Annotated in this window: 44 protein-coding genes (1 of these 44 running past the window's edge); 32 read left to right on the top strand and 12 right to left on the bottom strand. The window is 46.5% G+C overall.

Annotation, left to right across the window (positions count from 1 at the left end; translation table 11 throughout):
- Nucleotides 1-183: 183 nt before the first annotated feature.
- Nucleotides 184-2,742 (bottom strand): alpha-glucan family phosphorylase, encoded by a 2,559-nt coding sequence (gene glgP / locus QUA10_RS11920; RefSeq protein ID WP_333080523.1) that lies wholly within the window; start codon nucleotides 2,740-2,742, stop codon nucleotides 184-186.
- A gap of 319 nt (nucleotides 2,743-3,061) precedes the next feature.
- On the opposite strand from glgP, the gene QUA10_RS11925 reads away from it, so the two are divergent.
- Complete coding sequence (locus tag QUA10_RS11925; RefSeq protein WP_333080411.1) at nucleotides 3,062-3,751, top strand: tetratricopeptide repeat protein; 690 nt, start codon at nucleotides 3,062-3,064, stop codon at nucleotides 3,749-3,751.
- Between the two features lie 58 nt (nucleotides 3,752-3,809).
- On the opposite strand, the gene QUA10_RS11930 is transcribed toward QUA10_RS11925, so the two are convergent.
- Nucleotides 3,810-6,707: an EAL domain-containing protein gene (locus tag QUA10_RS11930; protein WP_333086262.1), complete on the bottom strand. Its 2,898-nt coding sequence runs from the start codon at nucleotides 6,705-6,707 to the stop codon at nucleotides 3,810-3,812.
- Nucleotides 6,708-7,497: 790 nt separating this feature from the next.
- Here QUA10_RS11930 and QUA10_RS11935 point away from each other — a divergent pair.
- The 8 genes from QUA10_RS11935 (at nucleotide 7,498) to QUA10_RS11970 (ending at nucleotide 17,292) form a co-directional block, all read left to right on the top strand.
- The gene (locus QUA10_RS11935) at nucleotides 7,498-8,076 is read left to right on the top strand and encodes a hypothetical protein (RefSeq protein WP_333080414.1); all 579 of its coding nucleotides are present in this window, start codon (nucleotides 7,498-7,500) and stop codon (nucleotides 8,074-8,076) included.
- 351 nt (nucleotides 8,077-8,427) lie between these two features.
- Entirely contained in the window at nucleotides 8,428-9,468 is a 1,041-nt protein-coding gene (locus tag QUA10_RS11940; RefSeq protein ID WP_333080416.1) for a M28 family peptidase, read from the top strand.
- A gap of 115 nt (nucleotides 9,469-9,583) precedes the next feature.
- Nucleotides 9,584-11,443 carry an ABC-ATPase domain-containing protein gene (locus QUA10_RS11945; RefSeq protein ID WP_333080418.1) on the top strand — a complete coding sequence of 620 codons (1,860 nt, stop codon included), beginning with the start codon at nucleotides 9,584-9,586 and terminating at the stop codon, nucleotides 11,441-11,443.
- Between the two features lie 77 nt (nucleotides 11,444-11,520).
- Nucleotides 11,521-13,881 carry an ATP-binding cassette domain-containing protein gene (locus tag QUA10_RS11950; protein ID WP_333080419.1) on the top strand — a complete coding sequence of 787 codons (2,361 nt, stop codon included), beginning with the start codon at nucleotides 11,521-11,523 and terminating at the stop codon, nucleotides 13,879-13,881.
- 59 nt (nucleotides 13,882-13,940) lie between these two features.
- A complete protein-coding gene (locus QUA10_RS11955) occupies nucleotides 13,941-14,432 on the top strand; it encodes an SRPBCC family protein (protein WP_333080421.1) in 492 nt (163 codons plus the stop codon).
- Complete coding sequence (locus tag QUA10_RS11960) at nucleotides 14,429-14,878, top strand: EVE domain-containing protein (protein ID WP_333080422.1); 450 nt, start codon at nucleotides 14,429-14,431, stop codon at nucleotides 14,876-14,878. The genes QUA10_RS11955 and QUA10_RS11960 overlap by 4 nt, the downstream gene beginning before the upstream one ends.
- Before the next feature lie 84 nt (nucleotides 14,879-14,962).
- Nucleotides 14,963-15,448, top strand: coding sequence for a hypothetical protein (locus QUA10_RS11965; RefSeq protein ID WP_333080424.1), 486 nt, complete (start codon nucleotides 14,963-14,965; stop codon nucleotides 15,446-15,448).
- A gap of 74 nt (nucleotides 15,449-15,522) precedes the next feature.
- Nucleotides 15,523-17,292, top strand: coding sequence for a tetratricopeptide repeat protein (locus QUA10_RS11970; protein ID WP_333080426.1), 1,770 nt, complete (start codon nucleotides 15,523-15,525; stop codon nucleotides 17,290-17,292).
- Between the two features lie 151 nt (nucleotides 17,293-17,443).
- Here QUA10_RS11970 and QUA10_RS11975 read toward each other — a convergent pair whose 3' ends face one another.
- Complete coding sequence (locus QUA10_RS11975; RefSeq protein ID WP_333080427.1) at nucleotides 17,444-18,484, bottom strand: glucokinase; 1,041 nt, start codon at nucleotides 18,482-18,484, stop codon at nucleotides 17,444-17,446.
- 208 nt (nucleotides 18,485-18,692) lie between these two features.
- Nucleotides 18,693-20,753: an amylo-alpha-1,6-glucosidase gene (locus tag QUA10_RS11980; protein ID WP_333080429.1), complete on the bottom strand. Its 2,061-nt coding sequence runs from the start codon at nucleotides 20,751-20,753 to the stop codon at nucleotides 18,693-18,695.
- Between the two features lie 317 nt (nucleotides 20,754-21,070).
- Here QUA10_RS11980 and treZ point away from each other — a divergent pair, with 317 nt between their 5' ends.
- The 10 genes from treZ (at nucleotide 21,071) to QUA10_RS12030 (ending at nucleotide 36,664) form a co-directional block, all read left to right on the top strand.
- Complete coding sequence (gene treZ / locus QUA10_RS11985; RefSeq protein ID WP_333080432.1) at nucleotides 21,071-22,900, top strand: malto-oligosyltrehalose trehalohydrolase; 1,830 nt, start codon at nucleotides 21,071-21,073, stop codon at nucleotides 22,898-22,900.
- A gap of 228 nt (nucleotides 22,901-23,128) precedes the next feature.
- On the top strand, nucleotides 23,129-25,924 hold the full coding sequence (gene treY / locus QUA10_RS11990; protein ID WP_333080433.1) for a malto-oligosyltrehalose synthase: 2,796 nt from the start codon (nucleotides 23,129-23,131) through the stop codon (nucleotides 25,922-25,924).
- 664 nt (nucleotides 25,925-26,588) lie between these two features.
- On the top strand, nucleotides 26,589-28,496 hold the full coding sequence (dnaK, locus tag QUA10_RS11995; RefSeq protein ID WP_333080434.1) for a molecular chaperone DnaK: 1,908 nt from the start codon (nucleotides 26,589-26,591) through the stop codon (nucleotides 28,494-28,496).
- A 196-nt stretch (nucleotides 28,497-28,692) separates the two neighbouring features.
- The gene (locus QUA10_RS12000) at nucleotides 28,693-29,205 is read left to right on the top strand and encodes a DUF4112 domain-containing protein (protein WP_333080436.1); all 513 of its coding nucleotides are present in this window, start codon (nucleotides 28,693-28,695) and stop codon (nucleotides 29,203-29,205) included.
- A gap of 698 nt (nucleotides 29,206-29,903) precedes the next feature.
- Nucleotides 29,904-30,512, top strand: coding sequence for a PadR family transcriptional regulator (locus QUA10_RS12005; RefSeq protein ID WP_333080438.1), 609 nt, complete (start codon nucleotides 29,904-29,906; stop codon nucleotides 30,510-30,512).
- Nucleotides 30,513-30,782: 270 nt separating this feature from the next.
- The gene (locus QUA10_RS12010; RefSeq protein WP_333080439.1) at nucleotides 30,783-32,567 is read left to right on the top strand and encodes an efflux RND transporter periplasmic adaptor subunit; all 1,785 of its coding nucleotides are present in this window, start codon (nucleotides 30,783-30,785) and stop codon (nucleotides 32,565-32,567) included.
- Nucleotides 32,568-32,770: 203 nt separating this feature from the next.
- A complete protein-coding gene (locus QUA10_RS12015) occupies nucleotides 32,771-35,974 on the top strand; it encodes an efflux RND transporter permease subunit (RefSeq protein ID WP_333080440.1) in 3,204 nt (1,067 codons plus the stop codon).
- Nucleotides 35,975-36,001: 27 nt separating this feature from the next.
- Entirely contained in the window at nucleotides 36,002-36,163 is a 162-nt protein-coding gene (locus QUA10_RS12020) for a hypothetical protein (RefSeq protein WP_333035363.1), read from the top strand.
- An 8-nt stretch (nucleotides 36,164-36,171) separates the two neighbouring features.
- On the top strand, nucleotides 36,172-36,300 hold the full coding sequence (locus QUA10_RS12025) for a hypothetical protein (protein ID WP_333086263.1): 129 nt from the start codon (nucleotides 36,172-36,174) through the stop codon (nucleotides 36,298-36,300).
- A 91-nt stretch (nucleotides 36,301-36,391) separates the two neighbouring features.
- Nucleotides 36,392-36,664 carry a hypothetical protein gene (locus QUA10_RS12030; RefSeq protein ID WP_333080444.1) on the top strand — a complete coding sequence of 91 codons (273 nt, stop codon included), beginning with the start codon at nucleotides 36,392-36,394 and terminating at the stop codon, nucleotides 36,662-36,664.
- Between the two features lie 98 nt (nucleotides 36,665-36,762).
- Here QUA10_RS12030 and QUA10_RS12035 read toward each other — a convergent pair whose 3' ends face one another.
- From QUA10_RS12035 to QUA10_RS12050, 4 genes are all read right to left on the bottom strand, one after another.
- On the bottom strand, nucleotides 36,763-37,395 hold the full coding sequence (locus QUA10_RS12035) for a hypothetical protein (protein ID WP_333080445.1): 633 nt from the start codon (nucleotides 37,393-37,395) through the stop codon (nucleotides 36,763-36,765).
- Nucleotides 37,396-37,416: 21 nt separating this feature from the next.
- Nucleotides 37,417-37,956 (bottom strand): hypothetical protein, encoded by a 540-nt coding sequence (locus tag QUA10_RS12040; RefSeq protein WP_333080447.1) that lies wholly within the window; start codon nucleotides 37,954-37,956, stop codon nucleotides 37,417-37,419.
- Nucleotides 37,957-38,013: 57 nt separating this feature from the next.
- On the bottom strand, nucleotides 38,014-39,942 hold the full coding sequence (locus QUA10_RS12045; RefSeq protein ID WP_333080448.1) for a pentapeptide repeat-containing protein: 1,929 nt from the start codon (nucleotides 39,940-39,942) through the stop codon (nucleotides 38,014-38,016).
- A 75-nt stretch (nucleotides 39,943-40,017) separates the two neighbouring features.
- Nucleotides 40,018-40,257 (bottom strand): DUF433 domain-containing protein, encoded by a 240-nt coding sequence (locus QUA10_RS12050; protein ID WP_333080524.1) that lies wholly within the window; start codon nucleotides 40,255-40,257, stop codon nucleotides 40,018-40,020.
- Between the two features lie 364 nt (nucleotides 40,258-40,621).
- On the opposite strand from QUA10_RS12050, the gene QUA10_RS12055 reads away from it, so the two are divergent.
- Nucleotides 40,622-41,650 carry a hypothetical protein gene (locus QUA10_RS12055; RefSeq protein ID WP_333080450.1) on the top strand — a complete coding sequence of 343 codons (1,029 nt, stop codon included), beginning with the start codon at nucleotides 40,622-40,624 and terminating at the stop codon, nucleotides 41,648-41,650.
- Nucleotides 41,651-41,710: 60 nt separating this feature from the next.
- On the opposite strand, the gene QUA10_RS12060 is transcribed toward QUA10_RS12055, so the two are convergent.
- The 3 genes from QUA10_RS12060 to QUA10_RS12070 all read right to left on the bottom strand — a co-directional run bounded on the left by QUA10_RS12060 (nucleotide 41,711) and on the right by QUA10_RS12070 (nucleotide 43,544).
- On the bottom strand, nucleotides 41,711-41,959 hold the full coding sequence (locus QUA10_RS12060) for a transporter suffix domain-containing protein (protein ID WP_333080452.1): 249 nt from the start codon (nucleotides 41,957-41,959) through the stop codon (nucleotides 41,711-41,713).
- A gap of 343 nt (nucleotides 41,960-42,302) precedes the next feature.
- Nucleotides 42,303-43,121: a carbohydrate ABC transporter permease gene (locus tag QUA10_RS12065; RefSeq protein ID WP_333080453.1), complete on the bottom strand. Its 819-nt coding sequence runs from the start codon at nucleotides 43,119-43,121 to the stop codon at nucleotides 42,303-42,305.
- A gap of 231 nt (nucleotides 43,122-43,352) precedes the next feature.
- Nucleotides 43,353-43,544 carry a hypothetical protein gene (locus tag QUA10_RS12070; RefSeq protein WP_333080455.1) on the bottom strand — a complete coding sequence of 64 codons (192 nt, stop codon included), beginning with the start codon at nucleotides 43,542-43,544 and terminating at the stop codon, nucleotides 43,353-43,355.
- Nucleotides 43,545-43,614: 70 nt separating this feature from the next.
- Between QUA10_RS12070 and QUA10_RS12075 the strand changes: the two genes are divergently transcribed.
- The 8 genes from QUA10_RS12075 (at nucleotide 43,615) to rdgB (ending at nucleotide 51,964) form a co-directional block, all read left to right on the top strand.
- The gene (locus tag QUA10_RS12075) at nucleotides 43,615-44,307 is read left to right on the top strand and encodes an aldehyde oxygenase (deformylating) (RefSeq protein WP_333080457.1); all 693 of its coding nucleotides are present in this window, start codon (nucleotides 43,615-43,617) and stop codon (nucleotides 44,305-44,307) included.
- 152 nt (nucleotides 44,308-44,459) lie between these two features.
- Complete coding sequence (locus tag QUA10_RS12080; RefSeq protein ID WP_333080458.1) at nucleotides 44,460-45,485, top strand: long-chain acyl-[acyl-carrier-protein] reductase; 1,026 nt, start codon at nucleotides 44,460-44,462, stop codon at nucleotides 45,483-45,485.
- 559 nt (nucleotides 45,486-46,044) lie between these two features.
- Entirely contained in the window at nucleotides 46,045-47,025 is a 981-nt protein-coding gene (gene accA / locus QUA10_RS12085; RefSeq protein ID WP_333080460.1) for an acetyl-CoA carboxylase carboxyl transferase subunit alpha, read from the top strand.
- Between the two features lie 249 nt (nucleotides 47,026-47,274).
- Nucleotides 47,275-48,000, top strand: coding sequence for an SDR family oxidoreductase (locus QUA10_RS12090; protein ID WP_333080462.1), 726 nt, complete (start codon nucleotides 47,275-47,277; stop codon nucleotides 47,998-48,000).
- Between the two features lie 103 nt (nucleotides 48,001-48,103).
- Nucleotides 48,104-48,838, top strand: a complete 735-nt coding sequence (gene folE / locus QUA10_RS12095; RefSeq protein WP_333080464.1) for a GTP cyclohydrolase I FolE — start codon at nucleotides 48,104-48,106, stop codon at nucleotides 48,836-48,838.
- A gap of 198 nt (nucleotides 48,839-49,036) precedes the next feature.
- Entirely contained in the window at nucleotides 49,037-50,461 is a 1,425-nt protein-coding gene (locus tag QUA10_RS12100; RefSeq protein ID WP_333080465.1) for a phosphoglucomutase/phosphomannomutase family protein, read from the top strand.
- Between the two features lie 486 nt (nucleotides 50,462-50,947).
- Nucleotides 50,948-51,361, top strand: coding sequence for a hypothetical protein (locus QUA10_RS12105; RefSeq protein WP_333086264.1), 414 nt, complete (start codon nucleotides 50,948-50,950; stop codon nucleotides 51,359-51,361).
- 15 nt (nucleotides 51,362-51,376) lie between these two features.
- Nucleotides 51,377-51,964, top strand: a complete 588-nt coding sequence (rdgB, locus tag QUA10_RS12110) for an RdgB/HAM1 family non-canonical purine NTP pyrophosphatase (RefSeq protein ID WP_333080470.1) — start codon at nucleotides 51,377-51,379, stop codon at nucleotides 51,962-51,964.
- Between the two features lie 160 nt (nucleotides 51,965-52,124).
- Here rdgB and QUA10_RS12115 read toward each other — a convergent pair whose 3' ends face one another.
- Nucleotides 52,125-52,463 (bottom strand): P-II family nitrogen regulator, encoded by a 339-nt coding sequence (locus tag QUA10_RS12115; protein WP_006633346.1) that lies wholly within the window; start codon nucleotides 52,461-52,463, stop codon nucleotides 52,125-52,127.
- 354 nt (nucleotides 52,464-52,817) lie between these two features.
- Between QUA10_RS12115 and QUA10_RS12120 the strand changes: the two genes are divergently transcribed.
- The 4 genes from QUA10_RS12120 to QUA10_RS12135 form a co-directional block, all read left to right on the top strand.
- On the top strand, nucleotides 52,818-54,116 hold the full coding sequence (locus tag QUA10_RS12120) for an MFS transporter (RefSeq protein ID WP_333080473.1): 1,299 nt from the start codon (nucleotides 52,818-52,820) through the stop codon (nucleotides 54,114-54,116).
- Nucleotides 54,106-54,261, top strand: a complete 156-nt coding sequence (locus QUA10_RS12125; protein ID WP_333080474.1) for a hypothetical protein — start codon at nucleotides 54,106-54,108, stop codon at nucleotides 54,259-54,261. The genes QUA10_RS12120 and QUA10_RS12125 overlap by 11 nt, the downstream gene beginning before the upstream one ends.
- 547 nt (nucleotides 54,262-54,808) lie before the next feature.
- A complete protein-coding gene (gene ilvB, locus QUA10_RS12130; protein ID WP_333080476.1) occupies nucleotides 54,809-56,644 on the top strand; it encodes a biosynthetic-type acetolactate synthase large subunit in 1,836 nt (611 codons plus the stop codon).
- Nucleotides 56,645-56,839: 195 nt separating this feature from the next.
- Nucleotides 56,840-57,671 carry the 5' portion of a serine/threonine-protein kinase gene (locus QUA10_RS12135; protein WP_333080478.1) on the top strand. It continues 563 nt past the right edge of the window, so only the first 832 of its 1,395 coding nucleotides appear in the window; it begins with the start codon at nucleotides 56,840-56,842; the stop codon falls past the right edge of the window.

A 57,671-nucleotide genomic window follows, 5' to 3' on the forward strand; every position in this document is an offset into this window, starting at 1 on the left:
GTTGCCCCGATCCGTGGGGGGTAGGCACGGGGGCACTACCCCTACATATTTTTACAACTGATTTAGGATTGCTATAGTCATTCCCCAACTTCGATAACAACAGTGGGAGAGTAGGAGAGAGGGAGAATTAGGAAAATCTTCCTTTATTCTCCTGACTACTGACTACTGACTGCTGACTGCTGACTAATGTGCCCAGAGAATCACACCAGCTTCATAAGGACTGCTAAGATTATCGTGCTTGGGCAAAACGCGCAACGACAAACCTTGCAAACCGCTAGAAGTATAAGTAATGTCAGCCGTATAAAGGCTAGCATTGTGAGAATCTTCTCCCAAATACTCCATCACCACCGGCACGCCACCAATGATATCGCCGTTAGCATCAACCGAGCCTTGATAAAGTTCAACTTGCACGTCTGCAGGCGTCAATCCCATCAGATTAATCCGAGATTTAACAGATATCGACTGATTGACCTTAACTTCTTTATCCTGCGAAATATCAACAGCCTCAATCTTAATATCGTGCCATTTCGCGAGAACGTGCTTCTTCCAGTGAGACAACTCCTTGGCCGGAGCGCAATTATCCGAAGTCATAGTGTGGTAGCGATCGCTCACCGGGAAATATGCCCGCCGCGCGTAATCTTTCACCATCCGAGCAGTATTGAACAAAGGACAATTCAAGCGAATCGAATCCTTCATTTTCTCCGTCCAACCGCGGGGAATGCCATCAGCATCCCGGTTGTAAAACAGCGGTACAACTTCCTTTTCCATCAAGTCGTACAAAGCATTTGCCTCGACATCATCCTGATACTTAGTATCTTCGTAAAATTCCCCATGTCCGATCGGCCAACCGGTACGAACATAATCAGCCTCATCCCACCATCCGTCTAGAATGCTCAGATTCGGCAAACCATTCATCGAAGCTTTCATCCCGGAAGTACCCGAAGCCTCACGCGGGCGGCGTGGAGTATTCAGCCACACATCGCAGCCAGACACCATCATCCGAGCAACGTTAATGTCGTAGTTCGGTAAAAACACCATCGAGCTCATCGTCTCGTGCTCGCGGATGAAGTGAACGATATCCCGAATCAACTCCTTACCCGGAATATCCATCGGGTGAGCCTTCCCAGCAATCACAAACTGCACCGGGCGATTTTGATCCCGCATGATCCGCATGATTCGATCGACATCGCGCAAAAACAGCGTCGCCCGCTTGTAAGTAGCAAAGCGGCGGGCAAACCCGATCGTCAGCACCTTCGGATTGAGAGCTTCCCGCGCGTGTTCGATTTCTGTTTGGGCCGCACCGCGCTCACGCAAAGTCTTTTGCAGCCACTCCCGCGCGAACACCACCAACTCCGATCGACAGCGTTCGTGATTGCGCCATAGTTCCTCATCAGGAATCGACGAAAGCCTGTCCCAGAGACGATCGTCCTTACCGGTCATTTCCCAGTCCGGGCCAAGGTATCGATCGTATAATTCCTGAGTAGACTTCGCCACACAACTGCGAGCGTGAACCCCGTTGGTAATCGAAGTAATCGGTACTTCTTCCTGGGGCAAACCCGGCCACAAACCCTGAAACATCGGGCGCGACACCACACCGTGCAAAGCCGCCACCCCGTTGACAAAACTCGACATTTTAATTGCCAAAATTGCCATATTCAGAGGTGCGGACAAATCGCCAGTATTCTCCCGGCCCAATCCTAAAAACTCATCTTGCGACAAGCCAAACATCTTGGGATACTGACCTAAATAGTGCATCACCATATCCGGCTCGAACAAGTCAAACCCAGCAGGTACCGGCGTGTGAGTCGTAAACATACTGCTCGAAACCACCACCTGTTCCGCTTCTACGAAACTCAGGTGATATTCCTCCATCAGCATCCGAATGCGTTCCAAAGCCATGAAAGCCGCGTGGCCTTCATTCATGTGATAAGCCGTAACTGTCAGCCCCAATGCCTTGAGCATTTTCACGCCGCCGATGCCCAGCATGATTTCTTGGTGCATCCGCAGAGTTTTATCACCGCCATACAGTTGGTCGGTAATATCTTGGTCGTAGCGACTATTAGGTTCAATATTTGTATCCATTAGGTACAAAGGAACGGTTCCCACTTGTACCCGCCAAATCCGGGCGTACACCTTGCGGCCGGGATAGTCTACCTCAATCCGCAATTCCGAACCGTCGGGATTGCGTTCTGGGTGCAGGGGCATATTGTAGAAATCGTTGAGCGGATAGCGTTCTTGCTGCCAGCCGTCAGCGTTGAGATACTGCGAAAAATAGCCTTCTTGGTAAAGCAGGCCGACACCGACTAAGGGCAAGCCCAAATCGCTAGCTGATTTGAGGTGGTCGCCTGCGAGCACGCCCAAACCGCCGGAATAGATCGGTAGGGCTTTAACTAAGCCGAATTCCATCGAAAAGTAAGCGTAGCATTCTTGCTGCTCGGTGCCGCGCTGTTTGCGGTACCAGGCGCGGTTTTTGAGATAATCGTCTAACTGCTGGGCTGCTCGGTTCATTTGGGCAATGAAGCCTTCATCTTCTGCCATTTCTTGCAGTCGCTCTTGAGATATGGTTCCGAGCATCAGCACGGGGTTTTGGTTGCTGGAGTCCCACAGGTCTCGATCGAGGCGGCGGAAGAGGTCTTTGGTATCGACGTTCCAGTCCCAGTGCAAGTTGTAGGCAAGCCTGCGTAGGGGTTCGAGAATTGTCGGTAGCGACGGGGAAACGTTAAATGTGCGAATTGGCTGCATAGACAAAGCCTTTATGTTGGGGTAGCGATATTTTCCTCTGTCTTTAGGTACAAGTCCGTTATTCTGCACACTATTTTAAGTTTTAACAAGCGCGGGCGAGCGCGATCGACTGTATCGACCATCTGTATCGAAACGAAGCCGTGCCCTGTCCCTACCCCAGCTCAGCTTTTAACTGCCGTGGCCCTGTGCAAATGCCGATCGCCCCTAAAACGGCTTTTCCCACTTCAAGTAGGAGTTCAACAATCTTCGCCTTGATTTGGGGATAGAACTCGACCTGCTATACTGCTTAGCAGAAACAGTCACCCTACTGAGCTGGGAGATGGAAAAACCGAGCCAGAAAAACGAGCTCCGCGAGCAAGCCGAAAAAATCTTCTACAAAGGCGAAAAGCACCGGGAGCAAAAACAATGGGAACAGGCATGGGCTTGCTATGAGGAAGCGTACCGACTGCTGCCGGAGGGTGATTTCAAGACCTGGCACCTGCCTTTCAATAACTGGCACCGCGTGGGGCTGACGCTGGCGCAACTCGGTCGCCACGCCGATGCCAGACCCTGGTTAGAGCGAGCGCTGGCGGAGTACAAAGTAAACTGGCAAAACCACTCCTCCGCTATATATCTGCTGTCGATCGCCCAAATTTATGCTTTGTTTGGCGAAAAAGATGCCATGATCAGCGCGCTTGGCGAAAGTTTCGGTAAAGACAATACGCTCGTCGCCAAACTTTATACAAAAATTGAGTTTGAGGCATACAAGGACGATCGCGACTTTCAGGAGTTCATGCAGGATGCCATCAAGCAGACGAAACGGAAGCGCAGGTCGTTCGATGTGAGCGAACTAGCCGTTTTCGGCTGCGATAACTGTCGCAAGAAGGCCTCGCCACCAGACCATCACGACTGGACGGCGATCTGTCGTGAGTGCGGCAACAAGTTTTCCTACAGTGGTTGCTCGTGCGACGGCTGTTGCGGCGGGACGTATGCGGGTTTCGGCGGTGGTCGCACGACTTTTTACGTGTAACGTTCGCAAGACTTACACGCAGCGTTACAAGCTCACGCAGTCGTAAGTCGCGACCCAATTAAGCAATTTTAACTTGTTGCAACTGAGAATTTACCAAAAGTTTGCTAGCATCATTGGCTGATAGTGCAGGGGTGAAATAATGACCCTGAATTTCTTGACAGTGGAGCGATCGCAAACACTCCAACTGCTCTTTAGTTTCTACTCCTTCTGCTACCACGCTCAAGTTCAAATCTCGCCCCAGGGTCGCTACAGCCTTGGCGATCGCCAGTTCGCACGGATCAGTCGTCAATCCGCTGACAAACGATTTATCTATTTTTAAGATATTCAAGGGAAACTTTTTGAGATAATTTAGAGAACAATAACCCGTGCCGAAATCGTCCAGCGCAATTTGCACTCCCATATTCTGCAACTCCCTGAGAACCTTTGTGGTATAATCCACATCTTGCATGGCTGTAGTCTCGGTAATTTCTAACTCTAAATACTTGGGTGCTAAACCGCTTTTTTCCAAGCATTTCGCTACCATTTCTAATAAATTAAATTGCTGGAACTGTCGAGCCGAAACGTTGACTGCTACTCGCAAATCTGGCTGCAAAGCATCCTGCCAAGCTTTATTTTGAGTGCAGGCTGTTTGCAGCACCCATTCCCCAATAGGTACAATGAGTCCGTTCTCTTCGGCGATCGGAATAAATGTAGCGGGAGTAACTAAACCTAATTCTGGATGTTGCCAGCGTAGCAGAGCTTCCATGCCCTGAATTTGCCAAGTAGTGATGTTGACTTTGGGCTGGTAGAAAACCTCAAACTCTCCCTGTTCTAAAGCCTCGTGCAGTCTGTGTTCTATAGTTAGTAAATGGCTGCCGTGGGGATTAAGTGTTGAAGTATATAACTGATAGTTATTTCTTCCCATTTCTTTAGCGTAGTACAAGGCAGCATCGGCATTTTTGACTAAAGTTTCGGCATCTTCACCATCATCTGGATAAAGAGCAATGCCGATGCTGCTGCTGACATGAAACGGTTGTCCTTCTAGTTTAAATGCTGGCTTTAAATTGTTGAGTATTCTTTGAGCTGTTTTAACTGCATCTTCTAAGCAATTGATGTCGGGAAGCAGTATGGTAAATTCGTCGCCTCCCCAGCGGGCAACCGTGTCAGTCGATCGCAAAGTTTCGCTGATGCGTCCGGCAAAACCTTCTAACAGGCGATCGCCCGCAGCGTGACCTAATGTATCATTAATCTTTTTGAACCTGTCCAAGTCTAAAAACATCACAGCAAGCATTTTTTTTGTTTGTTTAGCTTGTTTTAAGGAAGCCAGCAGCCGCTCGTTAAAAAGTATCCGGTTCGGTAAACCTGTGAGTTGGTCATAAACAGCTTGATAGCGAATAATTTCTTCAGCTTGCTTGCGCTGAGTGATATCCATCATCGTGCCGATCGCCCTTACTGCTTGGCCACTTTCATTGCGGATGATATAGCCGCGATCTAGCACAAAAACATATCCCCCGTCTGCACGGTGAAAGCTGTATTCTTCCGACCAACATTGAGCGTCTGAGTTCATTGTTTGGTTGAAGCTTAACATCACTCTTTCGCGTTCTTCGGGATGAATATTTAGCCACCATGATTCTAACTCTATAGTCTGAGTTTCGTTGAGTTTGTATCCAAAAACTTTTTCAAATTCTACGCTTAACCAATACTCATTTTTTAACAAATCAAAATCCCATACTGCATCATTTGTCGCCCGCGTCAGCAGGTGAAAACGTTCTTCACTTTTGCGGATTTTTTCTTCGGATTGCACCCGTTCCGTTACATCCCTAAAGCTGAATACTCGACCAGTAATTTTGCCTCCGGTGCGCTGGGGCAACGAGTAGCGCTCGAAGATTCTGCCATCTGTCAACTCGATGAGATCGTAACTTTCTGCTGCAGGGCGATCGGACAATTCTTTAGCACGGTTGAGAAATATTTCCGGGTATTTTAACTGGTTGATTTCAAAACCCAAAATTTGGTTATTATCTCTCGAATCCACCAGCAAATCCGGCAACTGCCACATTTCGGCAAACTTGCGGTTAAAGGTGATAACTTTTCCTCCACTGTCAACCGCCAGAATGGCGTCAGCAGTAGATTCAATGGTTGCTTGAAGCAACGAAAGAGATGTTTCTAGTTGTGACTCTGCTAATTTGCGATCGCTGATATCAAAAGCTGTGATTAATATTGAGGCTTTTTTTTCAAATTTGATAATATCTACAGTTGCTTCAATCCAGCGCAACTTTCCGGTTTTCGTGACTATTATTAATTCATATTTAGAGCCTGCAGTTGAGCGCGCGTGGCGGGATTTACCCCAGTTTTTAACTATTTCTATAAAATCTTGATGAATTAAGTCGTATAAATCTAATGCTAGCAATTCTTCGCGAGTATATCCTGTCAGAGCTTCTGTCTGAGCATTGACATAACGGAACTGTCGGCGGTGATAGATAAATGCAACAGCATTCACAGTTTCTATCAGTTGGCGAAACTTTTTTTCACTGCGCCGCAAATTTCTTTCAGCCCGCTTGCTATCGGTAATATCTTGTGCTATGTATAACTGGCCGCTGACCTTGCCTTGACCGTCGCGAATAATTAAAATAGAAAGCTGTACAATTATTTTTTTTCGGTGTTTAGAAAGGTAGACTTTTTCGACGTTGCGGACAGAACCTTCGACTGTTAAACTTGCTAAATCTAACTCCGGGTCTGGTGATTCAGTTTTCTTAAAAAGCCCGGCTATTGGTTTGCCTAACAACTCTTTTTTAGAGTATCCCAGAAGTTTACAGGTAGCTTGGTTTAACGATAGGATATGACCAGCCGGGGTGGTCGCAATTATCGAGACGTTCATTCCCTCGCAAATATCCAGGGCATATTCAGCAGTTTGCTGCAAATCTTGGGTCATTTGGGCCATAGTATGCCAGATATCCAGTTCTTTTTTTGGATACAACACTTTTTCTCCTTTTGGTAGCTTGTCATTCTCTGTTTCAGACTTGGCCTTGATTAAGCTCATCCTCTTGGATAATCTATTTACTGTTTTACCCCTCATGAATAACGAAATTAATAAAAAAATAAAAACCAGATAATTACCGATTATTGTTAACCTAAAATTAGGTTTTTTCCTCTGACTTTCTTGAGATTGTATATAATTGTAAGTCGGTAATTGTACTGGTTCAATTGGGGATAATTTATCCAAAAATAATGTGGCGCTTGCAGAAGTAAGGGGGCGAGATGCCGATCGCCAATAGCTATGTTTCTGAGACAGAACCAAAATCCCTGCTACAGGGGGAGTGCCATGCCGATCTCCTAGACTTGTCGGTAATATTTTTGGATTTATGCCACATTCCACACTAACAATAGCAAGAGCGAAATATCCCAACATTAATTGAAAAATTATTTTCATTGGCTCTATTTCCTAATTTTAAATATTTTTTTTAGCAATCATAAATCTCAAAAAGTTTAGCAAAACTTTCTGTACAATATGAAAACCCGGCTACCCTGAATTTATGTGGATTTGTAAATTAAATTTTACCAAGCTAATAATTTAGCTTTATAACTAATTACAATTTTAATCTTAATTTAAAATGTGTCATCAGCCATTGTGCCACAAATTATCCGCCATTCTGCCTAGACACCGCGTGGGAGCGCTAAAATTAGATAATTCCCGCAAGGAGGCGACCGGGATTTGTTAGAAAAATAAACAATTAGCTTAAAATCGATGCAGAGGTCCACTAATTGAACCCATGAGTCAGACCATCCCAGAACTCCAAAAAGAAGTCCGCACGCTGCAAGCAGAAGTTACCGCCCTGCAAGAGTCGCGGGAAAAACTTGCCGTACAGCGCTCAGAGTGCCGAGTGGCAGTCAGTTTTCCCAAAAATAATACTCCTGAAGCCATTGCCGAGTTCCACCAGCAAACTGCTGCTTTTGGGGAGCAGTGGTTGCAGCAAATCCAGGAAATTGACCGAGAGACTAAAAATATTGAAAAGCAACTGCAACAAAAACAGGCTTTACTCAATTACAAGCAAGGTGAACTAGAAAAAATGCTGGCCGGAGAGCACTGGCAAGAAGTAGAAAACACTGTTCAAACCGGGGAAAAGCGCTTGCAAGCACAAGCTCGCAGAATCAATCAAGTCGCAGCGCAGCTAGAAGTAGAAATCCAAGCTTTGAAAGCACTGTACGACCAACTAAATCCGAGTTATTCCGAGTGGTTTCAACAACCAACTCAAATAGTCAAATTTTCTGCAACAACTATTCCTTATGCTGTTCCAAGCAGTAGCGGGTTGATATTGGAAAATAAGGAGATTGAGTGGGAAAAAAAGTAGTTTTAACTTGTAAACTTTAAAGGTAAATTAGTGATTGGAATGTCGCCGTCGAACCATCTAATAAGCAAGACAGATTCGACGGCAACATTGCAAGATTTTTTTCTGTTTTTTTAGATAAAAAATACAAAAATACCTCTGGCGCAGCTAATTTAAGATTTTTTAGTTTCTTTTTTTGAAACAGGTTTATTTTTAATTCTGGTGTCAATCTAAAATCTAAAATCTAACTGTTCTGGACACATCAACCGGGTTTTACGAAAAGACTTTGTTGCAGCCCTCGCTTCCGCTAAAACACCCGGTTGATGAGAGCGATGAGTGCGTAAGCTCTGTCTAAAATCTCAAATAGACTTACTGATGAAACAATTGATTTGGATAGCGCTATTTATTCTGGTTGCGGTGACGGCGGTGGGTTGGCGTTCTGACTCGTGGCAGCGGTTTTCGGGTGTACCCGAATTAGGGATCGATCGCAATACCCACACTTCCCAAAACCCGTCTCCCTTACCGCTTCCTGCTGAAAAAAATACTTTTTTTCAGCCCCCAATTGACCCGTCTCGCTTGTGGAAACACGTCGATAGTTTAGCAGGAGAACGGGATGGAGAACGATCTCGCTCTTTTACTAGAGATTACATTTCTAAACAACTGCAAACTTTAGGATTTTCCCCAGATTTGCAGCCGTTCGATCGCGGAATCAACGTCTTCGCTGAGAGAAAAGGCACTGACTCAAACGCCGGTGCAATCTTAGTCGCAGCACACTACGATACTGTACCAAACTCGCCTGGGGCTGACGACAATGCGACGGGAGTTGCTGTAGTTTTAGAAGTAGCAAGATTGCTGGGTTCTCGTCCCACGCCTCGGACATTGCAAGTAGCATTTTTCGACAGGGAAGAACTGGGACTTTTAGGCAGTTTAGCATTCACCGGTAGCGAGGCGCGGTTAAAAAATTTGCAGGGTGCGATCGTCCTAGATATGGTAGGTTATGCCTGCCGCACGCCCGGATGCCAGCAATATCCCGAAGGATTGACAGCGCAACCTTTTCTAGAAGCATCCGGGGTAAATTCTCCTGACAAAGGCGAGTTTATCGCTGTGATTGGGGATGCGGAACATCCGCTGCTATTGAAAAGTTTTGCGGAGTCTGGAAAAGCCGATTTGCCGCCGGTGGTGGCGCTGCCAGTTCCCCTGAAAGGGTTGCTGACTCCCGATGTTTTGCGGAGCGACCACGCGCCTTTCTGGTATAAAGGAATTGGTGCTGTTTTGGTGACGGATACTGCAAATTTGCGATCGCCCCACTATCACCAATCTAGCGATACATTAGCAACTATCGATCGACCTTTTTTCGCCGGTTCTGCTCAAATTGTTGTCAATGCCGTGGCTAAATTATTGGAATTAGGTAATTAGTAATTGGGAATTGAGCATGGGGAATTGGGAATTGGGGAGGGGGCATCGTGCATGGGGCATTGGGCATGATGACTGTTATTGATACTGCCAACGACCCACTAATAACTAATAACTAATGACTAACAAAGAAACCCTGCAACGGCATTTACTGCAACTAGACAATCGAGGCTACAAAGCCTACAAAGACATTCAAGGTAATTACGACTTTTCTGAATTTACATTAATTATTGATTACGTGCAGGGAGATCCGTTTGCTTCTCCCAGTAAATTTAGAGTCATAGTTCCGCCAAACATTGCTCAAATTCCTGGCGAACTTTTCAATTCTCGCAGTCGAGAAATAGCCTTGCGAGATTATCTAACTCGCCAGTTTGACAAAGCAGCACACACCATCAGCAGTAAATGCGGCACTGGCAAAAGCGGTTTGATTGCAGTGACTCGGTTCGGACAAGAAGTTTTAGAGCGAACTTCCGCATTTATCATTTCCTCAAATAGATCCGATATCGAAGATTTAGGAGGAGTAGAACTGCGATTTGCCGTCGGACTTCCAGAGGGCGGACGCAGTATCTTAGGGCGACAAGCTGCTGAAATGCTGTGCGAAGATATTCCGCAAATTGTCAGCAATTCTCTGAAGTATGCTAACTTAAATTCTGCTGAATGTCGCCGTCACGTTGAAACTGTAGAAGATGCTAACTGGCTGCGGCAGCAGTTAGCTGAAAAAGGATTAGTTGCGTTTGTGGCTAACGGTTCTATTTTGCCGCGCCGTACGGGTGTTGACAATCGCCCTTTGTTAAATAATGCTGTGGCTTTTCAGTCGCCGCCGTCGTTAAAAGTTGAGTTTAATTGTCCGAATCGCGGTTTGATTTCCGGGATGGGTATTCCCGCTGGCATTACTTTGATTGTTGGCGGCGGCTATCACGGCAAATCAACTTTACTCAGGGCGATTGAGTTGGGAGTTTACAACCGAATTCCAGGAGATGGTCGGGAATTTGTGGTGGCTAATCCGGCGGCGGTTAAAATTAGGGCGGAAGATGGCAGAAGTGTAGCGGGAGTTGATATTTCGCCTTTTATTAACCACTTGCCACAAGGTAGAGATACTGCACAATTTTATAGTGAAAATGCGAGCGGTAGCACGTCGCAAGCTGCTAATATTATTGAGGTTTTGGAAGTGGGGAGAAGGAAGTTCGGCAACCGATTCTGTAACGGATTTAACGGATGTCAGTCCGATGTCCGTCGGAAGAAGGAAGAAGGAAGAGGGAATGAGGAACAGGAGAGAGGGAAAAAGGAAGGGGATTTAGTGCCTGTTTTATTAGTTGATGAGGATACGGCGGCGACGAATTTTATGATTCGCGATCGCCGAATGCAGGAACTCATCGCTAAGGATAAGGAACCGATTACGCCGTTTATTGATAAAGTTAAACAATTGTATGCAGATTATGGCGTATCGACTATTTTAGTCATGGGGGGAAGCGGGGATTATTTTGATGTGGCAGATACTGTCATTTCAATGGAAAACTTTCAAGCATATAATGTGACGGAAAAAGCTAAAGAAATTGCTAAAAAATACTCGATTAGCCGGGCGGCAGAAGGGGGAGAAACTTTTGGTGAGATTACTCAAAGAGTGCCGATTCCTGCTAGTTTAGATCCGAGTCGGGGACGGCGAGATGTGCGGGTGAAGGTGCGGGATGTTGATGAATTGGCTTTCGGAACTGAGGAGATTGATTTGGGTGCTGTTGAGCAAATTATGGACAGCGGACAGTTAAGGGCGATCGCTGCGGCAATGGTTTATGCTAAGCAGCAATACATGGACGGAAAACGCACTTTGTCGGAAATAATAGATTTGGTGATGGCAGATATTGAGGCGCAGGGGATGGATATTTTATCGCCTTTTCCTGAAGGGGATTTTGCCATGTTTCGGCGGTTTGAATTAGCGGCGGCAATTAATCGGCTTCGCAGTTTGTCGGTTGTTGCTAAGTAGACTTGCTTAATATAAGTGTATTGTTGTCCTACTTTTGATATGCTGGCGAAAGTGAGTGCAAAAACCGCGATTGAAGTATGACAGGCAATATAGGACAACTGACTGCTTTAAGCGATCGACCTTATATAGTATTAAGCAATCAAGGCGAGGTTTTACAGTTAGAGTTAAAACAGCAGCAGCACGTATTGGGGCGCGATCGCACTCGTGCTGATTTAGTGATTCCCGAACCCTGGCGCGCAGTTTCCGGCGTTCACGCTGTTTTGCGCCAAATTGGAGATACTTACTGGATTTACGACGGTGACGGCCAGCGGCCGAGCACTAATGGCTTATTTGTTGATCGCACTCGCATCACTTCCAATGATGGTTATTGTCTGAAAAACAGCACAGAAATTAAAATCGGTCTCGATCCTCAAAATCAAGTTTTGCTGAGTTATTTTAATCCGCTGGCGAATCAGGTTGCTGTCCCTAACAAGCAGTCAATTCTTCTTAAGAATCGGTCGGTTTTGTTGGGCCGCGATCCAAACGCTTCGCTGCAATTAGATGCGCCGCTTGTTTCTAGACGCCACGCCACAATCGACCAAGACAGTCGCGGCAATTATATTTTGCGAGACCACAGCGTTAACGGGGTTTTTGTTAACGGTCAGCGAGTGACAAATTCTGTACAGTTGTCCGAGGGAGATGCAATTCGGATCGGCCCGTTTACTCTAACTTACCGCAGCGGTGAGTTGCAGATGCAAGACTCGGGCCATCAAATTCGTTTGGATGCTGACAGTCTGGTGATTCCGAAGCGTTTGGATAACATCACTTTGGCGATCGAACCGGGGCAGTTTGTGGCTTTAGTCGGCGGTAGCGGTGCGGGTAAATCTACTTTAATGCGGACGCTTTTAGGCATTGAAAAAACTACTAACGGCGCTGTGTTTCTCAACGGTGACAACCTGCGCCAAAACTTCAATATTTACCGCAATCAAATCGGTTACGTGCCTCAAGATGATATTGTGCACGCAGATTTGACAGTAGAAGAAGTCTTGAGTTATGCAGCTAAATTGCGCTTACCTCCCGATACAGATGTCAAGCAGGTAGTCGCAAAAACTTTAGAAGATATTGAAATGACTCACCGCCGCAAGGCTTTGGTAAAACAGCTTAGCGGCGGACAGCGGAAACGGGTGAGTATCGGAGTTGAACTGTTAGCAGACCCGAAACTTTTCTTTTTAGACGAACCGACTTCAGGACTCGATCCGGGTTTGGATAAGAAGATGATGCAACTGCTGCGAAAGTTGGCAAACCAAGGCCGGACGGTGATTCTGGTGACTCACGCGACGGCAAATATCACGATGTGCGATCGGATTGTGTTTATGGGTCGGGGCGGGCGCCTTTGTTACTTCGGCCCGCCTAGGGAAGCGCTCGATTTTTTCGATGTCAAAACAAGTGATTTTGCAGACATTTACAACGAATTAGAAACAGGAGAAATCAACGTTCAAAGCTGGGCCGAAAAGTTTAATAAATCTCCCTACTATCAGCGCTATATTGTCAACCACTTCAGCACAGGCAACGCTAATGCAAAAACACCTTCTGCACCTTCTGTACCAAAATCTCAATCTTTTTTAAAACAACTCGTTTTGCTTGCCCAGCGCTATTTTCAACTCGTTTCCCGCGACTTAGTTAACTTGAGTTTAGCTCTTTTAACAGCGCCGATCGGCATTAGTTTGCTGCGGCTAGCCGTCAGAGATAAAGACCCATTAATTGGCGCACCGGAGGCAACTTTAGCACCTTTAGCGCTCAGAGTTTTATTTGTATTTACCTGCGCGGCTATTTGGGTAGGGCTGGCAACTTCTCTGCAAGAAATTGTTAAAGAATCTGCTATTTATTTGCGCGAACGTTTGGTTAATTTAGGATTGTTTGCTTATTTAGGTTCAAAAATTTTTATACTTTCTGGTTTGGCAGTATTGCAAACGCTGTTAATGGTAGGAGTTATTCTGATTGCTTTTAAATCCCCCGAACCGAGTTTGATTTCCTGGGAGATGGGGGCAAGTATTACCACATTCCTAACTTTGATGAGCTGCATTAGTCTCGGATTAGTCGTTTCCGCGATTGTTAAAAATAGCTCTCAAGCTAATAGCGCTTTGCCTCTATTATTGCTGCCTCAAATTATTTTTTCGGGAGTTTTGTTTAAGATGGAAGGTGCGGCGAGCAAGTTTTCTTGGCTGATGTTAAGCCGCTGGTCTGTGGGTGCTTACGGCTCTTTAGTTAATGTGAATGGGATGGTTCCCGCGCCTACTACTTTACCGGATGGGAGTACGCTTCCTCAGCCGTTTGAGCCTACTCCTGTTTACGATCCAACCTGGGAGAATTTGAGTTTAAATTGGGCTATTTTGTGCGTGCATATTTTCGTTTATTTGATGTTGACTCTGTGGTTGCAGAAGCGGAAGGATATTTTATAATTAAAATTACGCACTTTTAACTCACAGTTCATTATCAAATCAGATGGGGGGAGGAATAAATGTTAGTTAAAACCAACGCATTAGTAGAAATCGCTGCATCGCCTGAAGTAGTCTTTGATTTTGTTACGTCCCTGTCAAATCTGCCCAAAGTCTTTCGCGGATATGGCCCAATTCCAGCAATTATTAAAGCTGAGATGGCAGATGGTGGAGAGATGCGTGAAGGCGGCGTGCGGCGGGTAAAAAATTCCGACGCTTCGGTGATTGATGAAGAAATCATTACTTTCAAAAAGCCAGAAAGACAAACCTACCGACTGGTTAGAGGGTTTAAGTTTCCGATTTTTCTACTCATTGAGTCGGGTGGCGGAGATTGGAATTTCACTGCTACAGCAAAGGGAACTCGGATTGATTGGGAGTTTTATTTTATGCTGACTTCTCCGGTATTCTATCCGCTTGGGTTGTTGCTAGTTCAGGTTTTTATGCAAAAAGCTATGCAGCAGTGTTTAGATAATATTCAAGAATATTTGGCTAACCCAAGCGAATTGATTGTATGAATTATTGGCTAATGAAGTCGGAACCGGATGTTTATAGTATTGCGGACTTGAAGGGCGATCGCACTTCCATTTGGGATGGCGTTCGCAACTATCAAGCGCGCAATTTTATGCGAGAAATGAGTCGGGGAGATTTAGTATTTTTTTACCATTCTAATACTAAAATACCGGGAATTGTTGGCTTAGTGCGCGTCGTTGAAACTGGAATTGCTGACCCGACTCAGTTCGATATAAATAGCGAATATTATGATCCTAAATCGCCGTTTGATGCTCCTCGCTGGCAAACTGTGAAAGTGGAGTTTGTTGAGGAGTTTGCTAAGTTAATATCTTTGGATGAACTGAAAGAAAAGTTTAGCGCTGATGAGATTTTGGTGGTGAGGAAAGGCAATCGGTTATCGGTGATGCCGGTGTCTGAAAGTGCGGCACAGAAGATTTTGAAGATGAAGTAGGAGAAAAGAGGAAAATAGATCCGGATGTCGAGCCGTATAGTGAGAATAGGAGATTTAAAGTGATTATATTATTGGGAGTTTTCGATGATTAGCGATCGCCTGTCCCACCTGCAATCTGAAGTGAAAGGTTATTACGATCAACTCGCTGGCCAGGAAACAGCGAAACGGTTGGCTGAAGACGCGCAAAAGGTACGGCTTCAGCAGGGAATTGATAAACTGAAAAAAGAACTCGGTAGCGTTGAACGAGACTATTGGCAGCGCTGGCGGGCGGAAATTGCCGGATTGACGATTCCCGAAGCGGATGCGGAAATAGTTGCGAGTCAATTGGTGCGGGAAGTGGAGTTTCTGGAGATTGAACCTGCGGTTCAGAGGAATGCTGAATTGATGACGGTGTTACAGGAAATCAAAGCGGAGTTGAGTAAGCCGGGAATTCCGGCGGCGGGAAAACTCAAAGCAGCGATTCCGTTATTGCCGGGATTGATTTCCTATGAGATGGAGTTGGATACGGCAGGATTGTTGCGGCGGGTATTTCCCACGTTTTGTAACTTTGCAGACAAACTAAAAAAGTAACGCCCCCCGAATCGCAGGAGAAGCCGCAAAGGCCAACAAAGCTTTGGCTATTTGCAGGGGCGATCGGAGGGTTATTGAGTCTCGGTGGTGGCGGTATAGGTTTGCATTTTCTACAACCTCAGTTATCACCTCTATGTCTGATACAACAGTGCAAACAAAAAACCCAAACTGTAACGGTTCTGTTAGCGGAGTTTGATGGGGTGGATGCGGAAAAATATCGCGTCACAGAAACGATTTTACAGAACTTGCAGGATGCAACTAAAAATTACCCAACCGTGAAAATTCTGCCCCTCAAACAAGCGATTAGTCAGCAGGAAGGCAAAGATAAAGCGCGGGAATTGGGCAAGAATAAAAATGCGGATATTGTGATTTGGGGTTGGTATGGCAAGACGCAGCAGAAAGCAGCAGTCAGCGTGAATTTTGAGATTCTTTCAGCAGCAAAGGATTATCTCGATGTAGGTAAGCAAGTGCAGGGAAAACCTCGCTACATGGCGGTGGCTGCGCTAGAAAGTTTTGAGATACAAGTCAATTTAGCGGAGGAACTGAAATATTTAACGTTGGTGACATTGGGGGTGTCTGCTTATGCAGCGGATGATTGGGATAATGCTATTAAACAACTAACGGTAGCACTTTCAGTGGCTAAACCAAATAAAGAAGCTGCACTTGACCCAGCCACTATTTATTTCTATCGCGGCCATACTTACGACAATCAAAAGGAATACGATCGCGCCATTGCCGATTACAATCAAGCCCTCCTACTCAATCCTAAATATGCAGAAGCCTTCAACAATCGCGGCAGTGCTTACGGCAAGAAAGGGGAATACGAGCGCGCCATTGCCGATTCCAATCAAGCCCTTCTACTCAATCCTAAATATGCAGAAGCCTTCAACAATCGCGGCAATGCTTACAGCAATAAAAGGGAGTACGATCGCGCCATTGCCGATTACACTCAAGCCCTAAAACTCAATCCTAAATATGCAGCACCCTTCTACAACCGCGGCCTTACTTACGGCAATAAAGGGGAATACGATCGCGCCATTGCCGATTACACTCAAGCCCTTCTACTCAATCCTAAAGATGCAGAAGCCTTCAACAATCGCGGCATTGCTTACAGCAATAAAGGGGAATACGATCGCGCCATTGCCGATTACACTCAAGCCCTTCTACTCAATCCTAAATACGCAGAAGCCTTCAACAATCGCGGCAATGCTTACTACTATAAAAAGGAATACGATCGCGCCATTGCCGATTACAATCAAACCCTTCTACTCAATCCTAAAGATGCAGAATTTTTCAACAATCGCGGCATTGCTTACTACGATAAAAAGGAATACGATCGCGCCATTGCCGATTACACTCAAGCCCTTCTACTCAATCCTAAATACGCAGAAGCCTTCAACAAGCGCGGCATTGCTTACTACGATAAAAAGGAATACAATCGCGCCATTGCCGATTACACTCAAGCCCTTCTACTCAATCCTAAATACGCAGAATTCTTCAACAATCGCGGCATTGCTTACGGCAATAAAAAGGAATACGATCGCGCCATTGCCGATTTCAATCAAGCCCTTCTACTCAATCCTAAATACGCAGAAGCCTTCTATAATCGCGGCATTGCTTACAACTATAAAAAGGAATACGATCGCGCCATTGCCGATTTCAATCAAGCCCTTCTACTCAATCCTAAAGATGCAGACGCCTTCTACAATCGCGGCCTTGCTTATGAACTCAAAGGCGACAAAGTAAAAGCAATTGAAAGCTATCGCCAAGCTTTAGCCGTCGCTCAAGATCCGCAGGTGAAGGAGTTGACCCAGCGGAAGCTGAAAGAACTGGAAGGGAAGTAATTTTAGGTTTCAGCGATTGAGAATGTCCTAACCGTCTTGGCAGTTCCTATATAGCAAGCCTAAATTATTTTTGTAATTTTGTAGGGGCAATCCCCCCGTGGTTGCCCCGATCAATCAGGGGCGGGCACGGGGGCACCGCCCCTACATTCTCCTAAAGACCGGCCGCACAAACAGCCGCCCCAATTAACCCTACATTGGGATTCAAAACCAATCGAACTGGCATCATTTCTAACAGCGAATCCATCCGGCCTTTGTGCGTAAAAGCTCGCATAAAACCCCCTTCTAGAATCAGCGGCAAAATCTTAGCAGCAATGCCGCCAGCTACGTACAAACCGCCGTAAGGTAACAGTGTCACAGCCAGATTTCCCGCCACTGCACCGTAGGCTTCTACAAACATTTGCATTGTTTGTTCGGAAAGCCGATCGCACTTTTTGAGTGCCGCCTGTGCAATTGTCGCCCCCGGATCGACACTCTTCTCACTTTTACCCATTTCTGACTCCCATTTTTTGATAACTTCCCCTATCTCCGGCGATTCAGGAGCAAACTTTTTGTCCCGCAAAAACTGGTAAATTGAAACAATCCCTTGTCCCGAAACTACACGCTCGATCGATATTCGGGAAATGTCGTGTTTTGCTAACAAATATTTCAGCAATTGAAACTCCAACTCCGAACGAGGAGCAAAGTCACCGTGTCCCCCTTCCGAAGAAAAAACCCTGATGCCATTTGCTTCAGGAATTCCATAACAATTTCCCAAACCAGTACCCGCACCAATCACAGCAATTGGATCGTGTTCGCGAGGTTTTCCGACTTGCAAAGTGTGCAAATCTCGATCGTCCAAAGCCCACACGCCGTAGCCAACCGCGACAAAATCATTAATTAAACTAACGTGTGATATTCCTAATTCCTGTTCCAGACGCTTCGCATCCAGCATCCAAGGCAAATTAGTCAGTTTTGCAGTGTTATTAACCACCGGGCCTGCGATCGCAAAACAAGCTTTTTCAGGCAATGGCGTCAAATCCAATTTCGTAGCAGCTTCCCTCAAAAACTGCTGCACCATCGGCACTAAATCGGGAAACTCCGCGCTCGGATAGCGAAACTCGTAAAGAGCGTTCATTTCACCGTTAACAGTCCTTTCCACTAACCGCAAAATTGTCTTAGTCCCGCCAATATCGCCCGCTAATAATAATGCCATAAATCTCCTATTTAATTAGTAGTTGTCTTGATTTCGTTGCCGAATAACCCACCTAGTTTATAACAATTATAGGCAGATTGGTGAACTCTTTTTTTAAACGAACCGCAGAGGTACTCTTGACGCAGAGAAAGAGAACAGACAGAGAAAGAGAGATTCTCTTGAGGGCTTGAATTTGCGATATTACCAAATGATTGATAACACTACTAATTTAAACACCCACAGTATTAATTGCCAACCAAGCCCGCAGCACCTCAGCCACAGTCCAAGCTTGAGCCGTGCAGCCCCGAGGCGAGTGAGGGGCGTCGCCCTCAAAAATTTCGCCCAGACTGCCAACTCCGCCACCCCTTATATGATGTGCCATCGGTTCCAGGAATTCGCGAGCTTGTGCTGGGTTTTTGTATACGTGTAAGTGCGCCAAGACAAACGGGCCAATCAGCCAGCCCCAAACTGTGCCCTGGTGGTAGGCGCTGTCGCGCTGCAATTGGTCGCCTCCGTATGCGCCGCGATATTGCGGGTGCTGCGGCGATAGGCTGCGGAGGCCGACAGAAGTTAGAAGCTGTTGAGCGCAGGCGTCCACCACGCCGCGCTGCTGGATGGGCGTCAGTAACGGTGTATAGCGAGTTTCCTGGCGCATCCCCGCTGACAAGGAGTTGGCGGAGTGAGGAGGAATCGAGTCTAGGGGCAAGGATACGGCAAATATTTGGTTGGGCCGCAGGGAGCTCTCGTGTCCGTCGGGGCCGTCGAGAACGTCGTAACAGTAACCGGTTGAGGGGTTCCAGAAGCGAGGAAATCCGGCGGCTGTTCGATCGCCCAATTGCTGGTATTCATTGTGAGGCTTGCCCAGTTTTCGAGCAAAACTTGCCATAGCTTGTATAGCATTGTACCAAAGCGCGCTGAGTTCGATCGGCTTACCAATCCGAGGCGTCACCACCCAATCGCCGATTTTCGCGTCCATCCAAGTCAGTTGCACACCCTTCTCGCCGGCGTAGATTAAACCGTCATCGGGATCGACGCGGATATTATACCGAGTTCCCTGTATGTGCCAATCAATAATCTCACATAACACCGGCCAGAGTTCGCTCAAAAGTTCGTCGTCTCCCGTGGCATCAATATAAGCGCGGATTGCCTCAAAGTACCACAGCGTGGCGTCTCCGGTGTTGTATTCCGGTTCGCCACCCGCATCCGGGAAGCGGTTCGGCAGCATTCCCCGATCGACATACCGCGCAAAAGTCCGCAAAATCGATCGCGCAATTTCCCCTCGCCCGGTACAGATTGTGAGGCCGGGTAGGGCGATCGTCGTATCGCGCCCCCAGTCGCTGAACCAGGGATATCCGGCGATGATTGTTTTGCCTTCGGGTTCCTCCGGTAGCGGGCGGCTGACGATAAATTGGTCGGCGGCGAGCACTAAGGTATTGATCCAGTCGGGAGATTCGCTCACTTTTGACCAGTTGTGCAGCAGTTTTTGGTCATAAGTGTGACGCAATTCTAAAGCTGTACCGCCGTTGAGTTCGGGATTTTTCTCGGTGCTGGCTATCAATGTGAGAGAACTTCCCGGTGCGATCGTCATGTGAAAAGTCGCCGCCTGCAAGTGATCCTCGCAGCAATCCAATCCGCGGCGCTTTTCGGCTGCTAGATCCAATCCGTAATGCCAATTGTATAAGGGCGCAGAGACTCGAAAGTTGGCCTCTGGTGCGGCATCTGTCAGCAAATACAGGGGTGCAGCCTTGGGAAATGCAGTCACGCAAACCCCGCGTTCCAAGGTTTCTAGGCTCATCTGCCAGTCGCCGGCGCTCGTCGTGTGGTGGTAGTCGCGGTAGTTGACTAGGGCTTTGACAGCGAGGGCGATCGGTTGTGAGGCCCGGTGCAAGCGGTATTGAATATATGTTGTGTTAGCACCTTGCTGCATCCAAATCCGCTTTTCCAGGATAGCGTCGGCGAGAGCAAACCTCCAAACAGGCGTCGTGCCTTCGAGGTGAAAGCTTTCGATGTAGTTGTAGCCGTGGGGTTCCATCGTCGCGTCGGCCCAGCGGTTTGTATAAAGCGGATAGGCGCGATCGTGATACACAGCCGTCTCGTCCAGCTTGGCGAGCATCAAAGTGCGTCCCAGCGGGGGTTTGAGGGCGGCTACCAGCAAGCCGTGATAGCGGCGGGTGAGGAGATTTGCGATCGTCCCGCTAGCGTAACCGCCGATCCCGTTTGTGACCAACCACTCCCGAGACTCCGCCGAGTCGAGATTGCAGCAGATTTCCCGTCCAAAAGCCATAACCATAAAGTCCACACTCGCGCTGATTTTTGACCTACCTTTAGGTAGATTTTCGACATGATATCAACCAGAAATATTAACGCTTCCAGACCGTTAATTTGGCGATCGCCCCCGTGCCGATTCCTGCTCTAATTTAGACACAACCAACCGCTAATTTTGCCCATTACACAATTTTTGCCTTTGATGCCTCTGTCTAAAGTTAGTTGTTTGTTATATTAAGTAATATTACCGTCTAAACAGGCGCTGAACGTTAAGGGCAAAGCATTTGATGGCGCGTCGGGCGATCGAACCACCAACCTATTTTATAAGGAGAACAACTCAAAGTGAAGATAGGAGCAAATTACCTCGGCAACAACCAATGTGAATTTACCGTTTGGGCGCCCACCGTCAAACAAATCGCAGTCCAAATTGTTTCCCCAAAAAAACGCCTGATACCCCTGCAACAATCAGCAGAAGGTTATTGGCAAACCACAGCTACAGACATCGAACCAGGAACCCTTTACACCTACCAAATCGAAGGAAAAACCGAGCGACCAGACCCAGCCTCAAAATATCAACCCCAAGGCGTACACGCCCCGTCGCAAGTAATAGATGAAACTATTTTTACTTGGACTGACACAAATTGGCAAGGCGTGCCGCTAGCCGAAATGATTATTTACGAACTGCACGTCGGCACGTTCACCCAAGCCGGAACATTTGAAGCAATAATTCCCCAGCTAAAACAACTTAAAGAATTGGGAATCAACGCCATCGAAATAATGCCAGTAGCCCAATTCCCTGGCGAGCGAAACTGGGGATATGACGGCGTATATCCCTACGCCGTTCAAAACTCCTACGGCGGCCCCGAAGGCTTCAAAACACTCGTCAACGCCTGCCACGAACACGGTATTTCAGTACTTCTCGATGTAGTTTACAACCACCTCGGTCCCGAAGGAAATTATCTCAGGGACTTCGGCCCCTACTTTACCTCAAAATACGGCTCGATTTGGGGAGATCCCCTCAACTTCGACGATGCCTACAGCGACGGCGTGCGTAACTACTTTATTGAAAACGCCCTCTACTGGTTTCGAGACTATCACATCGATGCCCTGAGATTAGATGCAATTCAAGCAATATTTGAAGTTGGTGCAAGACCTTTTTTACAAGAACTATCCGATGCCACAGCCGAGATTTCCCAAGAACTGGGACGGAAACTTTACTTAATAGCCGAAAGTGACTTAAATGATGTCCGCACTATACGTCCTAAAGAACTGGGGGGCTTCGGATTAGACGCCCAATGGTGCGATGATTTCCACCACGCACTGCACGCCTTGCTCACTGGAGAAGACGACCGATACTACCAAGATTTCGGCAAGTGCGAACACTTAGAAAAAGCCTTCAAAGAAAGCTTTGTTTACTCCGGCCAGTACGCCCCCCACAGAAAGCGGAAACACGGCAATTCTGTTAAGGATGAACCGGGTCATAAATTTCTGGTGTTTGCCCAAACCCACGACCAAATCGGCAACCGCATTTTGGGAGACCGACTATCCAAAATAGTTGACTTGGAAGGATTGAAACTTGCAGCCGGCACAGTTTTAATTTCTCCCTACATTCCCTTCTTTTTTATGGGAGAAGAATACGGAGAAGAAGCACCGTTTTTTTACTTCATTTCCCACTCGGACGAAAACTTAATTGAAGCTGTCCGCAAAGACAAACAACAAGAATTTAAAATCTTTGAAGGCAGAGGCGAGTTTAACGACCCCCAGAGTCCTGAGACTTTCGATAAGTGTAAGTTAAACTGGGAAAAACAAACCGAAGGCAAACACAAAATCCTTTGGGAATGGCATCAACATCTGATTCAACTGCGGCGGACAATACCGGCCCTTAAAAAACTCGACAAAAACAGTCTAGAAGTGTCCAGCATTGAAGCGGAAAAAATCTTATTTCTACGTCGCTGGACAGATGACAGCCAGATATTCTGCATTCTAAACTTCAACAGTCACGAGGTAGCCTTTACGGCTGCACTTCCCCAAGGCAACTGGAACAAAATTTTAGACTCTGCTGATGAAAAATGGATGGGTTCAGGTTCTAGCTTGCCGGAAAAGATAAATTCACAGCAAGAATTGACTGTTAAACCCCAGAGTTTCGCACTTTACGAAATAATACAGAAATAGTAGGTTGGGCGGAGCGAAGCGTAGGGTTCGCTGCCGCTCAACCCAACAACTGATTTTAGATTGGCGATTTGAGATTTTAGATGGGAGCAACAATCTCAAATCTCACTTAAATCTCAAAGTGAAGGGCTTGGGCGGAGTGAAACGGAGGGTTCGTTCTCCACTCAACCTAACTATTTCTAATTTTAAACAACAAACCCAACCAACTAATTAATTAGGAGTAAAATTAAGGTGAGAATTCCCACAACCACTTATCGGCTTCAATTTCATGCAGGTTTTAACTTTGAATCCGCCAAACAAATCCTTAGCTATCTGGAAGATTTAGGAATTACCGACGTTTACGCTTCACCGATATTTAAAGCAAGAAAAGGCAGCTCTCACGGATACGATGTCGTTGACTCAAATCAGATCAATCCCGAATTGGGAACATCAGAAAATTTTGAAGCCCTCACATACGAAATCAAGAAACGGAACATGGGATGGCTGCAAGATATTGTCCCAAACCACATGGCTTACGACACTCAAAACTTGCTACTGTTAGACGTATTGGAACACGGGCCGGATTCCGACTATTTCGATTACTTTGATATTGAATGGAATCATGCTTACGAACATCTCAGAGGTCGAGTTTTGGCTCCGCTGCTGGGCAATTTTTATGGAGAGTGTCTGGAAAATGGCGAGATTCAACTCAAATACAGCGAAATTGGGCTGACCATCAATTATTATAGCTTACAATTGCCAGTAAGAATTGAATCTTATGCTAAATTTATCAGTCATAATTTGGGGCATTTAGCCAGGGAATTAGGCAGACGCCATCCAGATTTTATCAAGTTTTTGGGAATTCTTTATTTGATTAAAAATACACCTTCAGAAACTAAAGGTAAAACCCGATACGATCAGATAGCTTTTGTCAAAGGACTGCTCTGGGAACTCTACAATCAAAATCCCCTTGTACAGGAATTCATTGATAAAAATATCAAAGTTTTTAACGGAGAAAAGGGAAATGCCGAAAGCTTTAATCTGCTAGACGATTTGCTTTCCGAGCAGTTTTACCGTCTGTCTTTCTGGAAAGTGGGGGCCGAAGAAATTAACTACCGAAGGTTTTTTACGGTCAACGAACTTATTTCGGTAAAAGTTGAAGAGATTAAAGTTTTTCACAAAAACCATGCTCTGATATTCGACATGGTTGATGAGGGAAAGTTTACCGGATTGAGAATCGACCACATCGACGGACTTTACGACCCCACAGAATATTTGAAACGGCTCCGGGAGAAAGTCGGAGATACTTACATTACTGTTGAAAAAATTCTGGAGCACGAAGAAGATTTGCCGTCATATTGGCCGATTGAGGGAACGAGCGGCTACGACTTTTTGAATTACGTAAACGGCGTTTTTTGTCGCTGCGATCGCGAACAGCAATTTAGCGAAATATATCAGAGATTTACTCGCTTGAATGTTCCCTACGAACAGTTGTTTTTAGATAAAAAAGGGCTGATTGTTGAGAAAAACTTGGCGGGAGATGTAGACAATCTAGCTCAACTTTTGAAGAATATCTCGGGTCAATCCAGACAGGGAAACGACTTTACTCGTCCCGGTTTGGAAAAAGCATTGGCGGCGGTTTTGACGATTTTTCCAGTATACCGAACTTACATCAATCAAGACGGTTTGAGGGAGTCCGATCGCACTTACGTACAATATGCGATCGCCCATGCCAAACAACAAGCACCCAGACTCCTCAAGGAACTTAAATTTATCGAAACGGTGCTGTTACTGGAAGAAGAAGAAACTCTAACACCAGAACAAAAAGAGCAGCGTCGGCACTTTGTAATGAAACTCCAGCAGTTGACGGGCCCATTAATGGCAAAAGGCGTTGAAGACACGCTTTTATACGTCTACTATCGGCTTTTATCCCTCAACGAAGTGGGAGGAAATCCCAGTCAGTTCGGCGTGTCCCTGGGAGATTTTCACGAGTTCAACAAACAACAGCAAGTCGCTTGGCCGCACAAAATGAATGCTACAGCTACCCACGATACCAAACGCGGCGAAGATGTGCGAGCCAGAATAAACGTTTTGTCAGAAATTCCCGATGAATGGGAACAGCAAGTCAGGTCTTGGAGAGAGGTAAACTCTTCTAAGAAAGTCAACTTTGCGAATCGAATGGTTCCAGATACTAATGACGAATACTTCCTGTACCAAACTCTGCTCGGCAGTTTTCCCTTTGAGGGAATTGAAAACACTGATTATGTCCATCGCCTGAAAGATTATGTGATTAAAGCTGTCCGTGAAGCCAAAGTTTATACGGCTTGGCTGAGACCGGATAACGATTACGAAGCTGGTTTTATGACCTTTGTCGATACCGTTCTCGAACCTTCGGAACAAAATCAGTTTCTCAACAAATTTACACCTTTCTGTAAAAAAGTAGCTAATTACGGAATTTTCAATTCTTTATCTCAAACGCTGCTGAAAATCACGTCTCCGGGCGTTCCCGACATTTATCAAGGGACGGAATTCTGGGATTTAAGCCATGTCGATCCGGATAACCGCCGTCCCGTGGATTTTGAACGCAGAATCGAGGTTTTGCGGGAAATTAAAGAGCAAGCTCAGACGGATATTTTGCAACTGGTTGAAGATTTGATTGCGACGCGAGAAGACGCGAGAATTAAGTTGTTTTTGACGGCAAGAGCGCTAGAAGCGAGAAAACAATACTTGCAAGTTTTTCAATCTGGCGATTATCTGCCCCTGGAAGCAGTTGGCACGTTTAAAGATAATGTTGTTGCCTTTGCCAGAAGCTTTGGAGAGACTACAGTTATTGTCATTGCTCCCCGGTTTTTGACGGGAATTGTCAAACCGGAAGAAATGCCGATCGGCAAACAAGTCTGGAAAGATACTAATTTGAAATTATCCGAGGAAATGCCGTCGGTTTGGAAAGATGCAATTACAAATCAGGCGGTAGAAAGTAACGGTACTTTGGCAATTGGTGACGCTCTCAGTTACTTTCCGGCAGCTCTGCTGATCGGTAAAAAATAGCAATGCAAATCTGGAAAATTCACTAATTTTCCGAGATTCCCAGGAGGCGGACTTGAGGCTCTCCCTCAATAAAATATTCCTTCCCCGGCACAGCCTGGAAGTAAACGGGTAGGGACAGGGCATTGCCCTGTCCCTTTTTAGAATTGATGTTATATCAAATCCGTTAGCATCGGAATAGTAAATTCAAGTTCGCTGTTCACTGTTGACTGGTCACTGTCCACTGTCAACCGTCAACCGTCAACATCATGTATGAGTGTAACCGGAAATGATATTAAACCTGATTTGAAGCCAAAAAACGGATCGCCCCTACCAACCAAACAAAATTTATACAACAAAGACGGCAAATACAACACAACGTATACGGTTTGCCACAATACCCGAATCGCTCCAACCCCGTACATTAGGAAGAGTAAAGAAAAGCAGTCAACAACTGTAGCGGTGCAAACCTCATGAATGCAACCGTCCCCCAAAAGGTTCGGTAAACACGCCTTCATCGCCTGGTCTAACCACCCGCAGTATAGAGATAAGCACCTATCTAAGACTGTATTAAAGCAGGACTCACTATCCGTACACCCCCCACAGGTGAAATCGCAGTCCTGAATAACCAGACTATCACACAGATAGAAAACCAAAATTTTGTAGAGATTGGAGCCGGAACACCCCTATGGGAAAAGTAGTTGGAATTGACTTAGGTACGACAAACTCCTGCGTCGCAGTTATGGAAGGCGGCAAACCCACCGTCATAGCCAACGCCGAAGGGGGTCGCACCACACCTTCTGTAGTAGCATACGCTAAAAATGGGGATCAACTTGTCGGACAAATCGCCAAGCGTCAAGCCGTGATGAATGCCGAAAACACCTTTTACTCAGTAAAACGGTTTATCGGGCGTCGGGTTGATGAAGTAACCCACGAAACCACTGAAGTTTCCTACAAAGTTCTCAAAGTCGGCAACAGCCTCAAACTAGACTGTCCCGCCCGTGGCAAGCAATTTGCCCCAGAAGAAATTTCTGCACAAGTTCTCCGCAAACTCGTAGAAGACGCCAGCAAATACCTCGGCGAAACTGTTACCCAAGCGGTAATTACTGTTCCCGCTTACTTTAACGACTCCCAGCGCCAAGCTACGAAAGACGCGGGAAAAATTGCCGGTATAGAAGTGCTGCGGATTATTAACGAACCTACAGCAGCAGCTTTAGCTTACGGGTTAGATAAAAAAAGCAACGAAACCATCCTCGTATTTGACTTAGGTGGCGGTACTTTCGACGTATCTATTCTCGAAGTAGGCGACGGCGTATTTGAAGTGCTAGCAACTTCTGGAGACACTCACCTCGGCGGTGACGACTTCGACAAAAAAATCGTCGATTACATCGCTAACGAATTCCAAAGAGCCGAAGGTATTGACCTTCGTAAAGACAAACAAGCACTGCAACGCCTGACGGAAGCCGCAGAAAAAGCCAAGATTGAGCTTTCAAGCGTTACCCAAGCAGAAATCAACCTGCCGTTTATTACCGCGACTCAAGACGGGCCAAAACACTTGGACACGACTTTGACGCGGGGCAAGTTTGAAGAACTGTGCTCGGATTTGATCGATCGCTCTCGCATCCCCGTAGAAAATGCGATCCGCGACGCCAAATTAGACAAATCTGCAATTAATGAAGTCGTCTTAGTTGGTGGTTCTACGCGCATTCCTGCGGTGCAAGAACTGGTCAAAAAACTCCTTGGCAAAGACCCCAACCAAACGGTAAACCCGGACGAAGTGGTCGCAGTGGGTGCAGCAATTCAAGCAGGCGTACTCTCCGGCGAAGTCAAAGACATCCTGTTGCTCGACGTTACTCCGCTGTCTCTCGGCGTCGAAACCTTGGGTGGCGTGATGACCAAAATCATTCCCCGCAACACCACTATTCCTACCAAGAAGTCGGAAACTTTCTCGACTGCTGTAGACGGCCAAACAAACGTGGAAATTCACGTTTTGCAAGGCGAACGGGAAATGGCGAATGATAACAAGGATTTGGGAACCTTCCGCTTAGATGGAGTTCCTCCCGCCCCCCGTGGCGTACCTCAAATTGAAGTTACTTTCGATATCGATGCTAACGGTATTTTGAATGTAGCTGCTAAGGATAAAGGTACTGGCAAGGAGCAATCGATTAGCATTACTGGTGCTTCTACTTTGCCCAGCAATGAAGTCGAGAAAATGGTCAAGGAAGCCGAGGCGAATGCGGCTGCTGACAAGGAACGTCGCGAAAGGATCGATCGCAAAAACCAAGCGGATTCTCAAGCCTATCAAATCGAGAAGCAGTTAGCAGAATTGGGCGATAAAGTTCCCGCTGATGACAAAACTAAGATTGAAGGGTTGCTCAAAGACTTGCGCGAGGCCATTGGTAGTGAAGATGATGATCGCATCAAGACCCTAACAACAGAGTTGCAGCAAGCATTCTACGCTGTCAGCAGCAACCTGTACCAGCAAGCAGGCGGCCCAACTGACGGCCCTGGTGGCCCCGGCGGCTACGGAGACGGTGGCCCCACAGGCGGCGGCGACGACGTGATTGACGCCGACTTCACTGAAGGCAACAAATAACAGGCTAAATTAAAAGCCCCCAGCTAGAAGCAAGAAACCCGGTTTTGAACAGAAACCGGGTTTCTGTGCATTCAAAAACAAACAAAAGGCGATCGCCCAAAATCAGTAAAAATCTGCTTGAGGCATAGTGAAAAAATTGAATATGCTTCAATAAATATCATAAACTAGCAGTAATATCGCAATCGAGAGCCATTAAATGTCACGTTCTCCTATACAAAATTCCTCCCCAAATAACCCCAGCCCATCTCATGTAGCATCCTTGCGCCGACTGCGCCGGATCAGCCATTTACTAGACAATGCAATTCCGATTCCCGGCACAAATTACCGCATCGGACTCGATCCGATATTGGGACTGATACCGGGCGGCGGCGATGTAATCAGTTCAATTTTTGCAGGATATGTTGTCTTCAAATCCGCTCAAATGGGAGTGCCTCAAGAGACCTTAGTAAAAATGGCAGCTAATATCGTATTTGATACAGTTGCTGGTACTGTACCGGTAGCCGGAGATTTGTTGGATGTTGCTTGGAAAGCTAATGTCAAAAATATAGAATTGTTGGATGCTCATTTAGGTTCCCCTGAACAAGGCAAAAAAGCCGATTGGCTATTTGTGGCGGCGTTGCTGTTGGGTTTGATATTAATTGTCGGAGGCGTGATTTTCTTGAGTGTGATGCTTTTTGGATGGCTCTTTCAAGTAATTACAGGGCGTTAATTGGGGTTTTATGAGCAAGATAAATCACTCTCTTTGTGTCATATTAATAACATATAATCGGGGAAAGTTTTCCTAAACAATCATCTTTGAGGATGATTACGGCCATGGAAAAACATCTGGGTTTAACTACCCGTATGGTGCGTTGCTTTTTTTTATGCCTCAACAAAGAGCTAAAATCTCACAGATCCGTACCTTACAAACAGGGCGAGTGGAAACAAACCCAACATTTTTTTACTGCAATACTTGAGAAAAATAATAAGAGTATTAGCTACAAAAAAAACAGTGGCTGCAATCAATCTTCAATAAATACTAAAGTGTGTCATGGTTGAAAAATTCAACCAACTCCTACCAATAAAAGTTCTGATTCTCTTGCCAAGAAGAGATATAGCCTTTCTCAGAAAGATGAGGTACGACTGGGCATAGGGCATAGGGCATAGGGCATAGGGCATACCTCACTTTTTTGAGAACCGCTATATGTGGCAGAAATTTGAGATCTTGCACCATTCTCAAGAACAGGCAAGATGCCTGTTCCACAAGAAAATTCACTCTGAGTTCTGAAAAGTATATCTTAAGGGTATTGACAAAAATTATTAAATGTGAATTTAAATCTCGATTTTCTTGGAAACTAGCTATTGACCCGATCTCCCTTGAGTCCGATATAGTGATATAATCCAGACTATAATATCAAATTGATATAAATGCTTGAATTATCAGCCCTTGGGCTGCTACAGTTGCAACCCCTGCACGGCTATCGGTTAAAGCAAAAACTGGAGCTGTTTATGAGCAGTTGCATCAGCGTCAACTACGGAGCGATTTACCCGCTGTTGAAGCGCTTGGAAGAGCGAGGGGAGATTTCGGTAATTGCCGAAGAAGCCGGAGATGCAGGTTGTCCGCGCAAAATCTACGGAATTACCGCCCAAGGGCGCGAACTCTGGCGGCAAAAAATGCTCGAACACCCTCAAGAAAGCTGGGTTAACAGTGGTTCCCGGTTCCAAATCAAGTTTTTCTTTTTTGGCGACTTAGAACCAGCAGAACGGCTGAAGCTATTGGAACACCGCTTGCGAGCCTGTTACACCCGGCAAGACTACATCGAAAGCCTCAAGAGCGAATATCCACTAACCGACGACTATCAATTTGCCTCTCGCGATCGCTGCAAGTCAGTGCTGGCGTCAGAGATAGAGTGGTTAACCGAGCAGCTAGCCAAGGAAAAAAGTGCGATCGCCGGAGTGCGTGACTCCCTCACCTTCGCTGAATCTGCCGACTCCAAGGGAAAATCCTTCCAACTCACCCACTCAGGTGAGTCATAAGAAGGATGTGTAATCATTCCTGCCATCGTAACTTTTGAGAGATAACAAGAAGCTTTCCTAAAAATAATCACTCCCTGGCTTGGCTAACTGTGATGAGACTAAAGCCCTGCACATACCCCAACCCCATTAAAAAGGGACTTTCCCGATTTCATCCTGTTTAAAATCGCTTGTCCTTATTCCCCCTCTGTTTGAGGGGAACGCCGGAGAATCAAATATTCCGCCCAAGTCTCAGTAAGTCAGAAGTTAAAAAACATCTAAGTGGTGCTGCCCATGAGTTATTCTAAATCCCCAGAATCAGTCGTTGAAGCCCAAGAGCAAAAATCTCCCACACCGGAACTGCACCCAACCGAAGCAGACAGCGAGCAACTGCAGGATTTTGCAGCCGTTGCCGATGATCGCCCCGAACCTGTTGCTAAACCACGATCGCGCTGGCCCCTAATTGCCGCGCTCGCGATCGTCACAGGCGCAGCAGGTTTCGGCTGGTACTCGTGGCAATCGGGTCATAATCGCGCACAGCAACCGGCAGCAGCAGCCCAACCCCCAGGCATACCAGTCAAGCTCGCAGCCGTACAAAACAGCTCAATCCAAGATTCCTCGGAATTTGTCAGCAGCTTAGAAGCCAAGCGTTCGGTAGAAATCAAACCCGAAGTAGAAGGGCTAGTCACGGAGATTTTTGTCAAATCCGGGGACTTCATAAACAAAGGGCAAGCCATCGCCCGCATGAAAAGCGACAGCGCCCAAGCTGACTTGAGGGAATCCCAAGCCAACCTGATTCGCGCTCAATCCCATTTAGCCGAATTGCAAGCAGGAGCAAGGCCCGAAGAAATCGCTCAAGCTCAAGCCCAAGTCGCCCAAGCCCAAGCCAACCTCGCCCAACTGCGATCGGGCTCTCGGCCAGAAGAAATTGGTCAAGCCCAAGCCCGCGTTAGCCAAGCTGAAGCCGACCTCGCCGACGCTCAAACAGGTAGCCTCTTAGAAGACATTGCCCAAGCAAGAGCGCAAATAGAGGCAAGCACAGCCGAAGCAAAATTAGCCAGCCAACAGCTTGCCAGATATCAGGCATTGGCAAAAGAAGGCGCAGAATCCGCCAACACCCTCGAACAATACACGCAAAAAGAAGGCACCGCCAAAGCCAATCTCCGAGAAGCTCAAAGGCGGTTCGAGCAGCGGCAAAAGAACAGACAAGCTGAGATCGAGCGCCGGACAGCGGCTTTGCAACAGCAGCGGCAAGCTTTGCGGCAATTGCAAAACGGTTCGCGGCCAGAGGAAATAGCCAAAGCCGAAGCAGAAGTCGCACAAGCCAAAAGCAGATTAGCGCAGTTAGCCAACGGTACGCGCCAAGAACAGCTCGATCAAGCTGAAGCGCAAGTTGCCGAGGCCGCCGCTCAAGTGCGCGGCTTTGAAGTACAACTACAAGAAACTGCTGTCATCGCGCCCTTCGCGGGAGTCATCGGCGACATACCAGTGAAAGTAGGTGATTACTTGCAAAAAGGTAACGCCATTGCCACCCTGACAGAAAACCAATTGCTAGACTTGCGGTTATCAATTCCTTTGGAACGGCAGCCTCAATTACGCTTAGGGCTGCCAGTACAAATGCTCGACGCTCAAGGTAAGGCGATCGCCCAAGGTCAAATCAGTTTTATCTCCCCAAACGTCAGCGCCAATTCTCAAACAATTTTAGCTAAAGCCACATTTCCCAACCCCGGTGGAGAACTGCTTAATCTCCAGTTTGTAAAAGCTAAAGTCATCTGGAAACAGAACCCGGGAATTTTAGTTCCAGTAACAGCAGTCACTCGCTTAGGTGGAGAAACTTTTGTCTTCACAGCTCAAAAGCCGGAACAGCAAAAACCTGGAATGCCACCTTTAGTAGCGCGCCAAAAAGCCGTGAAATTGGGAGCGATTGAGGGGAATAATTATCAAGTTATTCAAGGTTTGCAAGCAGGTGAAAAAATTGTTACCGCAGGCATCCTTAACCTGACAGACGGTGTTCCGATTATGGCTCAAGAGGAAGGAAAAGGAGCAGGCGAAAAATTACCAGTAGGAAGCAAAAAATAAGGTATGTTGTTTCGCTTGTGCGCTCTTGATTCACCTCTTAAGAGCGTACAAGCGCAACTACGTACCTTATGTGAAACTACTTGATTGCTCAGCTATTAATAAAAAAGGGGAAGTTTTAATTTTTGACGTAAGTCTAATTAGAATTAGGAATTAGGAATTAGGAATTACGAATTATCAACTAACAACTACCCATTACCCAAATAATGTTTGCAGATTTTTTTATTAAACGACCAGTCTTTGCTAGCGTCTGCGCCTTAATTATTATCTTGGTAGGCGCAATCAGCATCCCCAGCATACCTATCGAGCGCTTCCCCGACATTAGCCCTACCCAAATCAACGTCACAGCTAACTATAGCGGGGCGAGTGCTGAAATTGTAGAAAATGCCGTTACCAACATCCTAGAAAGGCAAATCAACGGGGTTGAAGGACTAAAATATCTAACTTCCAGTAGTAGTAACGATGGCACTAGCACCATTACAGCTACCTTTGATTCCTCGCGCAACAAAGATATTGCCGGGGTCGATGTTCAAAATCGAGTTGCAGTTGCTCAACCCCAATTACCAGATGCCGTACAACGCACAGGAGTTAGAGTTACCAAACAATCTACAAGTCTCCTATTAGCGATCGGTTTATTTACAGAAAATAAAGAATACGACACCATATTTTTAAGCAACTACGCTGACCTCTATTTAGCAGATGCTTTAAAGCGGGTAAAAGGTGTTGGCGACGTGCGAATTTTTGGGGAAAGACGGTATGCAATGCGTTTATGGATAGACCCCAATAAATTAGCAGCTCGCCGTCTCACAATGCAAGATATAACGAGGGCTCTCAACGAACAAAACTTGCAAGTTGGTGCTGGGAGAGTTGGCCAAGAACCTGCTCCACAGGGACAAATGTATCAAATTGACTTGCGTGCTGAAAGTCGCCTGAAAGAACCAGCAGAATTTGAAGAAATTGTCCTCAAAACAGAGACCAATGGAACGTTAGTTAAATTAAAAGATGTGGGGAGAGCAGAACTAGGGGCAGAGAATTACAGCTCATTTCTGCGATTTCGAGGCAATGATGCAGTAGGTTTAGGGATTTACCAACTGCCTGGAAGTAATGCTTTGAATGTTGCCCATGCCGTCAAGACAGAAATGGAAAAACTAGCTGTTGCTTTCCCTCCGGGGTTGATACATAGAGTAGCGCTGGACACGACTTTGTTTGTAGAAGAGTCGATGGCAGAAGTAGTCAAGACATTATTTGAAGCTGTCTTGCTGGTGGTGATAGTTATTTTTGTTTTCTTGCAAGACTGGCGCACCACTATTATTCCTATCATCACAATTCCAATTTCTTTGATTGGGACGTTTGCCTTTATCAAAGTTTTCGGATTTACGATTAACAGTTTATCTCTGTTTGGTCTGACATTAGCGACGGGATTAGTGGTTGATGACGCTATCATTGTAGTAGAAAATATTGACCGCCTAATCCGCCAAGGGATGAATGCCCGCGAAGCAGCTTTTGAGTCAATGCGGGAGCTTTTTAGCGCTGTAATTGCGACTTCTTTAGTGTTAATGGCAGTGTTCGTACCCGTGGCATTTTTCCCCGGAACTACAGGGGCGCTTTATAAACAATTTGCGCTGACAATTGCTTTTTCAGTTCTGCTTTCTACCTTTATTGCTATTACTCTTACGCCCTCGCTTTCAGCTATATTACTGCGTCGAGGGCCGAAGTTTGGGGGCCCGCTAGGTTGGGTTTTTGACCGTTTTAATGGAGTTCTCAATTGGGTACAGCGGCAATATCGGAAATCCTTAATATTTCTCACAGGAATTAAGACTATTGTCACCCTCGTGTTCATCGCTTCTCTGGGAGTAACAGCTTGGCTTTATTTATCAGTGCCCACAGCATTTATCCCGGAAGAAGACCAGGGGTATTTTATGACAATTATTCAAGGGCCCCAAGGTGTTTCGCTGCAATACACTCAGAAAGTAATGGATCAAGTAGAACAAGAAATCCTCAAACTTCCTGAAGTTGTCGGGACTTTTTCAGTGGGTGGATTTGGTTTTAGCGGTAGCACTTCTAATCAAGGCATTATATTTACTACACTGAAAGCCTGGGACGAACGTCACGGAGAAGATCAAACTGTACAAGCGATTATTGGTAAGTTGCGGGGTAAGTTTTTCTCGATTCCAGAAGCTAGAATTTTCCCTGTGAATCCGCCGGCTATTCAAGGTTTAGGTCAATTTGGGGGTTTCCAATTTCAATTGCAAGACCGTAAAGGTAACAGCGGTTTAGATGGCTTAGTTCAGACTATGGGCGGGATTTTGAAGCAGGCAAATCAGACACCGGGATTGCAAGCGGTATTTAGTACGTTTGCTGCGAATACGCCTCAGTTAATTGTGGAGGTTGACCGCAATCGAGCTAAGGCTCTAGATATTCCCATTAATGATGTTTTCAGTACGTTACAAACGGCTCTGGGTGCTCAGTATGTGAACGATTTTAACCTCCAGCAGCGCAATTATCGGGTTTATGTTCAGGCGGATAAACAGTTTCGTGATAACCCTGAAGACATTGGAAAATTGTATGTGCGTTCTGGAAAGAATGAAATGGTTTCTTTGAGCAATTTGGTGAAGATCACTCCGGTGGTCGGAGCACAAACTGTTAACCACTACAATTTGTATAGGTCAATTGAAATTACTGGCTCTCCTGCTCCGGGAGCCAGTTCTGGACAGGCGCTAAAATCGATGGAAAAGGTTTCAGCTCAAGTTTTGCCTTCGGGTTTTGGCTACGAATGGTCGGGGAGTTCTTTAGAAGAAATTGAATCGGGGGGTCAAGCACCGATTATTTTCGGTTTGGGGCTGATTTTTGTGTTCTTGGTGTTGGCTGCTCAGTATGAAAATTATGTCGATCCTTTCATTATTTTGCTATCGGTGCCTCTGGCAATTTTGGGTGCACTTTTAGCTCAGTCGTTGCGGGGTTTGGCGAATGATGTTTATTGCCAGATTGGTTTGGTGATGTTGATTGGATTGTCGAGTAAAAATGCGATTTTAATTGTGGAGTTTGCGAACCAGTTACGGGAGCAGGGATATTCAATTGCTAAGGCGGCAGTTGAGGCTTCTCAAGAGCGTTTACGACCGATTTTGATGACTTCTCTGGCTTTCATTTTGGGTATTGCTCCTCTGGTTAACCCCGAAGGTGCGGGTGCAGCGAGCCGCCGATCGCTAGGGAATGCGATCGCCGGGGGGATGGTTGTTTCTACTGTCTTGAGTTTGTTTATAGTGCCGGTTCTGTATGTGGTGGTTGTCTCGGCTCGCGATCGCTTTAAGAAGCGCGATCGACTAGACAATCTCCCCGATGATGGTACAACTTTGAACGGCAAAACAACTCCCCACGAGGAGATTGAACGCGATAAAGTATCGCCGTTGTAGTTGGTAAGTTGAAAAGGCGATCATTTTGTGAGTCTCATTGGTGCGATCGCCCAAAACCCGCCAATCCCGCATCAAAACCCCCAAAGTCCCCAGATTAGTCCGGGGATCAATTCTTCAATCGAAAATCCAAAATCCAAAATCCAAAATCGATTGACGGCGGCCCCCATCTGCGGCTACGCTTTGAAGTGAGAGGTTGCTTGCTTGTAGAGGAGGCAGCCCGCGTCGCCCAAAAATCTAGTTGCACTGCCCAAAGCTGCTACGAACAGCAATGGACAGCTAACCGCCAAACTGGGTATAGCAGTCTGGAGGCTAACGGAGTATCTTAACATCCTCTGTAGCCGCCCTGCTATGTGTTGAAATGCGGGGCGGCTGGGTTTTTGGGTTTTTCTAGAAAACCCAAAACCAGGAGAACATATTATGTCACAGGAATTCTTGCCTGACGACAACAAGTCCGATCGCCCAAATGACGACTCAGCAGCAGTATCGGAACAGGAAGTTGTGCTGTTAACGGTTGTCGGTTCGTCCAAGGGTGTCAGGGAAACCATACTGACTTTGTACCGACTAGGATTTGCCGAAGTCGGCGATTGGAGCCCCGTACAACGTGCAGCCAATCCGAAGCAGGTGATGAGCGTGCTGATCCGTCGGAAGCGATCGACTGATGATACACCGCCGAGAAAATCTGGACGGTAAGCTGCGCTGTCATTTTGATTGAAGCGAAGAATCTTCGTGGGGTGGGCGTCTCGCCCGCCCTAAAAATACAATTACTTACTGGGCGTTGATATTGGATTTCAGGGTAAAAGTAAGAGACTTGCGATCGCGGGCAACAATTTACTGCAAGCTTCTACCAATGTCGCCGCACTAGGTAAACCAGCAATAGTCCCTTTCAAAATTTTCATTGCCGTTTTCCCCGCCTTTTGCATTGTACTTTCTTGGGGATTTTTCCCTACTTCTGCCAAAGTTTTTACCTGCTCCAATGCTTCAGCTTTATCATCATCAGATAAATCAGTTTCAGCCTCTATCGCTGTTTGTAACTGGGTCAATAATTCTTTTATTCCCGGTTCATCTGGTTTAGCAGAATCAGATAATTGATTAATTGTATTGGCAACAGTACCGCTGATATCACCTAAACTTAAAGCTCCTGCGCCGCTAGCGTTAACGGTTCCGCCTGTAATTTCTATTTTGCGACTTTGGTCACTCATAACTTTATTCTGTGATGTAGATTTAACTTCATTATTAATAATAACATTAACAGGTCGCGTCGCCAATAATTTTAGAAGTTCATTTAACTCCAAAATTTTTTGACGGTAAAAGTCTATATCTCTATCTTTAGCTTGCAGTTCAGATTTGTGCTTGGCTTCTAAATCTTTGATAATTTGCTCATAGGCCTGGATAATTCGAGTAAGACTTTCGTCATTTTGCATGGTTTAGGTAAGACTTTATGCTTACTTATCCTCCTGAATAATATTAATCGACAGCGGTTGTTTAGCTAACATCTCTGTTAGTTCTCTCATTTCAGCTATTTGCTGGCGATATAAAGCGATTTCCTCATCTTTATATTTTAATTCTGCCTTGTATTTTTGGGCGATCGCCCTTAGTGACTCCACATCCTCTGATTCGGCTATCGACTCCTCTTCCTGACTGGAACGAGCATCGGTTTCAAGTTGTGTTAAACTTTTAGAAACTGCTTCGGAAATAGCTATCTCTTGACGGTACATGGCAATCTCGCAATCTTTGGCGCGCAATTCAGCTTGATATTTATCTTCAAGAGCCTTTAACAGTAGTTCGTAGTTTTGCTTTAACTCGTGATAAATTATAGCTTGCTTATCATCTGTCAGAGCATTGACAAAGATTGCAATTACTCCCTTTTCGGAATTTTCTATACTCTGGATTGACAATTCTGTGTTTTCATTCGCAATGGCAGCTTGCAATTGCAGCAGTAATTCTTTAAATTCCGGCTTTCCTGAACTTACTGATACGCTCATAGCTTTGATTTCCGCTGTTACCAGAGTTTGACTAAAATTATAGCATTACTCAATTTGTCAGGAAGGGCGATCGCCTGGATCAGGCAACTCCTCGATCGTGTTGGCTGTTGTACCGTCATTATCTCCTAAACTTAACGAGCCGGCACCGGTAGCGTTAACCGTTCCGCCGGAAATTTCAGCTTTGCGACTTCGATCGATGTTGTCGCTTCCGATTTTATTCTCTGCTGTAGATTGATTGTTAATGTTAATTATAGGATTCGATGGCTGAGGCACGGTTGAAGGATTTACCAAATATTGACTAAACACTCCTTTCACCAAGTCTTGAAAGACACGATAGTGATGTCTTTCTATTGCAATAATTTCTTCTTTAGATTTTAATTGCTCGGCTCGCATTTGAGCTTCTAGCCTTGCTTGATAAACTTCGTCCCAAATTTGCTCAACTTTACCCTTATCCGTTCGTTCGGGAACTTTAAGAGTCAGTAAAACATCGTTTTCTTTCTTCTCAACTCCTTGAATTGACTCCGGTGTAATGTCTGAAAAATCTCGCATTAACTTCTGGAAAGCGGCAACAAAAGCTTCGGGGTTAATCCCATCTTTGAGGAGGATTTGCACGGTTTCCATAATCTTTTTATAGAGTTTCTCGAAATCTCCCGGTTCAAAACATTTAGTGATGTGGTGAGGGCGGCGTTCGCGATCGTCAGTTCCCGGTTTGGGATATTCTAGAAGATAAACAAACTGACAGTCAACGCGATCGAGCTTTGTAGTAGCGTCAATGTTCCAAGCTTCCAAACAAGCACCTTTAAAATAAGCTTCTGTAAAATCTGTTGCTAAGGCTTGAGTTTCAGTCAGGTTTGCGAATTCCAAATTAGCTTGGTGCAAAGTTGCTTCGCTGAGATTAGCCTGCTTGAGATTAGCCTCGTTGAGATTAACGCCTATCAAGTTTGCTCCTTGGAGATTCGCACCAACATAGGATTTTTTGTAGCCGTTTCCAGTGATGAGTAATTCTCGGACGCGGGTATCAGCTAATATCGAACTACCGACTCGCGCGCGATCGAGTTTTTCTGTATTGTGGAAGCAAGTGCGAGTGAGATTGGCGGTTCTCAAATCTGTACTTTTGAGGGTGGCCTCAGTGAAATTGGCATCAGTTAGATCCGCATTGCGAAAGCTAGTGCCACCTGTAGCGGCAAAGGCAATGGCGATGCTGCGAATCAAGGCCTGTTTTTCATCCCCAGCCAGGGCACGCCAAGCAACGTAAATACCTAGTCCTGCCGCTGTCGCTGCCACTACCACTGCCCCTGCCACTGCCCCTGCCCCTGCCCCTGCTGCTGCCCCTGCCCCTGCTGCTGCCCCTGCCGCTACCACTGCCACTATCCCTGCGACTGCCACTGCCCCTGCGCCTGCCACTACCGCTGCTACTGTCCCTGCCGCTGCGATTGCCCCTGCCCCGGCTGCTGCCCCTGCGGCTGCGACTGCCGCTGCCCCTGCCCCTGCAACTGCCGCTGCCACTGACCCTGCCGCTGCCCCTGTCCCTGTCACTGCCCTTGCCCATGCTGCTGTCGCTGCTGCTGTCGCTGTCGCTGCTGCTGCCGCTGCCCCTGCCCCTGCGGCTGCCCCTGCGGCTGCCCCTCCTCCTAGACCTTGGCGGATAGTAAGTATAAAGAAGATTGCCAAAACTATCAACACAACCACACCGGGAATAATGGTGTACTGTTTGATGTTATTTGGAGTGAAAAAAACTGCTACCCACAAACTAGCAAAGCCTGACATCAATCCCGATATTAACGATAGAAATAGCGAAACAGTTACTAGAAAAATTGTCCAGCGACGTTGCAGTCCAGCTTTGGTACGGGTAAAGTCAGCTTTTCTGAGGATGGCATCGGTGAAGTTTGCGCCTCGGATGTCTGCACCGATGAATTTCGCACCTGTGAGATTTTGACCTTTGAAGTTGTGACCTCGGAGATTTTTACCGGAAAAGTCTTTGGGCATGATTTCACGCAGGGATATAATATTATGTCCAGTCAATTAATGACGACTACAGTGCAAGCTTCTAGCTCGCGAGCCTTACGCTCTTACTACAGAATCATTATTAGCGATTACCGAACCTAATACGATAACTCTTAAATAAAAACTCAAACAAGACAAAATATCCTCTTGGGTAAGATAGGGAAAATCATCTAGGATTTCTTCATAACTCATCCCAGAGGCGAGATATTCCAACACATCATAAACCGTAATTCTCATGCCTCGAATACAAGGTTTACCACCTCGCTTACCCGGTTCGATCGCAATAATATTAGCGATGTCTTGTTCTGACCTGGCACTTTTCCTTTAGCTTATTTTCTCAATTCTAGGCTAACAAAGGGATAGAGCGCTCGTAACTTTTGGTAGTTTTCAGCATTTTATTAGTTCCTTTAATTTCCTAATTCACTTTAAATCAATCCCGCCACAGCCAGCACTCGCATCAAGTCCCATCAGGGGCGTGCCCGAAGTCATTTTGGGTATCTTTTCGCCGATCGCCCCCCATCGTGCAATAATGATATGACTTGCACAAAAACTCTATTAGTAGGTAAATCTTGCCTACCTTACCGCTACATATAGCGTCTCAACTGTCAACCCGTGCAAGTTCCCAATTAAACCGGCTGTTGCACTACACAAATTTTTCCTAATGGCTGAAGTCCCCCTAAATCCCGCAGAACTTGCAGAAGCCCTCAACGGCTTTACCGATATCAATTTCCAATTGCCAGACCCAGAAGACGAACAAATACCAGAGTTTGATTTTGAAAATCAGGTTGACAATGCCTGGAAAGTGTGCGATCGCTTCGACTTGCAAACCGACATTTGGCGGGGACGCATTCTCCGAACAGTTCGAGACAGAGAAAAAAAAGGCGGCGAAGGACGCGGTACAGGGTTTTTGAACTGGCTCAAAGAAAGAGAAATTGGCAAAAGTCAAGCATATTCTTTGATAGAATTAGCTAATAGTGCCGATACTCTGATCCAGCAAGGAGATTTAGACCCAAATTCCATTAGAAACTTCAGCAAAAGAGCTTTTGTAGAAACGGCTAAAGCATCTCCCGAAGTCCAGCAAATGGTAACAGATGCCGCAGCAAGTGGCGATCGCATCACCCGCCGCGAAGTCAAACAACTCTCCGACGAATGGATGGCAATGAACTCAGATTTATTGCCAGAAGAAGTCAAAGAAAAAGCATCTAGCGGTTCTTTACCTTCCCGCTACCTCGCTCCTTTAGTCAAAGAAATGGAGAAACTCTCCCCATCTCACCAAAGCGAAATTCAAAAAGAAGTAGCAGAAAATCCCGACGTAGATACTGTCAAACAGCTAACATCCGACGCCAAGAACTTATCAAAATATCTCGACGCCGCCGCCCAAGTGCAAGCTCTCAATCAGTCTCACTTAGACATGGAAATGGCATTAGAAGAATCTTTGCGAGTAGGCTGTTTGGGAACCACCGCCGACGTTGTAAAACAAGCCGCACAGCTAGAACAAACAGTAGTCAAACTCTACACAATTTGGAAGCGTTTAGGCAGTTTGGCAGATAGATTGTACGTGGATACAGGAGCAAGTACACCCAATTTGCGGTTGCTTTTGGGATGCTTAGACAGTCTTTCGGGAGAAAAGATAGAAGTGGATTTTGGAGACGGAGAACGCTCTATTCGCTTACAAATTTTCAGCGAATAGCTCAACATTGACCGCAGATGAACGCCAATCTCCAGGCTCATTATCGGCGTCGAACCCTGTTTATCTGCGGTTGAAATTTCTGAGTTTTTTCCAAAGATATCGGGGATGCAAATAACGCCGATATTTGGTAACTACTTCTTTCCCCAACAGCACTACGCTAATCCAAAAACAAACCTCAGCCCCAACAGCTAGAACGACAGATAAAGTAGTTTTTTGGGGAATGTCTAGCGGCAGGAAGGGCACAACAAACAAGATTGCCAACCACGGTAGAAAGGATACAATAAATAAAAATAAACCGAGTTTTTGCATAGATTCACATACTACCGCTTTGATATCCCCTTTATCTATTAGTCCGCTTAAAGTGAACTTCGTTTGTATATAGCAATCCTTGCAGGAGTCGTAAATGTTTTACCCCACCCCAACCCTCCCCGAACCCGTGGGGATGGAGTATGAAATTCATACATGATTTAGGATTGCTATAGTAGCGATTTCAATCGCCGAATGACTACAAACTCCAATCTTGCACCAATGTCAGCAACAGGCAAGATGCCTGTTCCACAAATACTAAATGTTCTTGTGGAACAGGCATCTTGCCTGTTCTAGAGAATGGTTCAACATCTGACTACAAACTTAATTGCCAAGCATTTCTAACTCAATTCTTAATCCCCGTCGCCGCAATCCCCCGAATAAACTGCCGTTGACCGGCCAAAAACAGCAACACCACCGGCACTGTGCCAATTACCACCGCCGCCATCAACAACTGCCAACTGCTAGTAAACTGTTCCTGAAACTCAGCCAGAACCAACTGCACAGTCCGCAACTCCGGCCGCGTCGTAAACACCAGCGGCTTAAACAAATCGTTCCACTCCCCGATAAACGTAAACAAAAACAGCGTCACCAAAGCAGGGCGGGCCAAAGGTAACATCACCTGCCACAAAACCTGCCAGCGGTTAGCCCCATCCAGCATTGCCGCCTCCTCCAACTCCACCGGAATAGTCATAAAATACTGGCGCAGCAGAAAAATCCCAAAACCGTTAGCCGCCGTAGGCAAAATCAGCGCCCCGTAAGTATTCAGCAGATTGCCCCACTTCAAAACCAAGAAAATGGGAATCACCAAAAGCTGAAACGGAATTACCAGCGTTGCCAAAACCCCCAACACAATAGCCTGTCGCCCGCGAAACTTCAGCCTGGCCAAAGCATAACCGGCCAAAGCAGAAGTCACAATCTGAAAACCCGTCACTGCGATCGCCACTAGAGTAGAATTAAGGAATGCCAACAAAAAATTGCCCCGTCGCCAAGCCTCCTGATAGTTCGCAAAAGTCAGGCCTGTGGCCTTGACACCGACACCAGATGGTGATAGCGAAACCAAAAATACAGCAGCCAGTGGCAGCAGCACCAGCGCAGCACCCGCCAGCAACAAAATAAAACTCAGCAGTTCCAGCGCTTGAGACCTATCAAAGAATTTACCCATAAATTTGTGAATTAACCTAAAATAATAAGCCTGTGAGGTTCTCCAACCCGATCGCATCCCCGATTCCCATACAACAACATAATAGTCGTAGAAGGAAAGAAGGAGTACCTAGGGAGGAAGTTGTGATTAGGATATAATGTTATAGATAGAGTTGGTACTGTAAAACCCTGAAAGGTGGAGACATAGACCGTATTTCTATCGTCTATTTCCGGGCAAAAGATCGACTAACGACTAATTCAAGTAATTAGTAAATAGATAGCATTCTAGCGATAGTCTTTCTGGAGTGTTCGACGGCCAAACTCCGCCAAACACGCTGAGGACGCCAGTTTTTCCCGGAACGTCAAAGAAAAGTTCTTTGTCGAAAGAATCCTCAGCTATAATCTCTGATTTAGATGGGGTGCGTTCAAAAAAGGTAAAGTGCACTGTCACTGACCCCCAATTTTAAAGGGGTTTCCAAACATCCCACAAGCTTATATGAGGAGACTACATATCTATGCCCCAGCTTGAGGCCAGCCCAACAATTGACTTTCAAACCGAAACTTACAAAGATGCTTACAGCCGCATCAACGCCATTGTGATTGAAGGCGAACAAGAAGCTCACGATAATTACCTGACACTGGCCGAACTGTTGGCTGACAAAAAAGCAGAGTTAGTTGGCTTGTCCAAGATGGAGAACCGCCACATGAAAGGCTTCCAAGCTTGTGGCCGGAATCTTAAAGTCACGCCGGACATGGCATTTGCCAAGCAGTTCTTTTCGGAACTGCACAGAAACTTCCAAACGGCCGCGGCCCAAGGTCAGATTGTAACTTGCTTGTTGATTCAATCGCTAATTATTGAGTGTTTTGCGATCGCAGCTTACAACATCTACATCCCCGTCGCCGATGACTTTGCTCGCAAAATCACCGAAGGCGTCGTCAAAGAAGAATACACCCACCTCAACTTTGGGGAAGTCTGGCTGCAAGCTCACTTTGAGGAATCCAAAGCCGAACTCGAAGCCGCCAACCGCCAAAACCTGCCCATCATTTGGAGACTGCTAAACTCGGTCGCAGACGATGCCCGCGTTTTGGGAATGGAAAAAGACGCTTTAATCGAAGACTTTATGATTGCCTACGGCGAAGCCCTAGGCAACATAGGCTTTAACAACCGCGATATCATGCGGATGTCAGCACAAGGTCTCGCAGCCTAGTTAATTCGGAAATAAGGAATGGGAAAAAAATTAAAAATTAAAAATTAAAAATGGGATACCTCATTTTAAAATATACATTTTTAATCTTCCCATCTTCCCATCTTCCCATCTTCCCATCTTCAATCTTCAATCTTCCTTCATTTGACAACTTAATGTTTGGTCTAATCGGTCACTTAACCAGCTTAGAACACGCCCAATCAGTAGCTAACGAGCTGGGCTATCCAGAATATGCCGATCAAGGTCTCGATTTTTGGTGCAGCGCACCGCCCCAAATAGTTGATCAGATCACGGTAACAAGCATCACTGGACAAAAAATAGAAGGCCGCTATGTGGAGTCCTGTTTTCTGCCAGAAATGCTAGCCACACGCCGGATTAAAGCAGCCACTCGCAAAATCCTTAATGCGATGGCACACGCTCAAAAAAACGGGATTAACATCACTGCTTTAGGCGGCTTTTCTTCGATCATTTTTGAGACTTTCAACTTGCAGCAAATTAAGCAAATTCGCAATCTCAAGTTGGAGTTTGAACGCTTCACCACTGGTAACACTCACACGGCTTACATCCTCTGCCGCCAAGTAGAAGAAGCAGCCCCAAAATTGGGGATTGAACTTTCAAAAGCTACTGTAGCGGTTTGCGGTGCTACGGGGGATATTGGCAGTGCGGTGTGTCGCTGGCTCAATGTTAAAACAAATGTAGCAGAATTGTTGCTGATTGCCCGCGACAAAGAACGATTGCAAGATTTGCAATCGGAATTGGGGCGAGGCAAAATTATGGACTTGGAAGAAGCCCTCCCCCAAGCGGATATTGTAGTCTGGGTAGCCAGTATGCCCAAGGGAGTAGAAATTGACCCTAAGACATTGAAGCAACCCTGTTTATTGATTGACGGTGGCTATCCGAAAAATCTGGCAACTCAAGTTCAGCATCCAGAAATTTACGTACTCAATGGCGGCATTGTGGAGCATTCCCTCGATATTGAGTGGAAAATTATGAAGATTGTCAATATGGATGTGCCGGGTCGACAGTTGTTTGCCTGTTTTGCTGAATCAATGCTGCTGGAATTTGAAAAAATGTATACCAATTTTTCTTGGGGACGGAATCAAATTACAGTGGAGAAGATGGAGCAAATCGGTCATATTTCTGTCAAGCACGGTTTCAGACCTTTATTAATGTCAGTTTGATGTGATTTGTTGTGGTTATTGGTTATTGAGGAAAGTTTTTCTGATAATAACCAGTAACTTTTTTTATACAGTTAATAGTGAATTTTTAACAGTTAACTATTAACATTAGCTCCGATCTCACAAGCCGAAGAAAAGTAGTTTGTAGTTCGGAACCAGCGGATGTTATTGGTGGCAATAGTTTGTCTTGAATTCTTCTGATATTTGATGGTTGGCGACAAAATGTAATATAGACAGGGCTGTTACAGCTTCCGAATGGGTGAGTTCGATGGCGCTGGTGTCGCTTTTTGGACTGGGGAACAGTTCAGCAGGGTTAGGCCTTTTGTGGCGGTGGGGAACCCAGGGCCGCGGGGAAAGAGGGGCGTAAAAATCAGCAGCAAGCAAAAATAGTGTAGCAAAAAACGAGGCTCCAGCCTCTGGTTTTCAACAAGCTTAGTAAGCCAAGCATAATTCAAAATTTAAAAGTTCCAAATTTCCCCTCTTTTTCAGCATCCCCTGACAGGGTAGGATCTGGAAATAGTCGATCGACAAAACCTGACAAAACCTTATAGAAATTATCAGCGTGCCAAACCCAGACCGTAAACCCTTACTCTTAGATTTTGAAAAGCCCCTGGCCGAACTCGAAACCCGAATTCACCAGATTCGCGAACTCGCCGCAGAAAACAGCGTCGATGTCACCGACGAAATTCGCAAACTCGAAGCTCGCTCAGCCCAACTGCGACAAGAAATCTTCAGCAGCTTGTCCCCCATGCAGCGGCTGCAACTGGCCCGTCACCCGCGCCGCCCCAGCACCCTCGATTACATTCAGGCAATTAGCGACGAGTGGATCGAGCTTCACGGCGATCGGCGCGGCGGAGACGACCCGGCCCTCGTCGGCGGAATTGCCCGCATAGACGGGCGTCCCACAGTCATCATTGGCCATCAAAAAGGGCGCGACACAAAAGACAATATCGCCCGCAACTTCGGTATGGCTGCTCCCGGTGGCTATCGCAAAGCCCTGCGGTTGATGGAACACGCCGATCGCTTCGGAATGCCAATTTTCACCTTTATCGACACTCCGGGGGCTTGGGCGGGCTTAGAAGCAGAACAGCTCGGACAGGGAGAGGCGATCGCCTGTAACCTCCGAGAAATGTTTCGCCTCGACGTTCCCATTATTTGCACCGTCATCGGCGAAGGCGGTTCCGGCGGCGCATTGGGTATCGGTGTCGGCGAGCGGCTGTTGATGCTGGAACATTCCGTCTACACCGTCGCCACTCCCGAAGCTTGCGCGGCGATTCTCTGGAAAGACTCTGGCAAAGCAAACTTGGCCGCAGAAGCCCTGAAAATCACTTCCTGGGATTTGAAAAACCTCGGCGTTCTCGATCAAATAGTACCAGAGCCGATCGGCGGCGCTCACTCGAATCCCCTCAAAGCTGCGTCCATACTCAAACAAGCTTTGTTAGAAAACTTAGCAGAACTAACCCAGCTTACGGGTCAGCAGCGACGCGATCTCCGGTATCAAAAGTTTCGCCACATCGGTGTATTCACTGAAATTGCGGCTTGAGCCGATCGATTCAGAGTTATCGGTTATGAGTGAAAATCTCTTAACTTCCAACTCATAAGTGATAACTCACCAGTCACTATTCTGCGAATCAATCAGCAGTGTTATAATTTCTCAGGTGACACCGGCTTAACAGTTCTTAATGTTGATCTCATAATTAACTGTGATCACCTGCAGCAGACAGCTTTCTAATTTGGCGAAGAAGGCTGCAACGCTTGAGGGACTTGCCGAGCGAAAGTATTAGGACACTGAATGAACCATCCCACAACAAAGCAGGCTCTGATTACCGGAGCCAGCAGCGGTATTGGCAAAGCGACGGCTCTAGCGTTCGCCGCCGAGGGCATAAATCTGGCCTTAGTTAGCCGAGAGTCGGAAAACTTAGAAGCCGTTGCCGCAGCAGCCCGAGCAGTCGGAGTGAAAGCAGAAGCTTATCCCTTAGACTTGGCAAAAATTGAGCAAGTGCAAAGCAGCATCAGCGCGATCGCAGCTCAATTCGGCCCCGTAGATATCCTGGTCAACAGCGCTGGTATGGGCTACACCGGCTCTTTGACGGAAACGCCGCTAGCCGAGTGGCAGAGCGTTTTAGACCTCAATCTAACTAGCGTTTGGCAGTGCATTTTAGGAGTTTTGCCCTCCATGCGCGATCGCCGATCGGGAATCATCATCAACGTTTCCTCGATCGCCGGCACCCAAGCCTTCCCCAACTGGGGAGCCTACTGCGTTAGCAAATTCGGTCTCATGGCTTTGTCTAAAACCTTAGCCACCGAAGAACGAGCTCACGGAATTCGCGTAACAGCAATCTGTCCGGGTTCTGTCAACACTCCTCTGTGGGACACAGACACCGTAGACGCCGACTTTGATCGCACCGCCATGTTAACCCCAGAAATCGTCGCCCAATCAATTCTGCACGCAGTTCAGTTGCCAGCAAGTGCAGTAATTGAAGAAATCACCCTCATGTCCAACGCAGGAGTTTTGTGAACTTGAGATTTTAGACTGCTGGATTTTTCTCGAATTCAACAATCTTTGAATCTCTAGCTATATCCCCCAATCGAAAATTGATTCACCCTCACACCAACTTGTTATGACAATTGCATCTTCCCCCGATTCCAATGGCTCGAACTCACTCTCGACTGACAGCATGAAACTGTTACAAACCGCAGAAAGCAACACCCCGCGCATCCCAACTCGACCCGATCGCAATTCCTCGAACGGTCAAGAATCCAGCGTGCCCAAACCCTCAGAAGTAGGCATGGAAGAAATGATGGAGGCCGTTCGCACAATGCTGCTGGGAGTAGGAGAAGACCCCGAACGCGAAGGATTGCTCAAAACCCCAAAACGGGTAGCAGAAGCAATGCGGTTTCTCACCAGTGGTTACAGTCAATCCCTCGAAGAACTCCTCAACGGCGCTATCTTTGACGAAGGCCACAACGAAATGGTACTGGTGCGAGACATCAGTGTATTCAGTATGTGCGAACACCATATGCTGCCGTTTATGGGCCGAGTTCACATTGCTTACATTCCCAACCAAAAAGTAGTGGGATTGAGCAAATTAGCCCGAATTTCCGAGATGTACAGCCGCCGATTGCAGGTGCAAGAACGTTTGACGCGCCAAATTGCCGAAGCAGTTCAGACAATATTGGAACCGAAGGGAGTAGCTGTGGTAATGGAAGCCAGCCATATGTGCATGACGATGCGGGGTGTGCAAAAACCCGGTGCTTGGACGGTTACGAGTGCAATGTTGGGCGTGTTCCAAGAAGAACAGAAAACTCGCGAAGAATTCCTGAATTTGATCCGCCACCAACCGGCTTTCTTTTAGTCATTAGTCATTAGTCATTAGTCATTAGTCATTAGTCATTAGTCAATCACTTTTTGGGTGGTGGCTAGCAATTAAGCAATTTGGTCACTAGCCCCCAGATTCATCCGCAGTCGCAATCTAAAATCTAAAATCTAAAATCAGATGACGATCGACTGATAAACCCATAAAATAGACGGGTGACTCATGACTTGTGACTAAATGAATCCTATTAAATTCGGTACAGATGGCTGGCGCGGTATCATTGCTGACGATTTTACATTCGATCGCGTAGCGTTAGTCGCTCCCCTAGCGGCACAAGTTCTCGCACAAACTGGTGGTAGCGATGGCAGCAGCGGTACCGTAATTGTCGGTCACGACCGTCGATTTCTGGCTGAAGAATTTGCCCAAACAGCGGCTATTGCCATCCAAAACGCAGGATTTGACGTGCTACTTAGCGAATCCTACGCCCCCACTCCAGCTTTCAGTTTAGCTGCCAAACAATTAAATGCTTTGGGTGCGATCGTCCTGACAGCCAGCCACAATCCCGGTGCATATTTAGGGTTAAAAGTCAAGGGCGGATTTGGCGGTTCAGTTTCGCCCGAAGTTACTCAACAGATAGAAGCAAAACTCGAAAATCCGGCGGCAATTTCAGCAACTCCGGGCAAATTAGAGAATTTCAATCCTTGGCCGGCTTACTGCAAAACCTTGCGGGAAATGGTAGATATTGATGCGATTAAAGAAGCGATCGCCAGCGGCAAAATTACAGTATTTGTAGATGTAATGCACGGTGCCGCCGCCGGAGGATTAGGTCAAATTTTAGAAGAAACGGTACATGAAGTCAACAGCGATCGAGATCCGCTGTTTGGCGGCGGTGCACCGGAACCTTTGCCGCGCTACCTGTCGCAGTTATTTCGGGTGATGCGTACTCACCAGCGAAAAAGTTCTGGTTTGTCAATCGGATTTGTATTTGACGGAGATAGCGATCGAATTGCAGCAGTTGACTCTAGCGGCAACTTCCTCAGTTCACAAATCCTAGTTCCCATATTAATCGAACATTTAGCAAAACGGCGCGGCTTGACCGGGGAAGTCATCAAAACAGTCAGCGGTTCAGACATAATTCCCAAAATTGCCAAGCTGTACAACTTGCCATTATTTGAAACGCCGATCGGTTACAAGTATATAGCCGATCGAATGTTAACCACCCAAGTCTTAGTCGGCGGCGAAGAATCGGGAGGAATTGGCTACGGTACACACATCCCCGAACGAGATGCTTTGCTGTCAGCGCTGTACTTGTTAGAAGCAGTTGTCAAATCCGGCGAAGACTTAAGCGAAATTTACAGCCGACTGCAACAAGAAACAAACTTTACTTCAGCGTATGACAGAATCGACTTGCACTTAGCAAACATGGAAGAAAGGTCGCGTTTGCTGTCGCTGCTGCAAAATCAACCCTTAACAGAAATCGCCGGCAAAGGAGTTGTAGATTGCAACAAAGTTGACGGATATAAATTCCGTTTAGCCGACGGAAGTTGGCTGTTAATTCGGTTTAGCGGAACCGAACCCGTGTTGCGGCTGTACTCAGAAGCAGCGACATTGAAAGAAGTTATGCAAAACTTAAACTGGGCGAAGAGTTGGGCGCATAATTAATCGGAGTTTTCAACCGCAGATAAACGCAGACAAACCCGAATGACTTGATATCAAATCTCTCTTTCTCCGTGCCCTCTGCGCCCTCTGCGGTTAAAAACTCCTAAAAAAATATTTTTCTAGCAATTATCCATTAATTGTGAACTATTTCTCTTCTCTTCCTTCTTCGCGTCCTACCCTTCGGGAACGGCTTCGGCGACCGCATCTTCGCGGTTCGTAAAAAAATCTTACTCACCAAGGAAATACTATTGCTATATCAGAGATATTTTAGGATAAAACAAGATGGTATACAGCGATTTCAGCCTTGCGAGAGTCAAAAAATATTTTGGATTGACCTGAGATGAAACTCGCAATTTATTTGCCGATACAAAACCAGTTTCACCCTCGGAAATTTTAACAACAATCCTGATTGATTATGTACCGCTAGCAACTTTTATTTCTACATAAAAAGCTCGCTCAGAATTTTTGATTGCCCCGATATTAGCAGAAGTGCGACGATTATTAAATAAACGAGTTTCTCTTTTTTGCGGTAAGGATTTTACTGTCGATCCAGAAAGAGGTTTGCAAGGATTTTGCGATTATATTCTTAGCGGATCTTCAGAACAATTGTTCATCAGTGCTCCGGTTATAACAATTTTTGAGGCAAAAAAAGAAGATATTATTGGCGGTTTGGGTCAATGCGTAGCCGCAATGGTAGCAGCCCAATTTTTCAATCAAAACCAAGACACTGAGGTCGATCGCATTTACGGCGCGGTGACGACGGGAACTAACTGGAAATTCTTGATTTTGGAGGAAACTACTGTTTATATCGATCCGATTGAATACTATATTCAAGATGTTGATAAGATTTTGGGAATTTTGTTGCAACCATTTTCCCCATCTTTTGTTAATATGGAGCCATAAGTTTTAAGAGAAATAATGATCGATCGCAAATTGCTAGTTGTAGCTACGGGCAATCCGGGTAAACTCAAGGAAATGCAAGTTTATCTTCAGGATTTGGGATGGGAATTGGAACTAAAACCGGAAGAGTTGGAAATCGAGGAAACAGGCGAAACTTTTATTGCTAATGCTTGCTTGAAGGCGTCTGAAGTCGCAAAAGCCACGAGCAAATGGTCGATCGCCGATGATTCTGGTTTAATGGTAGATGCACTCGACGGCCAACCTGGGATTTACTCCGCACGCTACGGGAAAACCGATGCTGACAGGATATCTCGACTTCTCAAAGAATTGGGTAGCGAACAAAACCGGGAAGCACAATTTGTTTGCGCGATCGCGATCGCCCGTCCCGACGGTACAATTGCCTTGCAAGTAGAAGGAATTTGCCGAGGCGAAATCCTCCACACTCCTCGCGGTACGGGAGGTTTCGGATATGACCCCATTTTCTACGTACCCGCACAGCAACAGACTTTTGCAGAAATGACAACCGATATCAAGCGAGCGCACTCTCACCGAGGCCGAGCATTCTTGGCTTTACTACCAAAAATGGCGCACCTTGTCACCCCATAATGAAGAAAAAAGCCAAAACAGGGGGTAACTGTGGCATTGGATATTGACACTTAGGTCTCAAAATTAAACAGGAAAGAGGTTTTTCGTTGGCAATGACAGTTACCAATGCCCAATGCCCAATGCCCAATGCCCAATGCCCAATGCCCAATGCCCCAGTATCTTAGATTGCCTCCAAGTTCTTTTCCCCAGTCCGAATCCGAATAATTTGTTCTACAGGAGAGATGAAAATCTTGCCGTCGCCAATCTCGCCCGTGCGGGAAGCCGCGATAATTTTATCAACCACCATGTCAACCTGATCGTTTTCCACAACAATCTCCACCTTGAGCTTTTGCAAGAACTCAACGGTGTACTCAGAACCGCGATAGCGTTCTGTCATGCCCTTCTGACGGCCAAAACCTCTAACTTCAGAAACAGTCATCCCCACAATACCAGCATTGACGAGTGCGATTTTCACTTCGTCTAGTTTAAAGGGGCGAATAATAGCTTCAACCTTTTTCAAGTTTTTCACTCCTAACAGTTAGTACCTTCGTTATATTACTTAATCGGCGTGACATCTTTTAATATCACGGCCAACAGCAAGTATTTTGTCAAGTATATTACCCTATCTTGTACTCGCGATGAAATGCACGCCAACCTTTAACAATATTCTCGAATTTTCCAGGGGCGCGGGTTCTCGGCTCCGGCCGATCGCGGTAGAGTTAAGAAAGACAGCAGCAGGCGTCCCCCGCCGATCTGCTAAAACAGAAAAAGAACGCAGGAGACAGGAGTTTTCCGAGTTTCCGCTTTGCTATGTCAGATTTGCACATATTGCTGAAAACTATAATTGCCAGAGGCGGTCAGTTAAACTATTCCTATGCACCCAGCCAGCCCTCCCCCTGACCGCAGCGGGCTTGATGCCCTACTGAGAAATCGCCCCTTCCTCGCCTTGTGGACGGGCCAGTTATTGGCCCAAGTGGCGGATAAAATCTTTTACGTATTGCTGATTATTCTGCTGAAAACCGGCGACTACCGACCCTGGCCGGTTTCTTGGCAACATTCGGAAAATTCTATGCTGTCAGCGGTGATGATCGCCTACACCGTGCCAGCGATCGTCTTTGGTTCCGTAGCGGGTATCGTGGTAGACCGCTTTTCCAAAAAGCAAATGCTGATCGCCTGCAACGTGATTCGAGCCGGGTTGATTGTAGCTTTGCCGTTTTTGCCCAAAGCTTTTGTGGTTTTGCTGATTATGACGTTTTTGATCTCTACCGTAACGCAATTTTTTGCTCCGGCAGAGCAGGCGGCAATCCCTCTGGCAGTGGGGCGAGAGGGACTGATGTCGGCAAATGCTCTGTTCGCCTCGTCCACCATGGGCGGGATTATTATCGGGATGACGATCGGAGAACCGCTGTTTAGTTGGGTCAAACACAGCTTCGGATCAGCTTCTCAAGAGTTTTTGCTGGGCGGGTTGTACCTGATCTCAGCAGGTTTGATCTATGCTATGCAGATCAAAGAAGGTCATGCCGGCAGCAGTGGCAAAAATGTTCATCCTTGGCAAGACCTCAAGGAAGGTTTGCGGTATGTGAAACACAATCACCTTGTCAGCAACGCGATGGTGCAGTTGACCATTTTGTATTCGGTGTTTGCGGCGCTTCAGGTGCTGGCGATCGCACTTTCAGGCAAAATAGGTCTCAAAGAAACTCAATTTGGCTTTTTGCTCGCTGCTGCGGGAATTGGAATGGTCTTCGGTGCAGCCTTTTTGGGACACTGGGGTCATCGAATGCACCACAAACCTCTGCCTTTAATCGGTTTCTTGATGATGGGTTTTGTATTAGCAATGTTTGCCTTTACTCGACAGTTATGGGTGGGATTCGGATTGAGCGCTCTGTTCGGTTTTGGTGCTTCCTTAATTAACGGCCCGATGCAAGCTCTGATTCAAGAAAAAACTCCAGAATCTATGCGGGGCAAAGTCTTTGGATTTGAGAACAATGCGATTAATATTGCTCTGAGCCTGCCTTTAGCGATTACTGGCCCTCTGACGGATGCTGTCAGCAAAGCAGTCGGCTCGGATGACCTCGGCTTGCGGATCGTGTTGCTGAGTTTGGGCTTTTTGGTTTCGGTGATGGGAATGGCAGCTTGGAAACATACTCGCAAAGTCTTGCAGGATGTTCTGTGAACTTTGCAAAGAAGGAAGTTCGGCAACGAGCAATGTACGGGATGTAACCGATGTAACGGATGTCAGTCCGATGGCAGTCGGAAGTTCGGCAACGAGCAATGTACGGGATGTAACCGATGTCAGTCCGATGGAAGAAGGAAGATAGAAGAGGGGATGGGTGTCAACTTAAGGTCAAATGTAGTACCGAGCTACTGTTTGACTTGACGATGATTGTCCATATCCCCTGATAGTCGGAGGGAACCAGAGCATTCTCTTTAGTTTCCCTTCTTAACGGGAATAGGAGCGGGATCAAGACTCGCGTCTAAACAAGATTTATCAAGGGTTTTAGGCGAGTGTTGACACCAATGGGAAGAGGGAATATGGCTTTCTTTTCGCGATCGATCGATAACATAGCAACCGCCCTGATGATTAGGACGTTCTTAATTGCTGAAACGATTGTTTTTATTGTCGAAGGCCGCAGAACGAATGCTATACAAGCGTCATATAGCGGTAAACCGGCATAGAAGCCGCGATTTCCTCTGTTTCTTTTCTTCCTCTGGTGTTCCACAATGTCTTGATCGGGCGAACCCTCTGCGATCGCGAAATCTTTTGTAAAATCTCACCACTTAAATTTTCCTAGTTTCATTAATTGAGATTAAAGTAGTATAAAAGCTTTCATTAAAAATCATAATTAGTTTAAGGAAGGAAATACTGTGCAACTAAAAACTAAAGTGACCATCAAGCGTGCAACTGGTGGATTTGCTCTGATTGACAGCTTGATCCGCCACGGCGTCAAGCATATTTTTGGTTATCCCGGCGGTGCAATTCTGCCACTTTACGACGAACTCTACCGCGCCGAAGAAACTGGCGCTATCAAACATATTCTGGTGCGCCACGAACAAGGCGCTGCTCACGCGGCTGACGGATACGCCCGCGCTACTGGCAAAGTTGGGGTTTGTTTTGCTACTTCTGGCCCTGGTGCAACTAATTTAGTGACGGGGATTGCGACAGCCCACATGGATTCGATCCCGATGGTAATTATTACTGGTCAGGTGCCCCGTGCGGCGATCGGCACTGATGCGTTTCAGGAAACAGATATTTACGGGATTACCCTGCCAATTGTCAAGCATTCCTATGTAGTGCGCGACCCCAGAGATATGGCGCGAATTGTGGCAGAAGCTTTCCACATCGCGAGTACAGGGCGGCCGGGGCCTGTTTTGGTTGATGTACCCAAGGATGTGGGTTTGGAAGAATTTGACTATCTGCCCGTGGAACCCGGAGCAGTGAGAATTCCGGGCTACCGGCCGACGGTGAAGGGAAATCCTCGGCAAATTAATCAAGCAATCTATTTGCTGCAGGAAGCAAAGCGTCCTTTGCTTTATGTGGGTGGCGGGGCGATCGCGGCGGGGGCCCACGAGGAAATTAAGGAACTCGCCGAACTTTTCCAATTGCCGGTCACGACAACGCTGATGGGCAAAGGTTCTTTTGACGAAAACCATCCTTTGTCGGTGAAAATGCTGGGGATGCACGGCACTGCTTACGCTAATTTTGCCGTTACGGAGTGCGATTTGCTGATTGCTGTAGGGGCGAGGTTTGACGATCGCGTGACCGGGAAATTAGACGAGTTTGCCGCGCGCGCAAAGGTGATTCACATCGATATCGACCCTGCGGAAGTAGGCAAAAATCGCGGCCCTGACGTGCCGATTGTCGGAGATGTCCGCCAAGTTTTGCTCGATTTGCTGCGTCGCTGTCGGGAAACTGGAGTTTCGGGGAAAACCGGACAGACTGGGGAATGGCTGCACAGGATCGATCAGTGGAAACAGGACTATCCGTTAGTGGTGCCTCATTACCCAGACATTTTGTCTCCGCAAGAGGTGATTTCTCAGTTGGCTACTCAAGCGCCGGATGCTTACTACACAACAGATGTCGGTCAACATCAAATGTGGTCGGCTCAATTCTTGAACAACGGGCCGCGCCGCTGGATTTCTAGTGCTGGTTTGGGCACGATGGGTTTCGGGGTGCCGGCGGCGATGGGCGCGAAAATGGCGCTACCCGATGAGCAAGTGATTTGTATTGCTGGCGATGCTAGCGTGCAAATGAATATTCAAGAGCTCGGAACACTAACACAATACGGCATTAATGTCAAGATTGTTATTGTAAATAACGGCTGGCAAGGCATGGTGCGGCAGTGGCAGCAGGCGTTCTACGGGGAGCGTTATTCGTCGTCGAATATGACTGTAGGGATGCCGGATTTTGTGATGCTGGCTGAAGCTTACGGGGTGAAGGGGATGCTGGTTTCGCGACCGGAGGAACTCAAAGATGCGATCGCCCAAATGCTCGCTCATGACGGCCCGGTGCTGATGAACGTGAAGGTGACGAGGGACGAAAACTGCTATCCGATGGTAGTTCCAGGTAAGAGCAACGCTCAAATGGTTGGTTTGCCCGATCGTAGCAAGTTGCAATCTGCGGAGTTGGTTTATTGTCCGAGTTGCGGCGCTAAGAATGTTTCGACCAATAACTTTTGTCCTGAGTGCGGGACAAAAGTTTAACTAGGGACACGGCAATGCCTTGTTTGGCAGGGGTTTAAACCCCTGCCGATCTTTCGGGTTAAGCGGTTTTTCGGGTTAAGTTGACACGATGAAAGGCAATGCGATGTCCTTACCCGGATCTGCTGTTTCACATTTAAAACTATCTCCTCTGGTCTCGCATTGAGAGCTTTAATCTGTAATCTCTAAGCATATTTTATGAGCCAGTGTCTAAACCCTGATTGCCTATTCCAAAACCCGTCTGGCTCTACAAAATTTTGTCAAAAATGCGGGAATAAACTGCTATTGGGCGATCGCTACGGAGCCCAAAAAATTATTGGACAAGGGGGATTTGGGCGCACTTTTCTAGCTATTGACGAGTATAAACCATCAAAACCTCCCTGTGTTATTAAACAATTCTACCCCCAAGTTCAAGGCACTTCTAGTATCCAGAAAGCTGCTGAGTTATTTGAGCTTGAAGCAGTACGCCTAGAACAGTTGGGTAAACATTCTCAAATTCCCGAATTATTAGCATATTTTAGTCAAGATGGACGGCAGTATTTAGTCCAAGAATTCATCGACGGTGAAAATTTAGCCCAAACTCTAGAATCTAAGGGATATTTTAGCGAAACGCAGATTCGCAACGTGCTTAATAATTTATTGCCAGTATTCGAGTTCATTCACTCTCGCCAAGTTATTCACCGAGATATCAAGCCAGAAAATATTATTCTTCGGCAAGATGGGCAACTGGTTTTAGTTGACTTTGGAGCCGCGAAATATGCGACACAAACGGCTATAGCGGTAACGGGAACGAGGATCGGGACGGCTGGATATACGGCACCAGAACAAGCCAACGGCAAAGCTATTCATGCTAGTGATATTTATAGTCTGGGTGTCACTTGTCTGTGTCTGTTAACTGAGGTTGAACCGATTGATTTATTCGATGATAGCGAGTTTGAGTGGGTGTGGCGAGAACACTTAAAAACATCTGTCAGCTCGGAACTGGGTCAGATTTTAGATAAAATGATACAACCTGCTATTAAGAAACGTT

This window comes from Microcoleus sp. Pol8_D6 (genome assembly GCF_036700965.1).
Lineage (GTDB): Bacteria > Cyanobacteriota > Cyanobacteriia > Cyanobacteriales > Microcoleaceae > Microcoleus.

What these genes read in the sequence shown, in the direction of transcription:
- glgP (WP_333080523.1), bottom strand. Translation starts at nt 2,742, where the DNA reads ATGCAGCCAATTCGCACATTTAACGTTTCCCCGTCGCTACCGACAATT.
- QUA10_RS11925 (WP_333080411.1), top strand. Translation starts at nt 3,062, where the DNA reads ATGGAAAAACCGAGCCAGAAAAACGAGCTCCGCGAGCAAGCCGAAAAA.
- QUA10_RS11935 (WP_333080414.1), top strand. Translation starts at nt 7,498, where the DNA reads ATGAGTCAGACCATCCCAGAACTCCAAAAAGAAGTCCGCACGCTGCAA.
- QUA10_RS11940 (WP_333080416.1), top strand. Translation starts at nt 8,428, where the DNA reads ATGAAACAATTGATTTGGATAGCGCTATTTATTCTGGTTGCGGTGACG.
- QUA10_RS11945 (WP_333080418.1), top strand. Translation starts at nt 9,584, where the DNA reads ATGACTAACAAAGAAACCCTGCAACGGCATTTACTGCAACTAGACAAT.
- QUA10_RS11950 (WP_333080419.1), top strand. Translation starts at nt 11,521, where the DNA reads ATGACAGGCAATATAGGACAACTGACTGCTTTAAGCGATCGACCTTAT.
- QUA10_RS11955 (WP_333080421.1), top strand. Translation starts at nt 13,941, where the DNA reads ATGTTAGTTAAAACCAACGCATTAGTAGAAATCGCTGCATCGCCTGAA.
- QUA10_RS11960 (WP_333080422.1), top strand. Translation starts at nt 14,429, where the DNA reads ATGAATTATTGGCTAATGAAGTCGGAACCGGATGTTTATAGTATTGCG.
- QUA10_RS11965 (WP_333080424.1), top strand. Translation starts at nt 14,963, where the DNA reads ATGATTAGCGATCGCCTGTCCCACCTGCAATCTGAAGTGAAAGGTTAT.
- QUA10_RS11975 (WP_333080427.1), bottom strand. Translation starts at nt 18,484, where the DNA reads ATGGCATTATTATTAGCGGGCGATATTGGCGGGACTAAGACAATTTTG.
- QUA10_RS11980 (WP_333080429.1), bottom strand. Translation starts at nt 20,753, where the DNA reads ATGGTTATGGCTTTTGGACGGGAAATCTGCTGCAATCTCGACTCGGCG.
- dnaK (WP_333080434.1), top strand. Translation starts at nt 26,589, where the DNA reads ATGGGAAAAGTAGTTGGAATTGACTTAGGTACGACAAACTCCTGCGTC.
- QUA10_RS12000 (WP_333080436.1), top strand. Translation starts at nt 28,693, where the DNA reads ATGTCACGTTCTCCTATACAAAATTCCTCCCCAAATAACCCCAGCCCA.
- QUA10_RS12005 (WP_333080438.1), top strand. Translation starts at nt 29,904, where the DNA reads ATGCTTGAATTATCAGCCCTTGGGCTGCTACAGTTGCAACCCCTGCAC.
- QUA10_RS12010 (WP_333080439.1), top strand. Translation starts at nt 30,783, where the DNA reads ATGAGTTATTCTAAATCCCCAGAATCAGTCGTTGAAGCCCAAGAGCAA.
- QUA10_RS12015 (WP_333080440.1), top strand. Translation starts at nt 32,771, where the DNA reads ATGTTTGCAGATTTTTTTATTAAACGACCAGTCTTTGCTAGCGTCTGC.
- QUA10_RS12030 (WP_333080444.1), top strand. Translation starts at nt 36,392, where the DNA reads ATGTCACAGGAATTCTTGCCTGACGACAACAAGTCCGATCGCCCAAAT.
- QUA10_RS12035 (WP_333080445.1), bottom strand. Translation starts at nt 37,395, where the DNA reads ATGCAAAATGACGAAAGTCTTACTCGAATTATCCAGGCCTATGAGCAA.
- QUA10_RS12040 (WP_333080447.1), bottom strand. Translation starts at nt 37,956, where the DNA reads ATGAGCGTATCAGTAAGTTCAGGAAAGCCGGAATTTAAAGAATTACTG.
- QUA10_RS12045 (WP_333080448.1), bottom strand. Translation starts at nt 39,942, where the DNA reads ATGCCCAAAGACTTTTCCGGTAAAAATCTCCGAGGTCACAACTTCAAA.
- QUA10_RS12055 (WP_333080450.1), top strand. Translation starts at nt 40,622, where the DNA reads ATGGCTGAAGTCCCCCTAAATCCCGCAGAACTTGCAGAAGCCCTCAAC.
- QUA10_RS12060 (WP_333080452.1), bottom strand. Translation starts at nt 41,959, where the DNA reads ATGCAAAAACTCGGTTTATTTTTATTTATTGTATCCTTTCTACCGTGG.
- QUA10_RS12065 (WP_333080453.1), bottom strand. Translation starts at nt 43,121, where the DNA reads ATGGGTAAATTCTTTGATAGGTCTCAAGCGCTGGAACTGCTGAGTTTT.
- QUA10_RS12075 (WP_333080457.1), top strand. Translation starts at nt 43,615, where the DNA reads ATGCCCCAGCTTGAGGCCAGCCCAACAATTGACTTTCAAACCGAAACT.
- QUA10_RS12080 (WP_333080458.1), top strand. Translation starts at nt 44,460, where the DNA reads ATGTTTGGTCTAATCGGTCACTTAACCAGCTTAGAACACGCCCAATCA.
- QUA10_RS12090 (WP_333080462.1), top strand. Translation starts at nt 47,275, where the DNA reads ATGAACCATCCCACAACAAAGCAGGCTCTGATTACCGGAGCCAGCAGC.
- folE (WP_333080464.1), top strand. Translation starts at nt 48,104, where the DNA reads ATGACAATTGCATCTTCCCCCGATTCCAATGGCTCGAACTCACTCTCG.
- QUA10_RS12100 (WP_333080465.1), top strand. Translation starts at nt 49,037, where the DNA reads ATGAATCCTATTAAATTCGGTACAGATGGCTGGCGCGGTATCATTGCT.
- rdgB (WP_333080470.1), top strand. Translation starts at nt 51,377, where the DNA reads ATGATCGATCGCAAATTGCTAGTTGTAGCTACGGGCAATCCGGGTAAA.
- QUA10_RS12120 (WP_333080473.1), top strand. Translation starts at nt 52,818, where the DNA reads ATGCACCCAGCCAGCCCTCCCCCTGACCGCAGCGGGCTTGATGCCCTA.
- QUA10_RS12125 (WP_333080474.1), top strand. Translation starts at nt 54,106, where the DNA reads ATGTTCTGTGAACTTTGCAAAGAAGGAAGTTCGGCAACGAGCAATGTA.